This window comes from Cohnella xylanilytica (assembly GCF_014212175.1).
Taxonomy (GTDB): Bacteria; Bacillota; Bacilli; order Paenibacillales; family Paenibacillaceae; genus Cohnella; species Cohnella xylanilytica.
On the sequence record NZ_JACJVR010000009.1, the window covers coordinates 1 to 47,203 of the forward strand.

The window sequence follows — 47,203 nt, forward strand, 5'->3', positions numbered from 1 at the left end:
CGCCGTCAGGCGTTTTTCTTAGATGACTGGCGGTTCATCTACTTGATCGGCATTCGCGCGGTCAGCTTGGTCGTCATCTACTTGCTTGAACGATACCCGTTAAACGGAGTTCGGGTCGGCGGTTCGGCTATAAGGAGTAGGTAGGGAATAGTGGGGGAGGAGCGAGCGCTTAAGGGCGCTCTTTTTTCTGCAGACGACGGCCGAGGCGGCGTTCTTCGCGGAACGGCGGCCTTGTTTTTTATCGGATCGGCTGTATAATCGAATTAATCAATTGAATTGCATACAATCTAATTAAGTTTAAGCGAGGGGATAAGAAAATGACGATGATCAGTACCATTCTGGTCGTCCTGGTTGCCGTGGAGCATGTCTACATACTCGTGCTGGAGATGTTCATGTGGACTACGCCTAGAGCAAGAAAGGCATTCGGCACCTCCGAATCGTTCGCGGAAGACTCGAAGTCGCTTGCGGCCAATCAAGGCCTGTACAACGGATTCCTCGCGGCGGGTCTGCTCTGGGGGCTGGTTCATCCCGCGGGCGACATCGGCCACCAGATTCAAATCTTCTTCTTGGGATGCGTTCTCGTTGCCGCTGTCTATGGGGGCATGACGGCGAAGAGATCGATCCTCTTCGTACAGGGACTTCCCGCGCTCGCGGCGCTGGCGTTCGTGTTGATGGCGTAAGCTCGTCCATGAACCTGGAAGCGTCCATGCCCGCTTACTATACCGGAACAAAAGGATAAAGCAGGGGATAGCAAAAGGGCCTTCTCGTACAGAGAGGCCCTATCCGGAGCTTCAGAAGAAGGCGGTCAGATCGCTCGCATGCAGCGAGAGGATCGCGATGTTCAGCGCGGCGAACACGAGGGCCGGAGCTGTCTTGCCGAAGGGGTCGCGGACCTTCAGATGCACGAGGCAGGCGACCAGCATCGTGACGCCGAGCCAGACGCCGGCCCAAGCCGTCGCCCCGTCCGACCAGTAGCCGGCGACGAGCGCCGCGGCCCCGATCAACTGGACGACGCCGGTGACGACACGGAATCGCGGGGACAGTCCGAGATGCTGGAAGATATCGGCCCAGTATTTGGCCCCGACGACTTTGGCCGTGCCCGAGAACAGATAGTACGCCAGCAGCAAGCTCTGCAGAATCATCGAGAATAAGGTCATATGAATTCCTCCTCCAAATTTAGTTAGAGCGGGCGGCGCGTGGGAATCGGGCGCTGTAACGGAAGAATCGTCAGTTAGAGCAAGCCAAGTGCGCGAATGGGGCGCTGTAACGGATGAATCGTCAGTTAGAGCAAGCCAAGTGCGAGAATGGGGCGCTGTAACGGATGAACCAAGTGTCATTCGTCGAGAGCGACTAAATCCAGCTCCTCCAAGCGCGCCGCCTCGGAGATGACGTCGACCCCGACGATCTTGCCGTTCGCATAAGAGAGAGCGAGCACGAGAAGCAGCTGTCCGCCCGGAGATACGGCGACGCCGACTTCTCCGTTGACGAGCGCCGGATGCGCGGCTTTGGCGCGTCCGCCCATCAGCTGTTCGGCTACCGCGCGAGCGCCCCGCACTTCGCCCTCGGCGTTCTCGCGATCGCTGCGCAGCACCGCACCCGGATCGAGCACGGAGAGCAGCGCTTCGAAGTCTCCGGACCGGGCCGCCGCGAGGAAGGAATCCACCAGCGCCCGCTGCGCGCCGAGATCGGTCCCGGCCGAAGCCCGCGCCCCTTGCACGCGGCGGCGCGCCCGGCTGGCCAGCTGCCTGGCCGCGATCTCGGTCCGTCCCACGATAGGGCCGATCTCGGCATAGGGGACGGCGAAAATATCGTGCAGCACGAACGCGATGCGCTCTTCGGGATTCAGGGTGCCCAGCACCACGAGCAGCGCGATTCCGACGGAATCGGCGAGGATCGCCTCGCGCTCCGGGTCCCCTCCCGACTCGGGATCGATCGTCTGCCCGGCATCCCAAGCCTCCATCGATTCCTCGCGCCTCGCCTTGCGGGAGCGCAGCATGTCGAGGCATACCCTCGACACGACGGTCGTCAGCCATCCTCCGATGTTCTCGATTCCGGCCGCATCGGAGCGGCTCAGCCGCAGCCACGACTCCTGGACGGCGTCCTCCGCCTCGTTCCAATTTCCGAGTACCCGATAGGCGACCGACCGCAGATGGGACCGATGGGCCTCGAACTGTTCCGTAAGCCAATAAGCGTCATTCATGGCATTGAACTCCCTTCTCGACTGCTCTTATAAGGATGACGTATGGAATTTAGCCGACGTGACCGATATTCGCAAAAAAAACTATGATGACCCGTTCACAGCTTGAATGTGTACGAAAAAACATACAAATCCTTCTCGAAATGGCACCTCATTTGAATGTTGTATGAAAAATCATACAAATTCTGCTTCAGGAAGGCACATTCCTCGAAGAGTGTACGAAAAATCATACAAAATCTCATCTTCATGGATGATTTCGATGATGCTAATCGAAAAATCACACAAGTTTATCCGCTAATTGCTTGTCTGCGGCGGAACCCCCGGTCATTATCGCCTTCCGTTCGGGATCGTCCGCCGCGTCGGCCAACGGGCCGCTGCCGCCGGACGTCGAGCAGGAGCTCAGCCGGAGCGACAGGGACGAGGTGCGGGTGCTGCCGCATCCGATCGTCCAATGCTTCCTGGACGCCGTGAAGCTGCTCGGGCTTCGGTTGGAGGAAGTGGAGATCATGCGCGTTCCGCATCTGCGCCCGGAGTTCCCCTACGTGCAGGAATTCGAGTTCAAGCCTCGGCTTCCTTCGGCGCTCGAAGAGATCGAGTTTTATTACACCGCGGACGGCAGCGGGCAGGTGGATTTCTACCTGGAGATCGACCGCCATTCGAGAGGACGGGGCAGCCTGTTCTCCCGAGCGTTCGAAGAGGACGAACGCCATATCGCGCTGACGTTGACGGAGGACGACATCGGAGATCCGGAGGCTCTGGCGGACGAACTGGCCGGATGGATCGGCCCGTATCTGGAATCCTGAAGGAAGGCGCGTCGGGAAGAGCGGCCGGCTCGGCTCATTTTTGGAGAGCATAGGAAGGGGAGGTGTCCGGAGAGATGTCAGGCCAATATCGTCCGATTCAATCGCCCAAGCTGCAGCGGGAATCGGGGAGCTCCGAATACGAATACCGGGAGTACGATCCAAGCGAGAAGCTGGCGTCGCATGTCGCTTGCTACTGGACCATGGACTTCGATCCGGGGCGCGGAAGCCGGATGCATCGAATCCTGCCGGACGGCTGCGTGGACATCATCGTCGACCGGCGGGCGCTCTCGCCCCGCAAGGCCGCCTTCGTCGAAGGGCTGATGGCGACGTACGAAGTCCTTCGCTTCGCCGAAGCCCAATCCCTGTTCGGCATCCGTCTCTTCACGGAATCGGCGCCTTCCCTGTTGCGATATCCCATCTCCGCGTTTATCGGACAGCATGTATATATAGAGGAGATCTGGGGAACGGACGGTTTGTTCATGGTCGAGGAGATGCTGCTTGCCCATGAAGCGCCCCGAATCGTCGAGATCGCGGACCGCAAGCTGATCGATCGGCTGTCCGCTCGCGACGCTCCGGCCCATCCTCTCATTTATGCAAGCATGAAGGAGATGTACGCCTCGAAGGGGAGTCTCTCCACGGCGGACCTGGCCGATCGGGTGAGCTTCAGCGAGCGGCATCTGCGAAGAACCTTCGACCGCGAGCTGGGCTTGAGTCCGAAGGAGATGCTCGGCATCGTCCGCTTCCAGAGCCTGCTGCAGGACCTCTACGACGGCCTTTATCAAGGCGCCCGATCCGGGTTCGCGGATCTCGCGGCGAAGTACGGCTACTACGATCAGTCCCACTTCATCAAGAGCTTCAAGCGCTATTACGGAATGCTGCCCGGCCAATTGGCGAGAACGGACCCGGCATTACCCGACATCACCTGACATTACCCGGCATTACCCGACATGGCGCGACGGGCGGAAGAAGTCCGTTTTTTCCTATAGCCGCGACTCCGATCCGGGTATCCTTGAAGGGTAGCCTTGGCACTCAGGAATAGGAGGATGAGAGAGATGGGAATTCGATTGGATCAGGTCGGCATCGTCGTGAAGGACATGGGAAGGGCTCTGGACTTCTACCGCGTCCTCGGCCTCGACATCCCGGAGGGCTCTAACGACGAGATGCACGTGGAGGTGGCGCAGAGCGGGCTCCGGCTCGCCTTCGACAAGCAAGAAGTCGTCGCGAAGGCGTTCGGCGGCTGGGTCGAGCCGGTCGGCTATCGGGTCGAGCTGGCCTTCCGGTGCGACAGCGCCCAAGCGGTGGACGAGCTGTGCGAGAAAATAAAGGAGCACGGGTACGAAGTCCATCTCGAACCGTGGGACGCGTTCTGGGGACAGCGCTATGCGGTCGTGCAGGACCCCGACGGCAACCACATCAGCCTGTTCGCTCCGCTGTAAGCCCCTCTTCCCCGGCCCCTTCGCCGTCGATCCGGCGAAGGGGCTTTATGGTGCGGACCGTCGCGATTGTCTAGATTGTGCCGCTGCCTTAAACTGTTCCTATGACAATGACCAAAATTCTGATCATCGACGACGAGGCCGATCTTCGCAAGCTGCTGGCGGATTACTTCGAGCTCAACGGCTATTACGTGATGACGGCGAAGAACGGCGCCGAGGCGCTGCGCCAAGCGGAGAACCGGCCGGACCTGATTCTGCTGGACGTCAACATGCCGGAGCCGGACGGTCTTGAAGTGTGCCGGACGATCCGGCGCTTCGTGTCCTGCCCGATCCTGTTCCTGACGGCTCGCCTGGAGGAGGCGGACCGGATCGAGGGCTTCCGGGCCGGCGGGGACGACTACATCGTGAAGCCGTTCAGCCTTCTGGAGCTGGGCGCCCGGGTAGAGGCGCATCTGCGCCGGGAGACTCGCAGCCGGATGCAGACGACGATGAAGTTCAGCGAAGAGCTCGTCATCGACTATTCGGCCCGCGAGCTGATCTTCCGCGGCGTTCCGATCCCCTTGGCCAAGAAGGAGTTCGAGATCGTCGAGCTGCTGTCCATGAATCCCGGAATGACGTTCGATAAAGAGCGGATGTACGAGAAAATATGGGGTTTCGACGAGGAAGGCGACAGCGGCGTCATCGCGGAGCATATCCGGCGGATTCGCTCCAAGTTCAAGGAGCGCGGCTGCGAGAACCGAATCGAGACCGTCTGGGGAGTCGGATACAAATGGCGGCCGTCCTAAGCTGGCTGCGGCTCAAGCGCTTGACGCTGCTGCAATCGTTCATCCTGCTGTGCACCCTGACGCTCGTCGCCGTTCTGGCCGTCGTCGTCCTGGAGTTCAACTGGGCGGAGAGCATCCGGTCTCGGCTCGCGGACCGTTCCGCCGCGGACGAATGGGTGCTGTACGCGCTCGTCGGGACGATCCTCCTGACGATCGCCGCCGGAATCGTCCTGATGGCCGTCCTCTTCTACCGCTGGAAGCTGAGGGAGCCGCTCGGAATTCTGATGAAGGCGTCGGAGAGAATCTCCGCGAACGACCTGGGGTTCCGGATCTCGTATGACGGCAAGGACGAGATGGGCGAGCTGTGCCGCGTCTTCGAGAAGATGCGCGGGCAGCTGGAGCAGAATTACAAGACGCTGTGGCGATCGGCCGAGGAGCGCAAGCGGCTGAACGCGATCTTCGCCCACGATCTAAGGACGCCTCTATCCGTTCTCAAGGGGTATTCCGACTTGCTGACCGCCTATCTTCCGGGGAACAGCCTGCCCGCGGACAAGCTTCTCGACATGATCCAGACGATGAAGGTTCATATCGTGCGCCTCGAGAGCTACGCGGAGGCGATGAATTCGATTCAGAAGCTGGAGGACCTGCCGGTGCGGATTCGGGAGATCGAGACGGATCGCCTGACGTCGCTGCTGGACGGCAGCGCCCGGCAGATCGCCGCCGGCTTCGGGAAGACCGTCGAGTCGTCCGCGGACGCGGATTCGGACGCGGACTCCGTCGCCGTCGACAGGGATATCTTGATGCAGGTGGTCGAAAATATGGTCGCGAACGGAGCCCGGCACGCCTCCAGCCGGGTAGACATTCATTATCGCGCCGGGGGCGGACAGTTCTCCGTCACGGTCGCGGACGACGGCGAAGGCTTCTCCGACGAGGCGCTTCGGAAGGCCGCGCTCCCGTTCTACCGCGGGGAGGCGCCGGAGTCGAACGAGCACCATGGCTTGGGCCTCTATATTTGCAAGGTGCTGTGCGAGAAGCATGGCGGAAGCCTGTTGATCGAGAACGGCTCCTCCGGCGGCGGCCGCGTCACCGCGAATTTCGGTACGGGGTTGATAAATCGTTGATAATTGTCCGTTAGCATTCCCTTATCACCGGATGAGGGAGTGCTACGATGGCAATCGCGTTTAAGAAATTCAGTCTCATGATGGGTTGTATCCTTCTTATCTTGGCCTGCTGGGCCGGCCCCGTATCCGCGGCGGAGTCCCGAAGCGACGCCGACCTTCGGCGGGAGATCGACGATTATGTCCGCAGCAGCTTGAGAGCGAACCCTATTCCGGCCGCGGCGCTGGCCGTCTCCCGGAACGGAGAGACGTTCTACGCCCAAGGCTACGGCACCGACGGGGACGGCCGCGAGATCACCGGGAGCACCCCGTTCCCGATCGCCTCGCTCAGCAAGTCCTTCACGGCGCTGGCCGTCCTGCAGCTGGCGGAGAAGGGGCTCGTCGATCTCGACGCGCCGTATGCCACTTATTTTCCCAACCTGGCCCCCAAGGACGAACGCGTCCGGAAGATTACGGTCCGGAATCTGCTGAATCAGACGAGCGGGCTGAACGACAAAGCGAATCCCGACATGACGAGGTCCCCGCAATACCGGTCGCTGGAGGAGATTAACCAGGCGCTTGACGGCGTCAAGCTGGCCCATGATCCGGGTACGGCCTACAGCTACCATAACCCCAATTATCAGTACCTGGCCCGACTGGTGGAGCAGGTCGGCGGACGGAGCTTCGCCGATTACCTGAAGGACAACGTGTTCGAGCCCTTGGGAATGAACCATACCTTCAACGTCGGCACGACGAGGCAGATCGTCGACAATCCCGCCATACCGCGGGGACATTACGTCTTATGGGGGCGGCCCGTCAGCCGGGAAGAGCCGCTCTGGTTCATCGACGGCCCCGCCGGGATCGTCTCGACCGCGGAAGACATGGCCCGGTGGATGCAAGCCCAATACGAGGGGCGTCTTCTCGGCCCGGAGCTCATGGAGGCTTACCATCAAGCCGGACCGATCGGGCCCTACGGAATGGGGTGGATCGCCGAGAAGGACGAGCGGGAAGGCCGGACGATCTCCCACAGCGGCATTCTGTGGACGTACAAGGCGGAGGAGACGATCTTCCTGGACCGGAAGCTCGGCATCGCGATGATGTTCGATTCGGGGTTGAACGCGTTCGTCGACTACTCGGCTATCGTCGAAGGGGTCGCCAAGATCATGCGGGGCGAAGAGGCCGGCATTCCTCTCGCGAACGGCAGGAATATCGAGACGGCGCTGATCGCGCTGACGGCGGCGACGATCGGATGGGGCGTCTACTCGATTCTTCGCCTCCGCCGGAGACGCAAGCGTATCACGACTGTCCGGTTGGTCGTATCGACGGTCTTGAGGCTGCTCCCGGCGCTGATTCTCCCGCTGCTGTCTCCGATCCTGAGCTTCGTCGGGGGCGGCCGGGTGGTGCCTTGGTTCGGGATCTGGACCCTGATGGCGTCCTTGATCGTCTGGCTCGCGGCGCTGGCCTTGGCGAACCTCGCGAACTTGGCCTGCCGCTACCGGCTGTACTTCCAAGCCCGGAGATAAACGGCTTAAACGCAAAAATCGCCTGCCTCCGATTCCGGAGACGGGCGATTTGACATGTAAGGTCGTTCGAGGGCAAACGGGTTGCGTCCCGAGATGGACTATGGTAAGATGGGAGGACCTATGCAGCTCTAATTCGTGTAGGCATAGTTAATCCATCTTATCTTTACACTTTAATCTTATCACAGGGCGAGCCGCATTGTCAAACGTTCTTTTATGAGGAATTCGAATTCGAAGAGAGGGGCGTGTTCGGAAGATGATCGACGAGAAGGATTGGGAGCAGGAGCAGAAGCGTCTGGAGGACGTGACGGAGAAGCTGCAGGCTCGAATCGCCGAGCTGGAGCCGGAAGTGGCCGGGCTGGGCGAGCAGGCGGGGGACATTCGCAAGCGGTTCTGGGAGGAGGTCACCGTCAACACGAGCACCCAGGAGGACTTCGAGGAGACCTTCTACAGCATCCGGCAGCAGGAGGCGCTGCTGTCGGAGCGGGAGCGCAGCCATCGGCTGCGATTGCAGCAGTGGAAAAGCATGAAGCGGCTGCTGCCGTCCCCCTACTTCGGCCGCATCGACTTCCATGAGGACGGCACGAACTTCGCCGAACAGGTCTACATCGGCGTAGCCTCCTTCGTCGATTCGGACGGCTTGAACTTCCTCATCTACGACTGGCGCACGCCGATCGCCAGCATGTATTACGACTTCTCCCCCGGTGCGGCCTCCTACGACACGCCGGGCGGCCGCGTCGAGGGAACGATGAAGCTGAAGCGGCAGTACCAGATCCGCCGGGGCCAGCTCCGGAGCGTGTTCGACACCAGTCTGACGATCGGCGACGAGCTGCTCCAGCAGGCGCTCGGCCAAGGCGCGGACGCCCAGATGAAGAGCATCGTGGCGACGATCCAGAAGGAGCAGAACGCCATCATCCGCGACGAGAAGAGCCGGATGCTCATCGTGCAGGGAGCGGCCGGCAGCGGGAAGACCTCCGCGGCGCTTCAGCGGGTGGCCTATCTGCTCTACCGGCACCGCGAGAAGCTGAAGGCGGACCAGATCGTGCTGTTCTCCCCCAATCCGATGTTCAACAGCTACGTCTCCACCGTGCTGCCCGAGCTCGGGGAAGAGAATATGCAGCAGACCACCTTCCAGGAGTATCTGGAGGTATGGCTGGGCCGGGAGTTCCGCCTGGAGGACCCGTTCGATCAGATCGAGTACGTCCTGACGGAAGAGGCGGCGCCGGGATACGAGGCGCGGCTTCGGGGCATCGAGTACAAGGCGTCCGAAGCGTACCTTCAGGCGCTGCGGAACTATTCGCAGTGGCTGGGCGATCGGGGCATGCGGTTCAACGGCATCCGGTTCCGGGACCGCGAGCTGATCTCCGCCGAGCGGATGGCGGCCCAATTCTACGGCTACGATCGCTCGCTTCGCTTGGCCAATCGCGCGGCCCAGCTGCAGGAATGGCTTCTGAAGGAGCTCTCCGAGCTGGAGCGCCGGGAGCGGGAGGCGCCTTGGGTGCAGGAGGAGCTCCATTATCTCGACAAGGACCAGTATGCCGAAGCGTTCCGCGAGCTGCACAAGGAGAGGGGCGTGTTCGACTTCGCCGAGCAGTACGAGGAGGTCCAGGAGAGGCTGAACAAGCGGAGCCGGCGGGACGAGGGCGACTTCGACTACGCCGACCGGGAGGAAGAGCTGCTGCGCCGCGAGATCGCGAGGGAGAGCTTCAAGCCGCTGAGGCGAAGCGTGAAGCGGATGGAGTTCGTCGACAAGGCCGGGCTGTACGCCCAGCTGTTCGACGGCGACGCGGACGCTTACCGGACGAGGACGAACGGGGCCGAACCGCCCGAGTGCTGGCCGGAGATCTGCGAACAGACCCGGGAGAAGCTGGGCCGAAGCGAGCTGTTCTACGAGGACGCGACGCCGTACCTGTACCTGCAGGAGCTGGTCGAGGGCGTGCGGACGAACACGGAGGTGCGGCATGTCTTCGTCGACGAGGGCCAGGATTATTCGATGTTCCAGTACGAGTATTTGAAAAAGCTGTTCCCCCGAGCCCGAATGACCGTGCTCGGCGACTTCGGGCAGGCGATCTTCGCCCAGGCCACGGAGCTGCAAGGCGCGGAATCGCCTCTCCTTCGGCTGTACGGAGAGGCGGACGCGAGCGTGTTCCGCCTCGTTCGCAGCTACCGCTCTACCCGCGAGATCGTGGAGTTCACGAGAGCTCTGCTGCCGGGCGGCGGGGAGATCGTCCCCTTCGACCGAAGAGGGGAGAAGCCGCGCCTGTTCCGGGCAGATAACGACGAGCGCCGGGCGGCGCGAATCGCCGAGGATCTGGCGGCGCTTCAGGCGGAAGGCTTCGCTTCCGTCGCCGTCATTACGCGAACCGCGGCCGAGAGCCAAGAGGCCTACGACCGCTTGGCCGCTCTGGGGTGCGAGTCCTTGCAGCTGGCGACGAAGAAGACGACGGCCTACGGGAAGGGCACGCTGGTCATCCCCGCGTATCTCGCCAAGGGCGTCGAATTCGACGCCGTCCTGATCTATGACGCTTCTTCGCGGACGTATCGCCGGGAGAGCGAGCGCAAGCTGTTCTACACGGCCTGCACGCGGGCGATGCATCGGCTGCGGTTGTACGCGGCGGGGGAGTGGACGCCGTTCGTCCGGGAGCTGGAGGAGTCGTTGTACGAGTCGGATGGGGTTGTCGGGTAAGCCGGGCGAGACGAGCGGGAGATGAAGCCGCACGGGAAGGAAGGGTAGGCGGGGACCGGGCGCCTTTGAGAATGGGAAAGAGAAGGAGAACGGAACGTTCGACTGTTCTCGGGTGCCCGGTTTTCCGAATGGCGATTGACACTCCTTGCCGGCCATGGTATAGTCGACCCATAACCAACGTTGGATATTATTTCTTGAGTATGCGTGGAACGAGGTTGGAACCGTGGCGAATCTCATCATTCTGGCTCTGCTTCGCGACCGTCCGATGCACGGCTACGAGATCCAGCAGATGATCCAGACGAGCCGCATGGATGAATGGGCGAACTTGTTGTCCGGCTCGATCTACTACGCTCTGAACAAGATGGAGCAGGAAGGCTTGATCCGCGCGGAAGCGGAGGAGCGCACGGGAGCTCGGCTTCGGAAGATATACGCGATCACGGAGAAGGGCGAGGAGCTGCTCGGCCGGCTGGTGCGGGAGTCGCTTACGCTGATGCCTCATTCCGTGAAGTCCGACTTCTCGGTCGGTCTCAACTGGATCGAGACGATTCCGCGCGAGGAAGCGCTCGGGCTGCTGGAGCGGAACCTGCGGCAGGTGGAGGAGACGCTGGAGCATTGGCGGCGGGGCAAGGAGATCAAGAGCGGCTACGGCCTGTCTCCGATCGCGCTCGCTTCGTTCGATAACGCCATGGCCATTCTGGAGCAGGACATCCTTTTTATCAAGAAGATTATGAATTTGCTCGGGCAATCCTAGAATCGAGAATCGCCGTGGGGAGCGGCGACTTTCTTTTCGGCTAATATCCAACATTGGATATATTACATTGGACAAAGGAGATGGATTCATGCAAACGTTGATTCAGGCGGTCGGATTGGTGAAGAGATACGGCTCGCGCACGGTGGTGGACGGACTCGATCTATCGATTCGCCAGGGCGAGGTGCTGGCGATCATCGGGCCTAACGGAGCCGGCAAGTCGTCCACGCTCGATATGGTTCTCGGCTTGAAGAAGCCGGATGCCGGCCGCGTCAGCTATTGGCGCGAGGACCCGGCGCGGTATATCGGCGTCCAGCTTCAGTCGACGCCGTTCTTCCCCGGATTCACGGCGCTGGAGAACATGCGGATGTTCGCCGCCTTCTACGGGCTGCGGCCGACCGATTCGGAGCTGCTCGAGCATCTGGGGCGGTGCGAGCTCGGGGAGGCCGCCAGGACGGACGCCGCCCGCCTGTCCGGAGGGCAGCAGAAGAGACTTGCGATCGCGATGACGCTCATGCACCGGCCGCAGCTGATCTTCCTGGATGAGCCGACGGCGGCGCTGGATCCCCGGGCCCGTCGGGAGGTGCGCGGCTTGATCCGGTCGCTGGCGGATTCCGGCACGTCGGTCGTGTTCACCTCGCACGACATGGAGGAAGTGCACAAGCTGGCCAGCCGGATCGCGTTGATCTGCGGAGGAAGGATCAAGGCCTCCGGCACCGCCGAGGAGCTGCTGGCGACGCACGGCGCGGACAGCTTGGAGGAGCTCTATATCCGGCTGACGGACAACGCTCTGTAAGAGGGCGGGAGAAGAAGAGAACAGGGAGGACGACGATTGATGTTGACGATTATTCGAACGATGCTTGTCGGTATTTTCCGCGATGCCCACACGCTGGTCTGGACGATTGTTTTTCCCGTCGCCATGCTGCTCGGATTAGGCCTCTATATCGACGACGCCGACTATTCCGAGCGCTTGCTCGCCGGCGTGCTGACGACCAACGTCCTGTTCGGCGCCGCGATGGTCACCGCCTTCTACGTCATGGCGCACCGCAACCGCGGCATCTACAAGCTTCTGCGCGTGACGCCGTTCTCGACGGCCGCCTTCATCGGCGCGAATACCGCCGCCCGGACGGCGCTGACGCTGCTCGTCAGCGGGGCGGTCGTCGTCATGAGCGTTCTGGCGCTGGGCGTGAAGCTGAGCGGGCTCGGCCTGGCGCTGATGCTCGCGATCTTGATGATCGGCGCCGTATGCTTCACGGCCGTCGGGTTCATCGCGGCCAATCTCTCGAAGAACGAGAGCGACGTCAATATGATCTCGAATCTGATCAGCTTCCCGATGCTGCTGACCAGCGAAGCCTTCTACAGTCTGCAGAACGCGCCGGATTGGCTGCGGACGGTCGGCCGGCTGCTGCCCTTCCACTACTTCGTGGAAGCGATGGGGGCCGCCGTGGGGCAATCGGTGGACATCGGCGACGTTCTGCCTCCGCTGGGCATACTGGCCGGCTTCGCCGGGTTATGCCTGGGCATCGCCGTGTACACGTTCCGTTGGGATGCGGACGGAGCGGCGTATCGGGCGGGCAAGCGGGCGGCCGGATTCCGTCCGGGCGCGGAGGGATGACGGCGCGGAAGAGCGTCGCGTGAGATGCGGGAAGAGAACCGGAAGCCAGCGCCTTGGCATGAGGATCAGGGGGGCAACGGCCCCCTAGAAGAAGAATCGCCCGCCTCCGGCCGCGGAGACGGGCGATTCGCTTTATTCCTCTTCCTCGGCGAGGACCTTCACCGACGCGCTGGCTTCGCGGACCGGTCCGTTATCCGAGACGAGCGTGACCGGACTGACGATGACGGTGTCTTCCTCGACGTCCGGAAGAACGAACGGCACTCTCAGCGTCTCGCTCGCCCCGACGTCGAACTCGGCGATCCGCAGCTGAATGCCGAGCAGCGGGGCGGACAGCCGCGCGTTCAAGAGCGGAACATTGCCCGTGTTGCGGGCTTGAATCGTGAAGATAACCGTCTCGCCCGGTCTCCCGACGGCGCGGTCGACCGTCTCGGTCAGCGACGCGTCCGGAAGCGCCTGCGTCCGCACGGCGACTTCTTCCTGCTGCAGCGGCGTCTGGTCGGAGAAGACGGAGACCGTGTTCCGGAACGTCGTCGCGCCTTCCGTCCCGGCCGGAATCGGCAGCTGCAGCGTGAATACGCGGCGCTCTCCGGGCGCGAGCAGCGGGATAACCGTGCGGAAGCCGACCAGCGGATCGAAGACCCGCACGTTGGTCAGCGCGAGGTTCGTGACGTTCGCGACGGTGACGGTCTTGATCACCGTCTCTCCCGGCCGAGGATCTTCCGGCCGCGCGTCGACCTCCACTTCCGGCAGCTCCGCGGGCACGGCGACGATCACTCTCGCTTCGTCCCGCACGGGCGGAGACCCGGGGGGCTGCTCCGGCCACGCGACCGTGACGCGGTTCGCGATCACGGTTCCCTGCGTCGTGCCGGCCGGCACCGTGAACGCGAAGCTTACGATCTCCGTCTCGCCGGGCGCGATGACGGGTATCGTCCGCTGCTCGCCGGTGAGCGAGTCGCGAACGACAACGTCGGTCGCCGGATTCTCTCCCGTATTCGCGACTTCGACCGTATAGCGGATCGTCTCGCCCGGCTCCGCATCGCTCCGATCCAGGCGCTTCCGGACCGCGAGCGTCGTTGTCGCGACGGGCGCCGTCCGCACAATCACTTCGGCGATCGTCTCCACGGCCGGCGTCTGATCCGAGGCGGCCGTGAACGTGTTGACGACCGCGCTGCCGATCGCCGCGTCCGCGGGCACGACGAACGTAACCGTTCGGGTAATGGTGGCGTTGGCCGGCAGGCTGGCGATCGTCTCGCTCAGCCCCAGCAGCGGATCCGACAGCACGACGTTCGTCTGAGGAATGTCCAGCAGGTTCGTCACGGTCAGCGTATAGGCGACCGTCTCGCCGGGAGCCGCCGCGTTGCGGTCGGGAAGCTTCCGAATCCGAAGCGACAGGCCCGGAGGCGCTTGGACGGTCACTTCGGCGATCGTCTCCGCCGGCGGCGATAGATCGGAGCTGGCGATGAACGTATTCCGAATAACGCTGCCGACCGCCGCGTCCGCGGGCACGACGAACGTAACCGTTCGGGTAATGGTGGCGTTGGCCGGCAGGCTGGCGATCGTCTCGCTCAGCCCCAGCAGCGTGTCGGTCAGCACGACATTCGTCTGAGGCACGCCGAGCAGATTCGTCACGGTCAGCGTATACGTGACCGTGTCGCCCGGAGCCGCCGTATTGCGGTCGGGAAGCTTATGAACCAGAAGCGACGGGCCCGGGGGCACTGCCACGATAACCTCGGCGACGGCCTCGTGCTCCGGCGTCTGGTCCGAGACGGCCGTGAACGTATTGACGATCGCGCTGCCGATGGCCGCGTCGGCGGGAACGACGAACGTCAGGGTCCGGGTGACCGCGGCGTTCGGCGGCAGGACGGGCAGCGTCTCGTTTAATCCGAGCAGGGCATCGGTCAGCACGACATTCGTCAGAGGAATCGGGAGCAGATTCGTCACGGTCAGCGTGTAGACGACCGTGTCGCCCGGAGCCGCCGCGTTGCGGTCGGGAAGCTTCTGAATCAGAAGCGACGGACCCGGGGGCGCCTCCACCGCGACCTCGGCGATCGCCTCCAGCGTCGGCGTCTGGTCCGAGGAGACCGTGAACGTATTCAGAATGACGCTGCCGATCTCCGCGTCGGCGGGAACGGCGAACGTCAGCGTCCGGGTGATCGTTCCGTTCGCCGGCAGGCTGGCCACCGTCTCGCTTAATCCCAGCAGCGCATCGATCAGCGCGACATTCGTCTGAGGCACGCCGAGCAGATTCGTCACGGTCAGCGTGTAGGCGACCGTGTCGCCCGGAGCCGCCGCATTGCGGTCGGGAGTCTTCTCGATCGCGAGCGACGGGCCCGGCGGCTCCAGCACGACGACCTCGGCGATCGTCTCGAGCGTCGGCGTCTGATCCGAGGAGACCGTGAACGTATTGAGGATGACGCTGCCGGCTTCCGCGCCCGCGGGAACGGTGAACGCGAGCGTTCGGGTAATCGTCTCGCCCGGCAGGAGGGCAGGGATCGTCTCGCTCAGCCCCAGCACCGGGTCGTTCAGCGCGATATTCGTCTGGGGCGCGTTCAGCAGATTCGTCACGGTCAGCGTATAGAAGACCGTCTCGCCCGGCGCGGCCGCCGCGCGGTCCGACTCCTTCGACAGCGTCAGCCCGAGCCCCGTTACGGTCACGAGCGATTCGACTTCCTGGGGTCCGGTCTCGGCCGTCAGAACGCTTAGGATGTTGACGAGATCCGAACCGACCGGGGTGTCCCGCGGGACGACGAACGCGAAGACGAGCTCGCGAACTTCCCCTACCTGCAAATCGGGTTCGAGCCGGTCGATTCCGAGCGTCGGGTCGACGATCCGAATGCCGGTCAGCGGCACGTTGCCGATGTTCTCCAGCCTGACGACGTATTGGATCGTCTGGCCCGGCGCCACGGAGGCCGTCTCCGGAATCTTGTCGATCCCCAGACGAGGATCGGCGAGCACCGTCACCTCCGTAATGGAGAATACGGGCTCCGTCTGATCGCTGACGGCCGCCGCCGTATTGACATACGTCTGCGGCGGCGTCTCCAGCGGAACGAAGAACGGCACCGAGAAGACTTCTCTTTGTCCGACGAAGAGGATGGGAATAAGGGCTTCGAACCCGGTCAGATCGTCCGTTACCCGAACATTCGCAAGATCCGCGTTTCCGGTATTGACGACCTCTATCGTAAAATGCACGGTCTCGCCTGCGGGAACGACGCTGCGGTCGGCCGACTTGAAGATCTCCAGCCGGGGAACGGGCAGCACTTCCACCGCGGTCCCCACTTCCTCCGGCTCGGAGAGATTGTCGGCGGTAATCGTCACGATATTGGAGATCGTCAGCCCCGCCTGCGCGTCCGGCGGAATGACGAACGGCCAATCGATGACGAGGCCCATGCCGGCCGGAATATCGCCGATGAATTGATCCAGCCCGATCAGCGGATCGACGATGCGGACATTGAACAAGTCGCCGTTCCCGTGATTCTCGAGCACGATCGTGAAGATGACCGTGTCCCCGGGAGCGGCCGCGGGCGGATTCGCGAGTTTGACGGCGACCAGGACCGGAGTCCCCGTCACGAAGATCTCGGACTCCGCTTAAATCGGATCGGGGAGCTGATCGGCTCTGACCCTTACGATATTCCGGAGCGGCCCGGTAGGGGCGTCGAACGGAACCTTAAATTCGAACTTGAAGATCTCGACCGCGAAGGGAGGAATCTCGGGAACGAAGTGGAACACGCCGAGCAGAGGATCTTCGATGATGACGTTCGTGAGGGTAGCCCCGCTCGGGTTGTGGATCTCGATAAAGTAGGTCACGAGCTCGCCGGGGCGCACTTCGAACCGGTCCGGGAACTTGAAGACCAGCGTCCCCAGGCTCAGGCTGAACTTCGCGACGAAGGCGTCCCCGCTTCCGCGAAGGAAGGTCTGGAACGCGCCGGGAGTGACCGGGAAGTTGGGGGAGAACGTCTGGCCGGTCACGTACACGCTGCCGAACGGATCGACGGCGACGCCGTAACCCGCGTCGCTCGAGCTGCCGCCCAGGAACGTGGAGAAGACGAGCGAACCGCCGTCTATGTTCAATTGGGCCAGGAAGGCGTCCCCGCCTTCGGTGAAGTGCTGGAACGCGTCGGGGGTGACGGGGAAGTTGAACGATCCGGTCGCCCCCGTGACGTATGCGAATCCCGAGCGCACGGCGATGCCGTTGCCCGCATCCGTCTCGCCCCCGCCCAGATAGGTGGAGTATACCAGGTACGAGCCGTCCGGGCTTAGCTTCGTGACGAACGCGTCGGAGAACCCGCCGCCGTAGAAGGGCTGGAACGCCCCCGGCGCGATCGGATAGTCGGTCGAGGTCGTGCTCCCCGTCACGTAAGCCTGGCCGAACTCGTCGACGGCGATGCCCCGGGCCTCGTCGTCCCCGCTGCCCCCAAGGTAGGTCGAATACACAAGCGCGGACCCGTTGAAGTTCAACTTGGACACGAAGGCGGAGATGGCGCCGAACCGATCGATCTGGAACGCCCCCGGCGTGGTCGGGAAGTCGGGGGAGGTCGTCTGCCCCGTTACGTAAGCTTCGCCCGAGAAATCTACGGCGATGCTGCGCGCCTGATCGATCCCGAGGCCTCCTCCGAGGTAAGTGGCGTACTCCAACGCCGATCCGTCGGGGGTCAGCTTCGCGACGAAGGCGTTCTCGAGGCTGCCGGCAAGGCCGGGCTGCAGCGCGAAGGGCGAGACGGGGAAGTCGAAGGAGCTCGTCGCGCCCGTCACGTAGGCGTTCCCGATGCCGTCGACGGCGATGCCGAATCCGGTATCCACTCCTTGACCGCCCAGGAACGTGGAATAGATCAGAGAGCTGCCGTTCTGGCTTAGCTTGGCGACGAACGCGTCTTGATTGCCGCCTATGAACGGCTGCAGGGCTCCGAACGTGGTCGGAAAATCGGGCGAAAGAGTCTGGCCGGTCACATAGGCGTGGCCAAAGTCGTCTACCGCGATGCCGTTGCCCTGGTCCTGGCTGCTGCCGCCGAGGAACGTGGAATATTCAAGGGCGGTGCCTTCGGGATTGATCTTCGCGACGAACGCGGTCGTGGAGGCGCTGACCGAGGGTTGGAAGGCTCCGGGGGTAATCGGAAAATCGAACGATACGGTCTGCCCCGTCACATAGGCGCTGCCCGCGGCGTCTGCCGCAAGGCTTAAGCCGGCATCCGTATCGATGCCTCCAAGGTAGGTGGAATACGTCAGCGTCGGATCGATCACGAGCTCCAGGTCCGGGCGATACCCCTCCCCGGCCGCGAAGCCGTACACGCACGGACCTTGCCCTTCGAGCATAACGAAGCGGCAGTCTACCGGAACCTTGCGGCCGTCCGCCCATTGATAGCCGACGGGCTTCTCTTCCGTCAGAACGCCGCGGGCCGTATGGATCAGCAGGTCCCCTTCCCGGCTCAGGGACAACCCTTCCGCGCCGCGGTAGACGAACCGGATCCGGTCGAGACTGGCCCCGGGCTGGACGACGACGTCGTATTTGATTGTCCCCTCGTTCCCGTAGAAGACGAGGTCGACTCCCGGCCACGGCTCCCGGTAGACAATCTCCCGATAAGTCGGAAGGCCCGTCTTCCACCCCGCCGGATCGCCGCCGATCAGATAGTGGACTTGCCCCGAGTCCGGCCGGCGCCCTTCGATTCGCGAGGCCGGGTCCGCCCCGAGGAAGCGCAGGGAGAGCGCCATCCCCTCCTGCCGACCCGTCCTTTTCCCTGACAAGACGAACTGAACCTCATCGGCCGAGAATCCGACTTGGCAACCGGGCTTGCCGGAGATATAGCGGATCTCTTCCCGGGTCTGGCCGACATTCTCCACGAAGGTCAGCGGAATGTTCCAACGCTTCTCCCTAGGCGCCCGGCGCCGGGCATGGTTAGGCAACACAGATGTCCCTCCCGCAACATGATTTGGAATTTCCGAGCAGAATCGCCACTGATTACATGTATGATCCGAATCTTATCGTTATTACGGCGAAAGGGTTAGAGACCAGGCGGCGCGGCGCGTATCGAATGGGGGGACGGCGCTGTCCGAACCCTGCATCGACGCGGACATCGCGGGGCTTCGGGCGAGTCGTTCCTGATCGGCGAAATAGCGTCTCCTCGATTCGTTAGCCGCCGCTGGACGCGGGAGCAGAAGGAAGAGGCCATCCCTCCGGGGACGACCTCTTCGCCTGTTATCGGGACAGCAGATGCTTCATCAGCCAAGGCTTGATCAAAGGCAGGACGGCGGCGGGCTGCATGGCTCGGGTATGGTCCATGCCCGGTCCTTCCACCATTGCCACGTCCCAGCCGAGGGACTCCAACTTCTCTTGATTCCTTCGCGCAATTCCGCCGATATCCACGGTCACGCTTCCGAAGCTCTCTCCGTAGACGATAGTATCCTTCTCTCCCGCGAAGGCAAGCCGGGGCATCTTCAGACGATCCTGCACGGCCTTGTCGTTAAAATCCGTCAAGCTTCGATACAAGGTGTAAAATTGTTTGGTCTGATCGGGGGCGATCGTCACCCGGACGTTATTCCAGTCGATCTCGTCGGGGGAGGCAAGAGATTCAGGCGGCTGCTCGGGAACGTTCCGATTGCGCAGAGCCTGCTCGTAAGTCTTCTCCGTGACGATCAGCATCTCGCGATAAGGTCCTTCGTACGGCGGATAACCGCCCATGATCAAGCTGTCCAGCCTGTCCGTTCGGATCGCCAATTGCAGCCCGGCCAAGGCGAGCCAGGAGTACCCGTAGTAACTGAAGGTTCCGACGTCCGTCGCATCGGCGATATGCAAGAGATCCGCGGCGAGAGCGTCCGGCGTCAGCCGGTCCGGCCGGGGATTCTCGAAGAGATGGGTCTCGTAATCGAAATGCAGCACCCGGAACTCGTCGGACAGCCCTTCGACGAGGCGCCGGCCTAATTCCGGGTCGACTCCCCACGCTCGCAAGCTGTCGGCTTCCTGGCCGAAGACGGATCTCTTGGCTCCGGGCAGCATCACGACCGGGCCGGAAGGGGCCCCGGTCAAGCCGACCTCCAACTTGGAGCCGTCCTGCAGCGTTACGGTTCTATTCATACAGACCCTCCCATTCGGTTTTATGCTTCTACTCTACAACATTCATGCAATCTTCCGGTTCGGCTCGCAGAGTCGGCGGAGGAGGAGGGAGCCCGGCGCGGATAAGTTGTCGAAGCGCTCGAAGGTTTTGCTTGAGGCGCAGAAGCGGGGGGCGGGAGCCGGCGGCGCGTCCTATGCGGCGGCGTGCATGGACGCATTTTAAGCGTTGCTTATGAATTCGGAAACCCATTGGTTAAGAATTTATGTATATAATAGAGTCGATTGTCTTCCAATCGCAGGCGATAAAAGGAAATTCAAGGAGGATCCATGGCGGACAGCACGATTCTGATGGTCGACGACGAAGCGGAGATCATCAAGCTAATGAGTCTCTATCTCAAGAACGAAGGCTATAAGCTTCTTCAGGCTTCGAACGGCTTGGAGGCGCTCGATATTCTGCAGACCCATCCGGTCGATCTTATCATTCTCGATCTGATGATGCCGAAGATGGACGGGCTGGAGGCCTGCATGAGAATCCGGGAGACGAACCATATTCCCATCATCATGCTGTCGGCCAAGAGCCAGGACATCGATAAAATATCCGGCCTGAGCGTCGGAGCGGACGATTACGTCACCAAGCCGTTCAGCCCGCTCGAGCTGGTCGCGCGCATCAAGTCGCAGCTGCGGAGGGTCAAGCACTTCAGCGCCGCGCCGGCGAACGCGAACGAGATCCACGTCGATAACGTGACCATCAACAGCGCTTCCCACACGGTTACGGTGGATCAGCGGGAGGTCAAGCTCACCCCCCGGGAATTCGCGCTGCTTCGCCTGCTGGCCGTCAACCGCGGCGTGGTGCTCAGCATGGACCGCATCTACGAGGAAGTGTGGAACGAGCCGTTCATGGAGTCCAAGAACAGCGTCATGGTGTTGATTCGGAAGCTGCGCGAGAAGATCGAAGCCGATCCCCGGGAGCCGCGTCTCATTAAGACCGTCTGGGGAATCGGCTACAAGATCGAAGCGGACTGAACGGAGGCGAGCCCAATCCGATATCCATGGCTATATACGATCCGGTGGCGTCTCATCCTCATCATGCTGGTCAGCCTGGCCCTGACGGCGCTTGTTCTCCTCATCGGCTACTTCCTGGCCGAAGCGCTTCTCCGCGTCCCGATAGCGAGAATCCCGGTCAAGTGGGTCATCGAGCATTACGGCTCGAATCGCGCCATGATCGTCGCGGGCATCGTGCTCTTCCCGTTCGCCTTCTTCTTGGCCAGCGCCCGGCTGGCGCGGGACCTGCGGATGCTCGGCGAAGGGCTGAACCGGATCGCGGACGGACGGTTCGGGCAGCAGGCGGCGGTGAAGGGCAAGGACGAGCTGAGCGCGGTCGCCGACGGCATGAACAGGCTGAGCGCCGAGTGGGACCGTTATCTGGAGGGGATCACGCTCGGCCTGGACGAGATCGCCAAGGGGCAGTTCGACTATCAGATTCCGGAGGGGCCCGGCAAGCTGGGAGAAGTGGCGCTCAGCATCAACCGGATGAGCGGGCAGCTGAAGCGGTCGATCGAAGAGGAGCGCCGGGCGGAGAAGACGAAGAACGATCTGATCACGGGCGTGTCGCACGATCTGCGGACGCCGCTGACCTCGATCCTGGGCTTCCTCGAAGTCATCGAGAACGACCGCTACCAGGACGAGACCGAGATGCGGTACTACGTCAACATCGCTTATGAGAAGTCGCTCGCCCTGCGCAAATTGATCGACGATCTGTTCGAATATACCCGGATCAACAACGGCATGCCCCTCGATCTCCGCGAGCTCGACATCGTCGGGTTGATCCGGCAGCTGGCCGAAGAATTCGTGCCTTCGTTGGAGCAGGCGGGTATGGAGTGCCGGGTGAACGCGCCCGAGGGCGACTTCAAGATGCTCGCGGACGGCGGGCTGCTGGTGCGCGTGTACGAGAATCTGATCTCCAACGCCATTCAGTACGGCCATGCCGGCAAATATATCGACATCGACTTCCTCGCGGAGGGCGAGGAGATCGTCGTCAGGCTCCAGAACTACGGCGACCCGATTCCGGAGCGGGATCTGCCGTTTATCTTCGACCGGTTCTACCGGGTGGAACGCTCGCGGTCCAAGGAGACCGGCGGAACCGGTCTCGGCTTGGCCATCACGAAGAGCATCGTCGAAGTGCACGGAGGGAGCATTACGGCGCGGAGCAGCCGGAAGGCCACGTTCTTCGAGACCCGCTACCCGGCTTTGCGGAGCGCCGGCGGAGGCGAGGGAGGAGACCGGACTCTTAGGCCGGCTTTCACGAGTCCTTAAGCGGAATCCCTGTCGGCCGGCCGGGCCCCCAGCCCCTTCTCCATCAGATCCCGCAGCAGCATATATTGGTCTCCGTTCGTCAGATGATCGCGGTTGGAGATCGTATCCAGAGCTTCGCCCGTGATCCAGCCGCGGGAGACGAGTTCCTCCAGCGCGTTCTCGTTCGTGATCCCGTCGTCGTCCAGCGCGGCCTTGGCGAGGATGAAGGCGGCGTCGCCGAGGGACAGCGGCATCTTGCGGGGATTCTTGTACGCGTTCAGCAGGCCCGTCAGATCGCCGCGGAATCGATCCGGCCGAAGGGTCATCATGGCGCGGACCATGTTGTGGAAGCGCTGAAGGTTCGAGCGGTCGTTCAGCTTCCAATCGTTCTCGAATCCCCCCGAGACGAACAGGGTGCCGGCGGCGAACAGCAGTCCCTTGTACTGCTTGTGCTTCATGTACTTGGGGGTCGGCACGATTCGGGGCTTCAGGTCCATGCCTTGCTTCGTCAGCGTGTCCTGCAGCTCGGCGATCCTCTCCCGGGAGCGAGACATTTCGGCGAAGCTAATTTGATGCTTGAGAGCGATCTTGACCGCGGCTCCGGCCGCTTGTCCCGTCGCCATGCCGAGCGGAACGACCCGGGCGCTTCCGTGCGGAATCGAGTCGAAGCTCGCGGAACGTCCGACGACGAGCAGGCCGTCCGTTCCGGCGGGAACGAGGCATCGGAACGGGACGCCGTATTGCTTCGGATGCATCAGGATCGTCCCGGCGCCTCCGGTGTTCGTGCTCTGAATGTCGACGGGGTAGGAGCCGTAGGCGATATCGTCCCAGTGGGTGCGATTCTCCACGACGTCCGCCGTCGTGAGCCGATACTCCCCGATCAGATGCCGGGATTCGCGGGTGTACAGCTCGTCGGCCGTTCCGGCGTATTCCAGGTCCTTCATCGCCGGGAACTTCTTCCGGAGGAATTCCGCGATGAGCGGGGCCTCCTTCTTGGCGTCTTCCAGCCCTCGTTCGACCGATCGGGGATCCAGAGGGTCGACTCCGAACAGCTGCATGGCGTTGATGAGGATGGTTCCGTCGTTTTGCCGGCCGATATTCAGCCCGCGCATCTTGATTCGATTGGGGTCGGTGGAGGGATAATCTTTCGCTTCGACGTATCCCCAGATGCCCAACTCGTCCGCCCCCATCCCCGAACGCTTCTTCATCTCGTTCCAGATCCGGTCGGTGACGCCGCTCATCCGGATCACCAGCGTCGACGCCATCAGGCTGCTCTTGTCGCCGACGTCTTCCCTTCCGACCGTGAAGTCCGCGCCGGCCATCGCGTAGATGTCCCCGTCCTGGGTGGCGTCGATGACGGCCGCGGCGGGAACGGTCATGGCGGCGCCGTCCGGTCCCGTCCATTCCATCCCCGTCACCCGGATTCGGCCGTTCTGCTTCTTCGCGATCGGCTTCCAATTCTTGACGCCCATCCGCAGATCGATGTTCGGCTCGGCCTTCACCATCTCGTAGAAGGCGTTGGCGCCGGTCACGAGATCGAACGAGGTCCCTTCCACCTTGTCGTACCATTCCTGGAACAAACCCTTGTTCAGAAAAGCTTTAGGATCGCCGGGCGCCCGGTTCAGATCGAGAGAATTCAGTCCGCCTTCCGTCAGCAGGCCGCCGAGCATGCGGCGGTCTCTGGCCTCGAGGAGCAGAACCCGCAGGCCGTTGCGCGCGGCGGAGACGGCGGCGGTGATCCCTTCGGGATCGGTGCCCGCGACGATGACGTCGTATTCCGGCTCGATCCGGCTCGCCGATTCGACGGCGGCGAGCGGCTTGCGCGCGGGCGGGTCGACGGCCGGATCGGCCGGCGCCGCGAAGTCGCAGCCCGCGGCCAGCAGGGAGAATAGAAGAAGAAAGGCCATCCCAAGCGCGATTCCGCGCTTCGCGAGAACTGTCATAGAGCTTACCCGTCCTTTGGAGAATGTGATGCGGGCATCGCGGAAAGATGCCCGGGTCGCGATCGACGAGGTCAAGTATAGAAGACAGTTCTTACCGCCTAGGCTGCCGACTTCTTCCCGAATTCTTATCATTCGCTTACGAATCGCATCGAATTGTCGGTATCGGACCTAAGAAGGCCCCGCTCGGCGCGCCGAGCGGGGCAGGGTCACTTGGGGGAATGCTGACGGTACCACTCATTGGCTTCCCGCAGCACTCGATCGCCGCCGGCCGCCATAAACTCTTGGACGAATTCGTCGAAGAACTCCAAAGGCTGTTCGCCCGTGATGATGGAGGCTGGCAACGGCGCCAGGTCGGGGAGAGGCCCCGACCGCGGTCAAGGTTCGCGGACGGTCCTGGGCCTGTTCCGGCCCGTTCGCGGTTTTGGTATCCTTTTCCATATACAAGGGAATGGGAAAGGATAGGTGCGCCATGCTAACCGTTCGGAACCGCCAGCCCTCCTTGGGGCTCGTTCTTCTCGTCTACTACCTCATCGCCTCGGCCGGCGCGCTGCTGCTCGGCCTGATCCAGCCCGTCCTGGGCGTCCCCGAGGTCGTCCTTCAGCTGACCCAATTCGGCCCTGCGCTGGGCGTGGCGGCGATTCTGCTCCTCTGGCCGAGGGCGAGAAGGCCCGCTCTGACGGTCGATCTTCGGCTCTGGCCGTCGAAGCCGCGATGGTTCCTCGTCTCGGCCGTCCTGATCGCCGGCACGTTCCTGGCCGCTTGGCTCTGGTATGTCGTCACCGGCCATTCGGTCTCGTTCGCGTCGCCTACGTCCCTGTCCCATCCGTTCTGGCTCATCGCGGTCGCCCAACTCGTCGGGGCGGCGGGCGAAGAGATCGGCTGGCGCTGCTTCCTGCAGCCTACGCTGCAGAGCCGGATCGGCGTCTTCCCGGCTTCCGTCGTCGTCGGCCTGCTGTGGGGAATCTGGCATGTCGGCGTCTTCGCCGAGGGCTGGGCTTACGCGTCGCTGTTCCTCCTCTTCGCCGTCTCTCTCTCGGTCATTCTCGGCGAGCTTCTGCGCGATGCCAAGGGCGGAAGGCTTCCGCTGGCCGCCTTTTACCACGCGCTCGTCAACCTGGGCCTGCTCCTCTGGTTCAACGAGGAAGACGGCAGCCGGCTGGCGATGGGGTCGCTGGCCGCGGCCTGCGCGATCGGGGCGATCGTCGTTCTGGCGAACGGACTCGAGCGGCGCCACGGCAGACGCGGCTATACGCTTGCCGGAAGACGATAATGAGATAGAATGGAGGTAATAGAAGCCGTAGAGAGGGGACGCGCGTCATGACGGAAGCGCTCGACGAGAAGAAGGAGAAGGCGAAGAGGTACCGAATCCTCAACGCGCTGGCCCGGAAGGGACAGACGGTATTCGTCGGGTCCTCGCTGATGGAGTTTTTCCCGATCAACGAACTGCAGCAGACGCTGGACAACCGATATTGCATCTACAACCGCGGCGTGGCGGGCTACGTGACGGCGGAATTGCTGGAGACGATGGAGGAGTGCGTCTTCGAGCTGCAGCCCTCCAAGGTCTTCATCAACATCGGGACGAACGACATCAGCCTGCCCGATTACAAGCTGGAGCGCCTGATCGCCAACTACGGCGAGATTCTGTCCCGCATCGCCGCCAGGCTGCCGGATTGCCGCGTCTACGTCATGGCTTATTATCCCGTGAACGCCGTTGCGCGCTTCCCCGGCGTGTCCCGGGAGGCGATGGAAGAGGTGTTCCGGCATCGGACGAACGAGGCGATCCGGGAGGCGAACGAAGCGGTCGGGAAGCTGGCGGCCAGGCATGGCTATGCCTTCATCGACGTGAACGAGGGATTGACGGACGCGGACGGGAATTTGCGCGAAGAGTACGCCGTCGACGGCATCCACATGCACCCGAACGGCTATGCCGTCATCCTGAACAATATGCTCCCGTACCTCTAGCCCCTGTTCCCGCCTCCAAGACCCGCTTCCCTGGCCAGCAGAATGGCTTGGGCGCGGTCGACCACTTGCAGCTTGTTCAGAATGTTCGAGACGTGATTCCGGACCGTCTTCAAGCTGAGCTGCAGCGATTGGGCCAGCTCGGAGACGGTCTTGCCGTCGGCGAGCAGCTTCAGAATCTCGGTCTCCCTGGCGGTCAGCTCCGGGAAGAGCTCGGTCTGAGGCGGATGCTGGATCGTATCGAAGTAATACATCATTTTGCCGGCGATGCCGGGACTGAAGATGGCTTCCCCGTCCGCGACCGCGACGAGAGCGCGAACGATCTCCCGGGGCTTGGCTCCCTTGAGCAGATAGCCGCGGGCGCCCGCCCGCATCGCCGAGAAGACGGAGTTGTCGTCGTCGAACATCGTCAGGATCAGAATCCGGATATGCGGGCTCGTCCGGACGATGTGCCGCGTCGCCTCGATACCGTTGACGCCGGGCATGCTGACGTCCATCAAGATCAGATCCGGCTGCAGCGACTCGGCCAGGCGCATGGCTTCGTCCCCGGACTCCGCTTCCCCCACGATCTCCATCCCCTCGTGCCCCTGAAGGACGGCGATGATCCCTTCCCGGAAGAGCGGGTGGTCGTCCGCGATCAAGATTCTCATTTTGTCCATGAATGAAATCCTCCTTATTACGATACGGATTGCGAGAGCAACGGGATCTCGATCTCGATCCGGGCGCCCGCCTCCGCCGATCGATGGATCGCGAACCGTCCGTTGAGCTCCTCGGCCCGCTCTCGCATGGAGCGGATGCCGACTCCCTTCCGGGAAGCGTCGGACAAGCCGACCCCGTCGTCCTCGATCTCGATCCGCAGCGACTCGTCGACCGCGAGCCGGACATGGCACGCGGTGCCTCGCGAATGCTTCAGAGCGTTCGCGATCGCCTCCTGAACGATCCGGTAGACGGCAACCTCTACCGCCGCCATGAGCGGCGGGAGCGACTCGGGAGACTGCAGCACGACGCGGAAGTTCGCTTGCTGCGATTGCGCGACCAGCTCCCGGACGGAGAAGAGCAGGCCGAACTCGTCGAGCGAAGGCGGCCTTAGCGCGTATACGAGCCTGCGAATGTCCGCGATCGCTCCGTCCAGCTGCTGCTGAACGTTCGCGAGCAGCGATTGGGCCATCTCCGGCCGGTCTTCGTACGCGTCGAGGGCGGTCGCCAGCTTCATGCTGATGCTGGCCAGATTGGAGCCGAGCCCGTCGTGCAGATCCCGCCGCAGCCGCCTCCTCTCCTCCTCCCTCGCGCTGACGAGCTGTTCCCTCGAACGCTGGAGCTCGCCGGACATGAGAGCCGTCCGGGTCGCGATCGCTACCTGCCGGATCAAGTCGTCGAGCAAGTAGCGCTTGCCGGGAGGAATGATGTTGTGAATGGCGGAGGAGCCGAGAATCAATGTCCCCACTCGCTCCTCCTGAATCGTCAGCGGGAACTCCAGGCACCCGGGAACCGGCGATCCGTAGGAGGCGAGCAGGGCGGAGTCCGGACTCTCGCGATCGTTGCGAATCGCGGCGTACGGCAGCCTCAAGGCTTCGGCCAACGTCTTCAGGACAAGCGGAAGGACGGTCTGATTGGAGACGACCGCTTCCAGCTGCTGGGTTAAGCTCGAGACCACCCGGTAGGGCTCCTCGCCCACGCCGTAGATCAGCCGGTTAACCGCCGCCTGAACCTTGTCCCGAAGCGGCTGCAGCGCGATCGCGATAATCCCGATGATCAGCAGAGAGATCAGCCAGTTGTCCGCGGTCTGCAGCATGGCGCCGATCGTGCCGGTCGCGAGCGCGTAGACCGAGACGACCGTAAAGCTTAGAACCGCATATACGATCGACCGATTGAAGGCGGGGGCCATCGTGCGGATTCTCTGCTCGATGACGGTCAAGGCGACGGAGAAGGGGATCGACAGCAGGCCGATACTGATGATCCCCCACAGAACGATCTTGACGACCGGATGGTCTCCGACGGTGACCATGAACGCGGAGCCCGCCATATACAGCGCGATGCTGCCGATGAACCACTTCGTCCGCTGGCGCTGCTCCGCCGAGAAGCTCCGCTTATAGCGATAGATCTGGGAGTACGCGATCAGCGCGAAGAGGACGGAGCTCTGGACGACCCGCAGCTCGACGGGCCACGTCGACATATCGAGCGCGGTCCCGGGCGCGACGTAGGTGGCGAGAGCGAAGAACAATCCGTAGATCGCGAAGGGCTTCGTCCAGCGGGGAGCGAAGGTTCCGTCGGGATACAGGAAGAGCAGCAGATACGAGAGCCCGAACAGCATATCCTGCAGTTCCAGGAAGCGGACCGCCAGGGGCCAGGCCTCCAGGACGGTTCCGTCCGCCGTGAACGCGGAGCCCGTCGCCATCAGCAAGACGGAAGTCGCGTAACAGACGGGGTCATGAGAGCCGTACCGGTAGAGAATCCAGCTGACGGTGAAGAAGCTCGCGAACGACAAGGCGGAGAACCCGCCCATCACTCCGCTGTAGAACGAGGCCGGAAGCCCGATCCGATTCAGCGAGGCCATCTGGCCGTTCGTCAAGTAGAAGATGCTCGAGCACCAGTTCTCTTCGGCGCAGGCGACTTGATGCTGGGAGTATCCTAGCCATAACGAGATGGCGAAAATCGCCAGCGAGAAGAGGGCGAACGACGGCCATATCGTATGCCGGACCAGCCGAATCGCCCAGGATTCTCCGAGTAATCTATTCATCACGGGCCCTATACCTAACCTTTTCGCGCGAATAAGTCCTTTGATTCCACTATAACCGCCACACCCGGAACGGGAAAGGGAGCAATTCCCGAACGGGCAGGGAACTATCTTCCCGGGCTGTACGGGAGCATGCATCATGACGGCGGGACATTCTCGTTGGTACATTGTTCCTGCCGCCTTCGACCCGGAGGCCGGCGCGACAATGACGACGAGAGAAATCGGAGGATTGAACATGACGTTGGAAAGAGCGGTTAGATGGTTTGCGTTCGCGGCCATGATCGGAGGGATATGCCGGATAGGAATGACGCCTTCTGCCTTCATCTGGGGAGGAGACAGCGATCAAGAGCTGACCTGCGCGTTCGTCGCGAACATTCTTATGGCGTTCGGCACGTTCGGCCTCTATCTGGCGCAAGCGAAGGAAGCGGGGAAGTTCGGATTTATCGCGTTCGCCGTTATGGAGCTCGGGCTGATTCTGGTCACCTGCACGGTATGGTCGTCCATGCTGCGCGTATCCCCATGGGAATGGGGCATCGTGAAGAGCTTCGAGATCGGATCCGGGATGCTCGGGATGCTGCTCTTCCCGATCGCCAGCCTGAGAGCCCGCGTGCTGCCCAAGTGGGCTTGCTTCGCGATGCTCGCCATGCTGCTGGTGGGCCCGATCTTCGAGAAGTTCGTCGCTCTGGTATGGGGGGTCGCCTATATCGGCTTGGGTTATGCGGTCTGGTCCGGCAAAACGAAGGGCGCTTCCGCGGCCAATCTTAATCCGGGAGCAACTCTATAAAGTGCTGGGCCGCCTTGGATAGGCGATGATTCTTGAGGCCGATTAGCCCTGCGGAAGAGGCCATATCGGCCGGATGGGAGATGCGGCTGGCCCGGACGGCGCAGCCTTCGCGCCGGTCCAGCAGCGCAGCCGGAACGATCGACGCGCAGAAGCCGGACGAGACTAAGCTCAGCAGCAGCGAGATGTCGGAGCATTCGCCGGCCAGGTTGGGGTGCAGACGAGACTGGGAGAACGCCTCCAGAATCGAAGCGTGCACGCCCAGCCCTTGCGTGCTTGGCAGCAGAAGGGGAAGGTCTGCGATGTCGGCCAGCGAGACCTCGGGGCCGAAGCTCTTGCCGTTTGCCGACGTGATCAGGTAGTAGGGCTCGGAATAATGGCGGAGAACCGCAAGGTCGTCGCCCAGCTCGAGAGGCAGCCGGACGAAGGCCAGCTCGACGGCTCTGTCCCGGACTAACCGGCACAGATAGGAGGATTCGTTTTGTTGAATTTTGTAGGTCACCTTAGGGTAGAGCTCCCGGAACCGGCGGAGAACCTCGGGCAATCCCGCCGCCGAGAAGGTATTCACCCCGATCGCCAACCGCCCGTTCGCCCCGATTCCGACCTCCTTCACTTCCGTCTTCGCTTCTTCCATAAGTTCGACCATCTGCAGAGCATATGCGTATAACGTCTTGCCCGCTTCGGTAAGCTCCAGGACTTTGCCGCTTCTCTCCGCCAGCTCGGCGCCGAGCTCTTCTTCCATCGCCTTCAATTGCTGGCTTAAGGGCGGCTGCGAGAGATGCAGCCGCCTGGCCGCGGCCGAGATCGTCCGTTCCTCCGCGATCGCGATAAAATAGCGCAGCTGCCGGATGTCCATGCTTGCAGCTCCCTCCTTTGGTATATGAAAAAGCTTACCGAAACCCGTTTTTTTATATATTTTTCGTCTATCTCCTCCCATGTTAACATGATTGTATGGAAGGAAAAACAACGAACGGGGAGGAGAGCGATCATGATCAATGAAGTCGATCTGAAGCATCTGAGGCGCTGCGTGGAGCTTGCGAGAGCCGCTTTGGAGGCGGGCGACGAGCCGTTCGGCTCGGTTCTCGTGTCGGCGGACGGAGAGGTGCTCGCCGAGGACCATAACCATGTCGCCGGCGGGGACCATACCCGGCACCCGGAATTCGCGCTCGCGCGCTGGGCCGCCGAGAGGATGACGCCGGAGGAACGAGCCAAGGGGACGGTCTATACGTCGGGGGAGCATTGCCCGATGTGCGCGGCCGCCCACGGCTGGGTGGGGCTGGGCCGGATCGTGTATGCGAGCTCGTCGGCGCAGCTGACGGAGTGGCTGAACGAGATGGGAGTCGCCCCGGGACGGGTACGGCCGCTTCCGATCCAGGAAGTCATTCGCGACACGCCGGTCGACGGGCCTGTTCCGGAGCTCGCCGGGGAGGTTCGGGAGCTGCATCGCCGGCTGCATTCGAGAGGATAATCGGATATACGGGAACGATCGGTAAAAATAATTCTTTACCGGTCGTTCTCAATATGCTACAATCAATCCAGAACGAAGGAGACGATGCTTCTGCGCGGCTATTGTAGAACGATCGTTCTCAATGTGGTAGACGACAATGGACACAAGGAGTCGGTCGACATGGTTCACTTCGAATCGAAGCACGGATTGGTGAGCTGGAACGAAGATCTGAAGGCCGTAATCATGGAATGGAGAGGCTTCGCGTACGGTCCGGAGTTCCAGTCGATCCTGCTGAAGGGCGCGGAGCTGCTGGAGCTCCGGAAGGGCAGCAAGGTGCTGATGGATACGCGCGGCGGCTCGGCGATCAAGGCGGAAGACAAGGAGTGGATCGGGGAGTTCTTCATCCGGCGGGCCTACGAGAGCGGGCTTCGGCATCTGGCGTTGCTGCAGCCGAACAGCGTCGTCGCCCGGCTGAGCGTGAATCGGACGGTGGAGGGACTGGGGGCGCTGCCTTACCGGCAGGAGAGCTTCGAAGATTGGGACGAAGCCGTGCGATGGCTGGCCGATCCGTCGGCGACGCTGCGCGCGATAGGCTGACAGCCGGCAGGATGAAGCGCCTCATTTCTTTACCGACCATTCCCGTTTTGTTATGATGGGCTCGGGAGGGAGATTCAATGGCCAGAAGCAAGGAATTCGAAGAGAACGACGTCCTGGAGAAGGCCATGATGCTGTTCTGGGAGCAAGGGTTCGAGAAGACCTCCATGAACGATCTGGTCGAACATATGGGAATTCACCGGAGAAGCCTCTACGATACCTTCACCGACAAGCGCACCCTGTTCCTCAAGGCGATGGAGCGGTTCGAGGATCGCATAGGCGGCCGATGGGCGGCCCGGGCCAAGCAGGCCGAGACGGCCGATCAGGCGCTCCGATCGATCTTCCGGTTCGTGATCGACGGCGATGAAGACGCTCCGCCCGGCTGCATGCTCGTGAATTCGGCCGTCGAATTGGCGGTTCGGGACGCGGACGTGGACGCCAAGACCGCGCAAGCCTTCGCCAAGTCGGAGGACCTGCTCGCCGAGATCGTGGCTTGGGGCCAGCAGAGCGGCGAATTCACGGAGCGGTACGAGGCGAAGGAGTTGGCCGAGTATCTTCATAACGCGCTGGCGGGCTTAAGGGTGATGGCTCGGACCTCCGCGGCCAAAGAGAAGCTGGAGCGGATCGCGGAGATGTCGATGCGGATATTAACGCCGTGACAACGCGAGATTCTGGCGGGTGGCTTCATAGCCGGAGCGTTACGGATATAGATCGTACCGGGAAGAAGCTCCGCGGGTAACGATCGGGGCCCGACGAACCCCATTCCGTCGACGCAGGCAGGCGGATAAACTTGGGTGATTTTTCGATTAGCACCATCGAAATCATCCATGAAGATGAGCTTGTGTATGATTTTTCATACACTATTCGGGCAAGGTGCTTTATTGGAGAACCATTTGTACGATTTTTCATACACCATTCGAGCATGGAGCCTTATCGAGGAACCATTTGTATGATTTTTCTTCTACCCTTCAAGGGAGGGGCCATTTCGAGAAGGATTTGTATGTTTTTTCGTACAAGTTTCAAGCCAAGCGCCTTCTCGAGGCGGACGGTCCGAATCCAAGGCGAACAGGACCGTTCCGTTCGCGAAGGGTCATCCGCAGTAGTTTTTTTTCAGCATACTAGAACGATCATTCTCAATAAATAAACCAAATCCAGGAGGACGATAATCATGACGAACAAAATCGCGTTGATCACCGGAGCAAGCAAGGGAATCGGACTGGAAGTCGCCCGGCAATTGGGACGGCAAGGAATCGCGGTGCTCGTCGCGGCGCGGACGCAAGCGGCGGCAGAGGAGGCGGCGGCCGAGCTGCGGCAAGAAGGCATCGAGGCGACCGGCTTGGAGCTGGAAGTGACGAACGCCGATCATATCGCGAGAGCGGCCCGGTTCCTTGAGAAGGAGTACGGCCGGCTGGACATTCTGGTCAACAACGCGGGCATCTTGGCGGAGAAAACGGATTACGACGGCGACGCGTTCCGGGACACGTTCGAAGTGAATACGTTCGCGCCTTATTTTCTCACGGAAGCGCTGATGCCGCTGCTGCTGAAGAGCGAGGCGGGCCGCATCGTCAACCAGAGCAGCGCCCTGGGCTCGATTCAGTTCCTGCTGACCAACGAGGTCGCGCAGCGGCTCGCCACCCCGGCCTATTCGGCTTCGAAGGCGGCGCTCAACATGCTGACCGCGTATTGGGCGCAGAAGACCAAGGGGACGAATCTGAAGGTGAATTCCGTGCACCCCGGCATCGTCCGGACGCGGATGGGCGGGGAGAAGGCGGAGCTCACTCCGGAGGAAGGAGCCGTCACCGCGGTTCGCCTGGCGACGATTCCCGAGGACGGCCCGACGGGCGGCTTCTTCTACCTGGATAACCAACTGCCCTGGTAAAATGCCGGAGGGAGCATCGAATGGAGCGCCCGCGTCACGCGAGCGCTCGTTCGCGTATAGTCTAATCTCTCGATATCGAAGCATAGACCCGATCGAGGTAGGCGACGGCCGCTTCCTCGGCATCCTGCCTGCGCGTCCATTCCCGATCGCGCGGTCGAAGAAGCCGGTAAATGCGGATGGCTGCCCGCAAAGAGTTGTAACAGCTCTCGGCATCGTAGGAAGGAACCGTCGCTTCAAGCTCCAAGGCCGCGTCGGGGACCGACTGCTCGAGCTTCCTCACTCCTCGGGGAGGCTGCCCGTGCTTGGCTAGAATGAGCGGTCCCAATACCGTGGCGCGGATATAACCGATCAGATCGATCAATTCGAATAGTTCGCCTCTCCCCAGCTTGGTCGCGCCGTAATGAACCCAGATCCAGAAGCGGTCCTCGAGCCACTGGGAATCGGGGGAGGGGGAGGAAGGCTGCGTTCTCCGAAGGATTGAACGAATCTCTTCCCCTCTCTCCCATAGAACGAGAGGGTCCTCGATTCGTCGTTCGAGCTCTTCGGGCGTAACGAACTTGAGATCCACGTGCAAGAGGGGCGAATCGTATAAGCAGATCAGCAAACGCGGCTCTCCGACATGTTCGCCGGTGAATGACGATAGCAAGCTTCCCAATTCGGCCGCTATGGAGGCGCGCCCGCTCATGACTTCTTCCCGGCTGGCGGCATCGTACACGACGATCAGATCCAGATCGCTGAATTCGTCCATCGTACCGGTCATCATGGAACCGCCCGCCAGGAGCCCGACGATCCGGGAGTCCTGACGGAGTCTTCTCTTGGCGTTCTCGATAAACTGCGCATAATCCGGCGATATCATTCGATACACCCCTAAGGATAGGACCCATGAAAATGGGTATTACGCCATCATATCACCGGCTTGAGGCCAAGTCAAAGGAAGCCGACAAAGGACACCCTCGCGGGTGTCCTTCGCCGTTCGAACGGCTTTGCCGGCCGGGATTACCAGTTGTTCCCCGATACCCGGATAACGGTGAAGTTCGGGGACTTGCTCTCCCCGTAGATAGCCGTAATGCCGGGATTGTTCACCTTGACGTTGGTGAAGCTGGCCGATCCGACGACCGGTCCTTGGCCGTCTTCGGCCTTCGCCACGAGCTTGATGCCGTAGCGGGTCGGATTGTTGATCGTGATGTTCTCCAGGCGGACGTTCTGCATCGGCAGATTCTCCGGAGATTTGGTCTGGAACATCAAGCCGAAGTAGACCGGGTTGTTGATATCGACGTTTTTGACAAGGATGTTCTTGAAGTCCCGGTCCCCGCCGAAGAACCAGATCGCGCCGAAGTTCTGGTAATCGTTGATCTTGTCGTCGGCCCCGACGCTGGTCCAGAAGTCGCCGCCCGTGCGGTCCAGCGTGACTCCGTCGATCACGGTATCTTGCGCGCCGAATCCTAACGTGTTGTAGCCGAAGCTCAGGCTGCTGACGGTGACGCCCGGATACGTCAGCGTATCCGCGCCGTACAGGTTCTGGAACAGATTGTCCTGGCCTCCATAGACGGCGAAGGCGGCCGCGCGGCGAACGTTGACGGCGGTCAGGTTCGTGTACTTGTTGCCCACGTTGTAGGAGCCGCCGGCGTCGATCGCGCTGAAGAGGGCGAACGAGTCGTCCCCGGTTCCGCGGGCGTAGTTGTTGTCGATGACGTTATAGGACGAACCGTTGGTCATGTTGATGCCGTCGGCGAACATGTTCTTGATCCGGTTGTTCTTGAACGTGTTGTACGAGGAGTTCACGCCCCAATACAGGCAGACGAAGTGCTCGGCCCAGACGTTCTCGACGGTGACGTTCTGCATGCCGTTGCCGTCGATGAACTTGCCGGGTCCGTCGACCCGGTAGACGTAGTTGCCCCAGGCGGACAGGTTCTTGATGGTCGAGCCGTTCGCGGCGGAGCCGATGTTGAAGCCGACGTCGGTATTCGTCTGGTTCGCCGGAGCGACCAGCTTGGTGTGCCAGGGGCCCGCGCCGATGATCTCGGTCGCCCGTCCGTACAGGAAGATCTTGTTCGAGATCGTCCATTCGCCGGCGGGGATGAAGATCCCCTTCTTGGTCGAATCCTGCCGGAATTCGGTCAGCGCCTGCTCGATCGACTTCGTGCTCGACACTTGAACGTATTTGCTCGGATCCGGGTTGGAAGCGGGCGGCGCGACGTTCTCCGTCTCGATCATGTCGACGTAGATCCACGGCACGTCCCCGGCGTCCTTCTGAATCCGGATCTTCGTGCCGGCCGGATACACTTGGTCGAGCAGGAGCTGCGAATCCTCGTAGAGCCAGTACGCCTTGGAGCCCGAGTTGTCGTAGCCCAGCCGTCCGAGCGTGCTCGGCGTCGCGTACACGTAGGAGAACTTCGACGTGACGTTAAAATTGCCTTTGTCCACGCCGTCCGCGTAGACGCTGATCGTCCCGGTCGTGTTCTCGGCGACCGCGTTGCGCAGAACGAACGCGTTGGCCGGCGAGGGGAGCGTGAACTCGACGTATTCGCCGTTCGCGTCCAGATACACGGCCGAACGTCCGGAAGCTTCGCCCGCGAAGTCGCCCGGCGTGAAGTTCGGGGCGAGCCGCGTGCCGTTCGTGCTGTTGGAAGAAGCTTCGGCTTCCAGGATGGCGAACGGCATATTGGCCCCTCGGCCCGAGTACAGGCTTGACGTGCCGACGTTGTTCGCCTGCTTGATGGCGACTTCGTTCGCGTCCGCCGCGACCGTCGTCGTGACGGTGTAGCTGCCGTTGACGGCCGTCCACGTGCCGACGTTGACGTTAACCGAAGCTCCCGCGGCCAAGGTCCCGTTGTAAGATCCGTTGAAGGTCTGCACGGTGGCCCCCGCGGCGTTCTTCAGCACGACCGTGACGGCATGAGCGCCTCCGGCCGAAGCGAGGTTGCCTTGGTTCTTGAGGTTCACGGTGAAGGCGACGGTATTCCCCGCGCTCGGATTGCTAGGCGTCCACGAGGTCGTCCCGATCAAGTCGGAGCTCTGAACCTGGCCGACGACCAGCTGCGAAGGAGCGGTGTAGCTGTTGTTCGAATTGTCGGTCTCGACGACGGCGTTATTCTCGTCGACCTTGGCGGCGACGGCATAAGAGCCGGCGTCCTTCGCTCCGATATTCGCGGAGACCGTCGCGGACGCGCCGGCGGCGAGAGCGCCGACGGAAGCCGTTCCGGCCAGGGTGCTGCCGAGATAGAAGTTCACGCTCGTGGCCGGGGAAGCCAGAGTGCCGGCATTCTGAACGGTGGCGCTAAGCGTGATGGCGTTGGTCTCCACCGGAGAAGCGGGCGCCCAGGTCAGGCCGGTCACCTTGAGGTCCGGATTGGGGGCCCAGGTGCCGAGAATCTGGAACTCGGCCGCTTGCCCGCCCGGCGCGCCGGAGTTGGCGGTGAACCGCAGCTGCACGCTGCTCGCCGTCGCGTTCACGGGAATCGTCACCGTGTTCTGCGAGGACGGGTTGAACGTATACGAGGCGGCGGACACCAGGTTCCCGAAGGTCGACGAATTCTGGTCGCGCCCGAGCACCTGGATCGTCTGCGTGCGCGTCGCCCAGGCGCTGTCCGGGTTCAGCTTGACGACGACGGACGCGACGTTGGCGTTGGCCCCGAGGTCGACGGTCAGCGTGCCCGGATGGCCGCTCGCTTCCCAATAGGTGCTCGTATCGTTGTCGTTGGCGTTCGCCGCCGCGAAGGTGAAGGTAGAAGACGAGGCCGTAATCGGCTTGCCGACGGCGAGGTTCGAGCCGGTCCCGCCGCCCGATCCCGTCCGCGTGACGGAGTTGCTCGGCGCGGAGACGTTGCCGGCGGCGTCCTTGGCGACGACGTAGTAGGTCACCGTCGCAGTCGCGGGCTGGCTGTCCGCGTAGGAGAGCGTCGAGCCGTTCACGCTGCCGCGAAGCTGGCCGTTCGCGTAGAGGTCGTAGCCGGTCACGCCGACGTTATCCGTCGAAGCGCTCCAGGTCAGGTTGATCGTGCCGGAAGCGGGCTGCGTGTAGGCCAGGTTGGACGGGGCGGAGGGAGGCTGGTTGTCGACGGGGGAACCGCCCTGGACGAAGTTGATCCAGTTGATGTTGAAGTCGTATCCGCTGGCGTAGACGCGCAGCGTCTGCGGTCCGGCGTTCAGCGTCACGCTCGCGGTGACGGTCTGCCAATTCTGCCAGCCGCCGGTGTTCGGCACGCTGGTCGCGGCCAGAGTCGTCCCGCCGGACTGAAGCTGGAGCTGGCCCGTCGCGGCGTTGCTGGCGACCCGGTATTCCACCGTGTACGTGCCCGCGGTCTGCACGTTGACGCTGTAATCCAGCCAGTCGCCGACGTGAATCCATCCGACGTTAAGACCCCCGCCGGTATCCGACGTCGTCTCGGTCTGGATGCCGTTCATCGCGCTGTAGCTCTCCGCTTCGATCTTGCCCGGAATGGCCGAAGGCGCGACCGCGGCTGCGCCGTACACCTCGAGCTCGGAGATTTGCCCGGCCGGCCAGCCCGTATTGGCGGTAACGACGACCCGCACGTAGCGCGCGCTAGCCGCGGCGAAGTCGATCGTCGCCTTATTCCCGGCGTTCGGGTCGAACGTATAGCTGGCCGAAGCCTTGAGATCGGAGAAGCTCGTTCCGTTCGCGCTGCCTTGAACGGAGAGGGTCTGCGACCGGCTCTCCCAGCCGGACGGCAGCTTCAGCACGACCTGGTCGATCTGGACCGCGCTGCCCAGGTCGACTTGAACCCATTGCGGGAACGCGTTGTTGACGCTCTCCCAATACGTGCCCGCGTTGCCGTCCGTCACGTTGGACGCGACATAGACGTCGGCGTGGCCGGACTCGGAGGCGGGTTTGCCCGCGGCCAGATTCGGTCCTCCGGCCGCCTGGGCGGTCTTAGGCAATCCGAACGAAGTGAGGAACGTTCCTGCGAGCAAAGTCAGGATGCACACCCAAGCGACGATTCGTCTTTGCCTTCTCACGAATTTCAGTCTCCCTTCGGAATAGAGTTGCCGCATTTCGAATTGGCTTGCCGCGTGTTCGAACCCAATCCCTTCCGACGGCCGTCGTCGAATGTAAGCGGTGTCATTATGGCGCGCATCCCTCCTCTCCATGGGGTCATGATCGAGCGTTGCATAGAGATCATAAGGCGGCCGGGCTTCCGGAGGAAGGAGCGATTCTATCGAAATCGTGTGCAGGATTATGATTCGACGGCGGTCTTGCACGGATAACAGGCGGACTCTACTCGATCTTCCTCGGCCTTGTCCTTGTTGCATCCCCTCGAAGGGCTATGTTAGGATGGAGTCAAATTCGTTGGAGGTACTCCCGTTGACCCATTCGATGCGCTTACGGTAACTCGAGGTACGGAACGAATCGACTCAACCCTTTGGAAGAACGGCTATGGGTGGGTTTATTTGTTGTGTGCCTTTTTTTGTTGCCGATCGGTCGAATGAGTTTTTTTGTGCTGCTCTAGATAGGGCGGCTCATAACGGGCGTCGGGCAAGACGCTTGAACGATAAGGAGACTGCAACGATGAATTTAAAGTGGAAAAAAACGTTCTCGATCATTTTCAGCGGACAAATCTTCTCGATATTAACATCCTCGATGGTTCAATTCTCGGTCATTTGGCATCTGACGGAGACGACGGGCTCCGCTGGGGTGCTCATGATAGCCGGGTTGGCTTCCTTCCTCCCCCAAGCGCTATTGGGACCGTTCATCGGAGTCTGGCTGGACCGATGGAACCGCAAACTCACGATGATCGCCGCGGACGGCGCCATCGCGTTCTTCAGCCTGTTGCTGGGCGTCTTCTTCTATCTGGGTGAACCCAGCTTGGGGGTCGTGTACGCGATTCTTATGATTCGCTCCGCGGCTTCCGCCTTCCATGCTCCGGCCTTCCAGGCGGCCATTCCGCTGATCGCGCCCGAAGAGCAACTGACCCGCGTGGCCGGGTGGCACCAGATGGTGTTCTCCTTCTCCAGCGTCGTCGGGCCTGCGCTCGGTATCGCGGTCTACTCGGCCTCCTCTCTCGGCACGGTGCTTCTGCTCGACGTGGCCGGCGCGTTGTTCGCCAATCTCATGCTGCTGTTCGTCGCCATCCCTCAGCCGAAGCCGGAGGCCGCCGAGGCGCCTTCGTTCCTTATGGAATTCAAGCTCGGCTGGCAGTCGCTCATCGCCGAGAAGCCGATCGTCGCGATCACGTTCGCCACGACGATCTTCGGGATCGCGTTTATGCCGCTCGCCACTCTGTTCCCCCTGATGACGCTGTCGCACTTCGGCCTTGGTGGGTACAGCGCGAGTCTGGTGGAAGCCGTCTTCGCCATCGGCATGATCTTAGGCGGCGCTCTCTTGTCGGCGCTCGCCTCCAAGTGGAAGGACACGACGTATATGAGCCTGAGTCTGGCCGTCATCGGCTTGACCTGTCTGATCAGCGGAGCGTTGGGCGGCGGAGCCTTCGCGGTCTTCGCGGTATTGTCGTTCTTCATGGGCGCGGCAGGGCCGCTGTTCAACGGACCGTACATGGCCATGATCCAGAGAGCGTTCGAGCCGGAGAAGCTAGGTCGAGTCATCTCGCTCGTCACGAGTCTCATGCTGCTGTCGTCGCCGGTCGGTCTCGCTCTGGCCGGACCCGTCGTCGAGAGATACGGGGTCCAGTCGTGGTTCCTCGGGGCGGGGGTCGTCATCGTCCTGACCGGAATTTATATTTTCGTCCGATTCCGTCGAACGAACCTGAAGTAACGTACGGTTGGCGCTGGGATCCCGTCGGGAATCGTCTTCATCGCGGTGGATATTTGAGATAAAATGGGGCATGAACCTGAAGGCCCGAAGGGAGCGATGCGCTATGACGAGGAAATACGAGATCAAGAGGGCGCAATCGAATAGGGGACTGCGCATATAGCCCGGTAAACTGCGCCATTCCCCGGATAACGAGAGGGAATGAGATGATCAAGTATACGATCGGCGAGGTCGCGTTCCATCTCCGGGAACCGCACGATCTGGAATGGCTGACGTCTCTCGGCCGAGTCTGTCGAGCGTTCGACCAGCAGGATTCAGGCAATATCGCCTTCGGAGTGGAGAAGGAAGGCCGAAGGTTGTTCGTCAAATACGCGGGAGCGCGGACGATGGACTACATGGGGGACCCGCGGGACGCGGTGTCTCGGCTGGAGGAGGCCATACCGCTCTATTCCGTGCTGGAGCACCCGCGCTTGATCCGGCTGATCGATCATTTCCGCACCGCCGGCGGCGGCTATGCGGCCGTCTTCGAATGGTTCGAAGGCGAGTGCCTGCATTCGCACTGGTCGTTCGCGGGAGCGGCGAAGTACAGCCATCCCGACTCGCCGTTTTACCGGTACCGGCAGTTGTCCTTGGAGAGGCGGCTGCGGTCGCTGGATGCCGTTTTTTCTTTTCATGTCCACGTGGAATCCCAAGGGTATGTCGCGGTCGACTTCTATGACGGCAGCATTCTGTACGACTTCGCGAATCAGGAGACGAAGATCTGCGACATCGACTTCTACCGGAAGGCTCCTTCCGTGAACGACATGGGGGAGAGCTTCTGGGGGGCCGCGAGGTCGAAGGCGCCGGAAGAATTCGAGCTGGGCGCGCCGATCGACGCCCGAACGAACGTATTCACGATGGGGGCGATCGCGTTCGGCCTGCTGGGAGGAGAGACGGATCGCTCGTTCTCCAAGTGGGAAGCGGGAAGACCGCTCTACGAGGTGGCGCTAAGAGCGGTGAGCTTGGATCGCGATTCCCGGTTCGACAGCGTGAGAACGTTCAAGGCTTGCTGGGACGAAGCTAGGAGTAGAAGCCGCATTCCGTAAGCGGAATCGCAAGGAAGAAGAGGCCCGGCGTTCGAGAGACGCGGGCCTCTTTTGCATTTTGCATTGTGGAAAAAAAGGCTATTCCAGATTCGCATGCCGGCTGAACATCGCTTGGGAGTCCAGGGAGCGGAGCTCCATAAGCCTTAGGACGACGGCATCGAAGAACAGGAACAACGATTGCTCGAACAAGGAGCCCATCGGTTGAATGGTATCCTGCCCCGAATGACTTCGCTCCTTGGGCGATCCGGGAAGAACGACGGATACGTCCGCCATTCGGCCGATCGTCGATTCGGCCGACAGGGTAACGGCGGCCACGGAGGCCCCGAGGCTTAGCGCCTTCTGCGCCATCGGAATCAGACTTCTCGTCTCGCCCGAACCGGAACCGATCAACAGCAGATCGCCTCGGGACAGACCGGGAGTGACCGTCTCGCCGACGACGTAAGCTTCCAAGCCGAGATGCATGAGCCTCATGGCGAACGACCGCACCATCAGTCCCGAGCGTCCGGCCCCCGCAACGTAAATTCTGCGCGATTGGAGAATTCGCGTAATAAGAGCTTCGGCCTCGGCATCGGAGATCGAGTCTGCGACGCGGCTTAATTCGCTTTGAATCCTGGCCAGGTATTGAGCCGTCCGCATCAGGCGGAAGCGCCTTGTTTAATCATTTTTTGCATTTCGGCGGCGACGGCTTTCTTATCCGGCTCCCCGGTAATTCCGCCTCCGACGATGACCAGATCGGGCTCGGACTGGATGACATCGGGAAGAGTGCTTAATTTGATTCCTCCGGCGACGGCGGTTTTCGCTTGTTTGACGACGCGTTTGATCGTCCGAAGGTCTTCGAAGGAATTTCGGCCGACGGCCTGCAGATCGTAACCCGTATGCACGCAGATATAGTCCGCGCCGAGAGCGTCCACTTCTTGCGCCCGTTGCTCGAGATTTTTCACGCCGATCATGTCCACCAGAATCTTCTTGCCCTGCTTCTTGGCTTCTTCGACGGCGCCCTTGATGGTCATATCCTCGGCGACGCCCAGAATCGTGACGATATCCGCGCCGGCCTCGGAAGCCTTCATGACTTCGTATCCCGCGGCATCCATGACTTTGAGATCGGCAAGAACCTTCAGATGGGGGAAGGCGTTCTTGACTTCCTTCACCGCCCGCAGGCCTTCGTTAATGACGACCGGCGTGCCGATCTCCACGATATCGATATAAGCTTCGACTTCCTTGACCGCCTCGATGGCTTGGGGAATGTCGACCAGATCCAGCGCCAACTGCAGCTCCATATGATGCACGCTCCTTGGTTTGAGAGGATGTAGGACAAGTCGAGATTCATTCTAGTCTCTCGCATGCATAATGAAAAGTACGCACTGTTAGGGAACGTAGTACCTCGAAGGATACTATTGGACGATAGAACCGGAGGCGGTTCGCATGCGAATGGGTCATCCGCAGAAAAAAAAGGACCCGGTTGCCCGAGTCGTCAGCGTTGCTTATCCGTTTGGATTGCAGGAGGGGTGTCCGGAGGCAAAGCCGGGTCTCCGGGATCGGCGGACGTCCAGTGCCGCAACCCCCAGCTTGCCATTACATCCAGAACTTCTTTCAGAGTTTGGCCGTATTCCGTTAAGGAGTATTCGACCTTGGGAGGAACCTGGCTGAAGGCTTTGCGGCTGATAATGCCGTCTTCCTCCAGCTCTCTTAACTGTTGAGTCAGCATTTTCTGCGTAATGGCGGGCATCTCGCGCCGCAATTCGCCGAATCTCTTCACGCCATCGGTCAGGTGGCACAAGATAACCGGCTTCCACTTGCCCCCGATGACCTTAAGCGTCATCTCCACCGAACGTTTGAATATCGGGTCTCCCACGTTGAAGGCACCTCTGGATTGAATTGGAGTCGTTGTTGTACGCCGGAAGCACTCGACTCTTGATTATACAAAGTTCGGCGGCGTCTGTCACAGTCGGGAGGGTTCAACGCCAAGCTGGGAGAGGACCGTAATTCATCTTTGCCGGCTCAGAGCCTTCGCGATTCCGCCCACGATAAGACCCCAGATCGCATTGATCGCCAAGACGCTGACGATCGCAAGGGGGTTCGTCAGAGGCCCCTGCAATTTCCCGTCGATGAGGGGAGACGCGATGCCGCTCAGAACGATGGCGAGCGCCGCATAGCATAACCCCGCGCCGACGAGTACGGTCACGGGCGAAGAGACTCTCTTCGCGAGGACGATGGCCAGCCAGGCCAGCGAGATCAGGACGGTCGTCAGAATGCTGCCGAAGGCTTGACCGATCAGCTCCATGACCCCCGTCATCTTCATAATCGGCCGAATCAGCGCAAGCGCGCCCAATCCGAGGATAAGAAGGCCGTTTTCTTTAACGATGCTTTTCGCGTTCAAATTCGATCAGCTCCTCTTCGATGTTGGGGACGGGCCCGGAGCCCGTCTCTTCTTGATCTTCCCGAACGGTTTGAAGTACGTAATGAAAACCATAAGCAGAAGACAAACTAAATTGAAGCCCGCCGTGACGAGCATGGAGGTCCGCGTCGACCGGTAAGCCGGGTCCCGCATGGCGGCAAACCCCGACTCCCGGACCAGATCCCCAAGCGATTCCGTCCAATCGTTGAGGAAGAAGATGCCGATCAAGATCGTCGCCACGGTCAGCGTCAGCTTGATCGCGACCCAGTAATGCTTGACGAGCCCCCATTGCGTCCATATGGATAACAGGATGCCCGTCAGCAAAATCAGCAGAGCGGGATACTTCAGCAAGTTCTCGTCGATGACTTCCATGCTGGCGAGCGTATACGTTAGCTGATCCCCATTGGCCGAGCTGCCCAGATAAATGCCCAGAAGCAGCATCCCGAACGTACCGCCTGTCCAGGACGCCACGGCGATCACGTGAATGGCGACCAGCAGCTGTTTGCTTTTCTGACTCAGCCGATAAGCCATGAAGCAATTCTCTCCTTCCGTCTTCAGCTACCGATCACTTTACCAAACCCATGTTGCGAACTTATAACGATCGTTTGCGAATGTCGTGATCTTTATCCGGTCTCTCCCGGTTCCGTCTATAATGACAAGGAGAGCATCGAGAGAAGGGAGTGCCGCTCATGGCCGAAACTCTATTATTGGCGGACGACGAAGAGAAGGTTCTCGAGTTCATGAGTTCTTTTCTAAGAGAGGAAGGATTCCGGATCGTCACGGCCCGGACGGGGACGGAGGCTCTCGCCCTGGCGGACAAGGAGAACCCGGCGCTGGTCGTGCTGGACTGGATGATGCCTCAGATGAGCGGACTCGACGCGTGCCGCGAATTGCGGAAGCGAAGCCGGGCGGGCATTATCATGGTCACGGCCAAGTCGGACGAGATGGACAAGATCATCGGTCTTGAAGTCGGGGCGGACGATTATATCGTGAAGCCGTTCTCGCTAAGGGAGCTGCTCGCCCGTATCCGCTCGGTGCTTCGCAGGCTGCAGGACAGTCCGGCTGCCGAAGAACATCTGGTTCGCGGCGACCTGATCATCTCTAGCTCGCAGCACCGGGTCTGGAAGCGGGGAGTCGAGATCGGCATGACGCCGACCGAATTCAAGCTGCTGCTGACGCTCGCCGTCAAGCCCGGGATCGTCTACAGCCGTCTGCAGCTGCTCAAGGCCGCCCTTGACGACGATCTGATCAACGTAGAGAGAACGGTAGACGCCCATATCAGCCGATTGCGGAAAAAAATCGAAGACGATCTATCGAATCCTAGATATATTGAGACCGTGTACGGGTTCGGCTACCGCTTCGGGGGCCAGTCGTGAAGCTCCATCGGAAGATCTTCTGGACGATGGCGGTAACGGTCGTGGGGATTAGCGCCGTCTTTATCGCGCTGACCCATTATGTGACGCAGCGCGCCGTCGGGGCCAGCATCCACGCGGCGAGAGCGGAAGAAGCGGCGTCTCTCGCGTCCCGGCTGTCCGACTATTACGCGAACCATAATCGGTCCTGGGAAGGGGTCGCCCGACTGGATCTGTTGGCCTCGATCGATCGGGACCGGCCGAGCCTGCTCGTGCTGGACGAAGAACGGCGAACGGTCCTGCATCAAGGCGATTCCCCGCCGAAGCAGATCGCCCGTCTCGGGGTTCGGGAAGACCTCGCCCTCCGGGGCGAGCCCATCGGGCGACTGTACTATTACGACCCGGAAGTCGCGTATTTCAACAAAATCATGATCGGCATCCCGATCTCCGTCCTCTTCGTTCTGATCGGCAGCGGACTGCTGCTCATTCTGATCACTCTCGTCATCGCCTACCGCCTGTCGCGGTGGCTGGCCTCTCCGCTCCGGGCGCTCCTCCCGCCGATCGAACGGCTGGGAAGAGGGGAGCTTGGCGTGCAGGCTCCCGTCGACGCGAACGACGAGTACGGGCAGATCGCGTCGGCGTTCAATCGAATGTCCGCGAAGCTGGGGGAAGCGGAGAAGCTTCGCCGGAATCTGTCCGCGGATATCGCCCACGAGCTTCGGACTCCCCTCACCATCATCGGAGGGAAGCTGGACGATCTGCAGCAGCGCGGCCGGCCGGTTCCCCCCGAGACGCTGCTGCCGCTGCAGGACGAGCTCCTACGGCTGAACCGGCTGGTCGAAGACTTAAGAACCTTATCCTTGGCGGAAGCGGGCCAACTGCGCTTGAACAAGCAGGACGCCGACATGGCGGATCTGGCGCGGCGGATCGTTCAGGCCTTCGAGCCGCTCGCGGAAGAGAAGGGGATCGCGATTCGATTGGATGTCTCGACCGACCGGACAATCTTGTTCATGGACCCGGGCCGCATGAAGCAGGTTCTCGTCAACCTGCTCGCGAACGCCATTCGATATACGCCAAGCGGGGGAACGATCGAGGTCAGGCTCGAGAACGACGCCGACCGACGGCTCGCGATTGCGGTGGAAGATTCCGGGATCGGGATCGCCCCGGAGCATCTGCCTCATCTGTTCGACCGGTTCTATCGAACGGACGAGGCGCGGGACCGAGACGGCGGGGGAACGGGCCTGGGCCTTGCGATCGCCAAGCAATTCTTCCTCTCCCACGAAGGAACGATCGAAGCGGAGAGCCGGTTGAATCGCGGGACCCGCTTCATTGTTCGGCTGCCCTATTTAACCGTTCCTTAACCGATCGTCCGCTCAGACGAACCGGAGCCGCGTTCAATCGAGCAATCCGGAAGAAATGCCGGGCCGCTCGATAGGCTACAATGAGGGTAGACGATAAGGCGAAGGAGGAGATTGGAATGGGAAGCAAGATTCAGAGAATCACCCCCAACCTGTGGTTCGACTCTCAGGCGGAAGAGGCCGCCAAGTTCTATACGTCGGTATTCCCGAATTCCGAGATCGGAAGAATCGCCCGTTACGGCAAGGACAACCGCGGCGGTGCCGCCGAAGGATCCGTCATGACCGTGGAGTTCCGGCTGGACGGGCAGCCGTTCGTCGCCTTGAACGGCGGGCCGCACTTTACGTTTAACGAGGCGATCTCCTTCATCGTCCATTGCGACGACCAAGACGAGCTGGACTATTACTGGGAGAAGCTCGCCGAGGGCGGGGACGAGCGGGCCCAGGTGTGCGGCTGGCTGAAGGACAAGTTCGGCGTGTCGTGGCAGATCGTTCCGTCGCGGCTGTCCGAGATGGTCAGCGGCCCCGATCCGGAGCGCTCGGAGAGAGTGATGAAGGCGCTGCTAAGGACGAAGGCCAAGATCGACATTCGCTCGCTGGAGCAGGCATACGAGGGAGAGTAAGGCAAGGAGAAGGGATGACGGCCATCTTCTTCGTTCCGAAGCGCGATAAATCCGAAGCTTAGAACGGCAAAAACCACGGGCTAGCGCCCGTGGTTTTGTTCACATTATAGAATTTATCCTGAATTTCGAAAG

At 61.5% G+C, this 47,203-nt stretch carries 41 protein-coding genes; 25 read left to right on the plus strand and 16 right to left on the minus strand.

Annotated features, from left to right (window positions below):
- Positions 1 to 317: 317 nt before the first annotated feature.
- Positions 318 to 680 (plus strand): DUF1304 domain-containing protein, encoded by a 363-nt coding sequence (locus H7B90_RS03045; protein ID WP_185134402.1) that lies wholly within the window; start codon positions 318 to 320, stop codon positions 678 to 680.
- Positions 681 to 791: 111 nt separating this feature from the next.
- Here H7B90_RS03045 and H7B90_RS03050 read toward each other — a convergent pair whose 3' ends face one another.
- On the minus strand, positions 792 to 1,157 hold the full coding sequence (locus tag H7B90_RS03050) for a DoxX family protein (RefSeq protein ID WP_185134403.1): 366 nt from the start codon (positions 1,155 to 1,157) through the stop codon (positions 792 to 794).
- A gap of 176 nt (positions 1,158 to 1,333) precedes the next feature.
- Complete coding sequence (locus H7B90_RS03055) at positions 1,334 to 2,200, minus strand: sigma-70 family RNA polymerase sigma factor (protein WP_185134404.1); 867 nt, start codon at positions 2,198 to 2,200, stop codon at positions 1,334 to 1,336.
- A 299-nt stretch (positions 2,201 to 2,499) separates the two neighbouring features.
- Here H7B90_RS03055 and H7B90_RS03060 point away from each other — a divergent pair, with 299 nt between their 5' ends.
- The 10 genes from H7B90_RS03060 to H7B90_RS03105 all read left to right on the plus strand — a co-directional run bounded on the left by H7B90_RS03060 (position 2,500) and on the right by H7B90_RS03105 (position 12,863).
- Complete coding sequence (locus tag H7B90_RS03060; RefSeq protein WP_185134405.1) at positions 2,500 to 3,000, plus strand: sporulation protein; 501 nt, start codon at positions 2,500 to 2,502, stop codon at positions 2,998 to 3,000.
- 74 nt (positions 3,001 to 3,074) lie between these two features.
- Entirely contained in the window at positions 3,075 to 3,926 is an 852-nt protein-coding gene (locus tag H7B90_RS03065) for a helix-turn-helix transcriptional regulator (protein WP_185134406.1), read from the plus strand.
- Positions 3,927 to 4,052: 126 nt separating this feature from the next.
- Positions 4,053 to 4,436: a VOC family protein gene (locus H7B90_RS03070; RefSeq protein ID WP_185134407.1), complete on the plus strand. Its 384-nt coding sequence runs from the start codon at positions 4,053 to 4,055 to the stop codon at positions 4,434 to 4,436.
- Positions 4,437 to 4,543: 107 nt separating this feature from the next.
- Positions 4,544 to 5,218, plus strand: a complete 675-nt coding sequence (locus H7B90_RS03075; protein ID WP_185134408.1) for a response regulator transcription factor — start codon at positions 4,544 to 4,546, stop codon at positions 5,216 to 5,218.
- Positions 5,203 to 6,318 carry a HAMP domain-containing sensor histidine kinase gene (locus tag H7B90_RS03080; RefSeq protein WP_185134409.1) on the plus strand — a complete coding sequence of 372 codons (1,116 nt, stop codon included), beginning with the start codon at positions 5,203 to 5,205 and terminating at the stop codon, positions 6,316 to 6,318. Before H7B90_RS03075 ends, H7B90_RS03080 begins: the two co-directional genes overlap by 16 nt.
- A 47-nt stretch (positions 6,319 to 6,365) precedes the next feature.
- Positions 6,366 to 7,817, plus strand: a complete 1,452-nt coding sequence (locus H7B90_RS03085) for a serine hydrolase domain-containing protein (protein ID WP_185134410.1) — start codon at positions 6,366 to 6,368, stop codon at positions 7,815 to 7,817.
- Between the two features lie 253 nt (positions 7,818 to 8,070).
- On the plus strand, positions 8,071 to 10,500 hold the full coding sequence (gene helD, locus H7B90_RS03090) for an RNA polymerase recycling motor HelD (RefSeq protein ID WP_185134411.1): 2,430 nt from the start codon (positions 8,071 to 8,073) through the stop codon (positions 10,498 to 10,500).
- A 223-nt stretch (positions 10,501 to 10,723) separates the two neighbouring features.
- Positions 10,724 to 11,251: a PadR family transcriptional regulator gene (locus tag H7B90_RS03095; RefSeq protein ID WP_185134412.1), complete on the plus strand. Its 528-nt coding sequence runs from the start codon at positions 10,724 to 10,726 to the stop codon at positions 11,249 to 11,251.
- 88 nt (positions 11,252 to 11,339) lie between these two features.
- Positions 11,340 to 12,044: an ABC transporter ATP-binding protein gene (locus H7B90_RS03100; protein WP_185134413.1), complete on the plus strand. Its 705-nt coding sequence runs from the start codon at positions 11,340 to 11,342 to the stop codon at positions 12,042 to 12,044.
- A 39-nt stretch (positions 12,045 to 12,083) separates the two neighbouring features.
- The gene (locus H7B90_RS03105) at positions 12,084 to 12,863 is read left to right on the plus strand and encodes an ABC transporter permease (RefSeq protein ID WP_185134414.1); all 780 of its coding nucleotides are present in this window, start codon (positions 12,084 to 12,086) and stop codon (positions 12,861 to 12,863) included.
- A 132-nt stretch (positions 12,864 to 12,995) separates the two neighbouring features.
- Here the strand turns inward: H7B90_RS03105 and H7B90_RS03110 are convergent, their stop codons facing one another.
- From H7B90_RS03110 to H7B90_RS03120, 3 genes are all read right to left on the minus strand, one after another.
- A complete protein-coding gene (locus H7B90_RS03110; RefSeq protein ID WP_185134415.1) occupies positions 12,996 to 16,430 on the minus strand; it encodes a CLIPPER-2 domain-containing protein in 3,435 nt (1,144 codons plus the stop codon).
- An 18-nt stretch (positions 16,431 to 16,448) separates the two neighbouring features.
- On the minus strand, positions 16,449 to 18,761 hold the full coding sequence (locus H7B90_RS03115; RefSeq protein WP_185134416.1) for a DUF7948 domain-containing protein: 2,313 nt from the start codon (positions 18,759 to 18,761) through the stop codon (positions 16,449 to 16,451).
- Positions 18,762 to 19,050: 289 nt separating this feature from the next.
- On the minus strand, positions 19,051 to 19,926 hold the full coding sequence (locus H7B90_RS03120; RefSeq protein ID WP_185134417.1) for an alpha/beta fold hydrolase: 876 nt from the start codon (positions 19,924 to 19,926) through the stop codon (positions 19,051 to 19,053).
- 306 nt (positions 19,927 to 20,232) lie between these two features.
- Here H7B90_RS03120 and H7B90_RS03125 point away from each other — a divergent pair, with 306 nt between their 5' ends.
- Positions 20,233 to 20,928, plus strand: coding sequence for a response regulator transcription factor (locus H7B90_RS03125; RefSeq protein ID WP_185134418.1), 696 nt, complete (start codon positions 20,233 to 20,235; stop codon positions 20,926 to 20,928).
- A gap of 63 nt (positions 20,929 to 20,991) precedes the next feature.
- On the plus strand, positions 20,992 to 22,218 hold the full coding sequence (locus tag H7B90_RS03130) for a sensor histidine kinase (protein ID WP_185134419.1): 1,227 nt from the start codon (positions 20,992 to 20,994) through the stop codon (positions 22,216 to 22,218).
- Here the strand turns inward: H7B90_RS03130 and H7B90_RS03135 are convergent.
- Positions 22,215 to 24,140: an FAD-dependent oxidoreductase gene (locus H7B90_RS03135; protein ID WP_185134420.1), complete on the minus strand. Its 1,926-nt coding sequence runs from the start codon at positions 24,138 to 24,140 to the stop codon at positions 22,215 to 22,217. The two genes, H7B90_RS03130 and H7B90_RS03135, sit on opposite strands and share 4 nt — an antisense overlap.
- A 469-nt stretch (positions 24,141 to 24,609) precedes the next feature.
- Here H7B90_RS03135 and H7B90_RS03140 point away from each other — a divergent pair, with 469 nt between their 5' ends.
- Positions 24,610 to 25,410 carry a CPBP family intramembrane glutamic endopeptidase gene (locus H7B90_RS03140; protein WP_185134421.1) on the plus strand — a complete coding sequence of 267 codons (801 nt, stop codon included), beginning with the start codon at positions 24,610 to 24,612 and terminating at the stop codon, positions 25,408 to 25,410.
- 47 nt (positions 25,411 to 25,457) lie between these two features.
- The gene (locus H7B90_RS03145) at positions 25,458 to 26,102 is read left to right on the plus strand and encodes a GDSL-type esterase/lipase family protein (RefSeq protein ID WP_185134422.1); all 645 of its coding nucleotides are present in this window, start codon (positions 25,458 to 25,460) and stop codon (positions 26,100 to 26,102) included.
- On the opposite strand, the gene H7B90_RS03150 is transcribed toward H7B90_RS03145, so the two are convergent.
- Both H7B90_RS03150 and H7B90_RS03155 read right to left on the minus strand, forming a co-directional pair.
- Positions 26,099 to 26,758, minus strand: coding sequence for a response regulator transcription factor (locus tag H7B90_RS03150; protein ID WP_185134423.1), 660 nt, complete (start codon positions 26,756 to 26,758; stop codon positions 26,099 to 26,101). The genes H7B90_RS03145 and H7B90_RS03150 overlap by 4 nt on opposite strands.
- A 17-nt stretch (positions 26,759 to 26,775) precedes the next feature.
- Positions 26,776 to 28,836 (minus strand): sensor histidine kinase, encoded by a 2,061-nt coding sequence (locus H7B90_RS03155; RefSeq protein WP_212962327.1) that lies wholly within the window; start codon positions 28,834 to 28,836, stop codon positions 26,776 to 26,778.
- A gap of 232 nt (positions 28,837 to 29,068) precedes the next feature.
- Here H7B90_RS03155 and H7B90_RS03160 point away from each other — a divergent pair, with 232 nt between their 5' ends.
- Complete coding sequence (locus tag H7B90_RS03160; protein ID WP_185134425.1) at positions 29,069 to 29,617, plus strand: hypothetical protein; 549 nt, start codon at positions 29,069 to 29,071, stop codon at positions 29,615 to 29,617.
- Here H7B90_RS03160 and H7B90_RS03165 read toward each other — a convergent pair.
- Complete coding sequence (locus tag H7B90_RS03165) at positions 29,595 to 30,470, minus strand: LysR family transcriptional regulator (RefSeq protein WP_185134426.1); 876 nt, start codon at positions 30,468 to 30,470, stop codon at positions 29,595 to 29,597. The two genes, H7B90_RS03160 and H7B90_RS03165, sit on opposite strands and share 23 nt — an antisense overlap.
- 132 nt (positions 30,471 to 30,602) lie before the next feature.
- Between H7B90_RS03165 and H7B90_RS03170 the strand changes: the two genes are divergently transcribed.
- The 4 genes from H7B90_RS03170 (at position 30,603) to H7B90_RS03185 (ending at position 33,534) form a co-directional block, all read left to right on the plus strand.
- Entirely contained in the window at positions 30,603 to 31,082 is a 480-nt protein-coding gene (locus H7B90_RS03170) for a nucleoside deaminase (protein WP_185134427.1), read from the plus strand.
- 159 nt (positions 31,083 to 31,241) lie between these two features.
- Complete coding sequence (locus tag H7B90_RS03175) at positions 31,242 to 31,658, plus strand: hypothetical protein (protein WP_185134428.1); 417 nt, start codon at positions 31,242 to 31,244, stop codon at positions 31,656 to 31,658.
- 77 nt (positions 31,659 to 31,735) lie between these two features.
- On the plus strand, positions 31,736 to 32,314 hold the full coding sequence (locus H7B90_RS03180) for a TetR/AcrR family transcriptional regulator (RefSeq protein WP_185134429.1): 579 nt from the start codon (positions 31,736 to 31,738) through the stop codon (positions 32,312 to 32,314).
- Between the two features lie 509 nt (positions 32,315 to 32,823).
- A complete protein-coding gene (locus tag H7B90_RS03185; RefSeq protein ID WP_185134430.1) occupies positions 32,824 to 33,534 on the plus strand; it encodes an SDR family NAD(P)-dependent oxidoreductase in 711 nt (236 codons plus the stop codon).
- 61 nt (positions 33,535 to 33,595) lie between these two features.
- Here H7B90_RS03185 and H7B90_RS03190 read toward each other — a convergent pair whose 3' ends face one another.
- Positions 33,596 to 34,390: a nucleotidyltransferase domain-containing protein gene (locus tag H7B90_RS03190; RefSeq protein WP_185134431.1), complete on the minus strand. Its 795-nt coding sequence runs from the start codon at positions 34,388 to 34,390 to the stop codon at positions 33,596 to 33,598.
- Between the two features lie 140 nt (positions 34,391 to 34,530).
- Positions 34,531 to 38,511 carry a carbohydrate-binding protein gene (locus H7B90_RS03195; RefSeq protein WP_311772673.1) on the minus strand — a complete coding sequence of 1,327 codons (3,981 nt, stop codon included), beginning with the start codon at positions 38,509 to 38,511 and terminating at the stop codon, positions 34,531 to 34,533.
- A 550-nt stretch (positions 38,512 to 39,061) separates the two neighbouring features.
- Here H7B90_RS03195 and H7B90_RS03200 point away from each other — a divergent pair.
- Positions 39,062 to 40,264, plus strand: a complete 1,203-nt coding sequence (locus tag H7B90_RS03200) for an MFS transporter (protein WP_185134432.1) — start codon at positions 39,062 to 39,064, stop codon at positions 40,262 to 40,264.
- Positions 40,265 to 40,467: 203 nt separating this feature from the next.
- The gene (locus H7B90_RS03205; RefSeq protein WP_185134433.1) at positions 40,468 to 41,346 is read left to right on the plus strand and encodes a serine/threonine protein kinase; all 879 of its coding nucleotides are present in this window, start codon (positions 40,468 to 40,470) and stop codon (positions 41,344 to 41,346) included.
- Positions 41,347 to 41,424: 78 nt separating this feature from the next.
- On the opposite strand, the gene hxlB is transcribed toward H7B90_RS03205, so the two are convergent.
- From hxlB to H7B90_RS03230, 5 genes are all read right to left on the minus strand, one after another.
- Positions 41,425 to 41,982 carry a 6-phospho-3-hexuloisomerase gene (hxlB, locus tag H7B90_RS03210; RefSeq protein WP_185134434.1) on the minus strand — a complete coding sequence of 186 codons (558 nt, stop codon included), beginning with the start codon at positions 41,980 to 41,982 and terminating at the stop codon, positions 41,425 to 41,427.
- Positions 41,982 to 42,623, minus strand: coding sequence for a 3-hexulose-6-phosphate synthase (gene hxlA / locus H7B90_RS03215; protein WP_185134435.1), 642 nt, complete (start codon positions 42,621 to 42,623; stop codon positions 41,982 to 41,984). The genes hxlB and hxlA overlap by 1 nt, the downstream gene beginning before the upstream one ends.
- Positions 42,624 to 42,817: 194 nt before the next feature.
- The gene (locus H7B90_RS03220; protein WP_185134442.1) at positions 42,818 to 43,165 is read right to left on the minus strand and encodes a winged helix-turn-helix transcriptional regulator; all 348 of its coding nucleotides are present in this window, start codon (positions 43,163 to 43,165) and stop codon (positions 42,818 to 42,820) included.
- Positions 43,166 to 43,330: 165 nt separating this feature from the next.
- Positions 43,331 to 43,723, minus strand: coding sequence for a hypothetical protein (locus tag H7B90_RS03225; protein ID WP_185134436.1), 393 nt, complete (start codon positions 43,721 to 43,723; stop codon positions 43,331 to 43,333).
- 6 nt (positions 43,724 to 43,729) lie between these two features.
- The gene (locus H7B90_RS03230) at positions 43,730 to 44,272 is read right to left on the minus strand and encodes a hypothetical protein (RefSeq protein ID WP_185134437.1); all 543 of its coding nucleotides are present in this window, start codon (positions 44,270 to 44,272) and stop codon (positions 43,730 to 43,732) included.
- A gap of 158 nt (positions 44,273 to 44,430) precedes the next feature.
- Here H7B90_RS03230 and H7B90_RS03235 point away from each other — a divergent pair, with 158 nt between their 5' ends.
- The 3 genes from H7B90_RS03235 to H7B90_RS03245 all read left to right on the plus strand — a co-directional run bounded on the left by H7B90_RS03235 (position 44,431) and on the right by H7B90_RS03245 (position 47,071).
- Positions 44,431 to 45,117 (plus strand): response regulator, encoded by a 687-nt coding sequence (locus H7B90_RS03235; protein WP_185134438.1) that lies wholly within the window; start codon positions 44,431 to 44,433, stop codon positions 45,115 to 45,117.
- Entirely contained in the window at positions 45,114 to 46,454 is a 1,341-nt protein-coding gene (locus H7B90_RS03240; protein ID WP_185134439.1) for a sensor histidine kinase, read from the plus strand. Before H7B90_RS03235 ends, H7B90_RS03240 begins: the two co-directional genes overlap by 4 nt.
- Before the next feature lie 116 nt (positions 46,455 to 46,570).
- Positions 46,571 to 47,071 (plus strand): VOC family protein, encoded by a 501-nt coding sequence (locus H7B90_RS03245; protein WP_185134440.1) that lies wholly within the window; start codon positions 46,571 to 46,573, stop codon positions 47,069 to 47,071.
- Positions 47,072 to 47,203: the final 132 nt, after the last annotated feature.

Coding starts and splice junctions, on each gene's coding strand:
- H7B90_RS03045 (WP_185134402.1), top strand. CDS start 318: ATGACGATGATCAGTACCATTCTGGTCGTCCTGGTTGCCGTGGAGCAT.
- H7B90_RS03050 (WP_185134403.1), bottom strand. CDS start 1,157: ATGACCTTATTCTCGATGATTCTGCAGAGCTTGCTGCTGGCGTACTAT.
- H7B90_RS03055 (WP_185134404.1), bottom strand. CDS start 2,200: ATGAATGACGCTTATTGGCTTACGGAACAGTTCGAGGCCCATCGGTCC.
- H7B90_RS03065 (WP_185134406.1), top strand. CDS start 3,075: ATGTCAGGCCAATATCGTCCGATTCAATCGCCCAAGCTGCAGCGGGAA.
- H7B90_RS03070 (WP_185134407.1), top strand. CDS start 4,053: ATGGGAATTCGATTGGATCAGGTCGGCATCGTCGTGAAGGACATGGGA.
- H7B90_RS03075 (WP_185134408.1), top strand. CDS start 4,544: ATGACCAAAATTCTGATCATCGACGACGAGGCCGATCTTCGCAAGCTG.
- H7B90_RS03080 (WP_185134409.1), top strand. CDS start 5,203: ATGGCGGCCGTCCTAAGCTGGCTGCGGCTCAAGCGCTTGACGCTGCTG.
- H7B90_RS03085 (WP_185134410.1), top strand. CDS start 6,366: ATGGCAATCGCGTTTAAGAAATTCAGTCTCATGATGGGTTGTATCCTT.
- helD (WP_185134411.1), top strand. CDS start 8,071: ATGATCGACGAGAAGGATTGGGAGCAGGAGCAGAAGCGTCTGGAGGAC.
- H7B90_RS03100 (WP_185134413.1), top strand. CDS start 11,340: ATGCAAACGTTGATTCAGGCGGTCGGATTGGTGAAGAGATACGGCTCG.
- H7B90_RS03105 (WP_185134414.1), top strand. CDS start 12,084: ATGTTGACGATTATTCGAACGATGCTTGTCGGTATTTTCCGCGATGCC.
- H7B90_RS03120 (WP_185134417.1), bottom strand. CDS start 19,926: ATGAATAGAACCGTAACGCTGCAGGACGGCTCCAAGTTGGAGGTCGGC.
- H7B90_RS03125 (WP_185134418.1), top strand. CDS start 20,233: ATGGCGGACAGCACGATTCTGATGGTCGACGACGAAGCGGAGATCATC.
- H7B90_RS03130 (WP_185134419.1), top strand. CDS start 20,992: ATGCTGGTCAGCCTGGCCCTGACGGCGCTTGTTCTCCTCATCGGCTAC.
- H7B90_RS03135 (WP_185134420.1), bottom strand. CDS start 24,140: ATGACAGTTCTCGCGAAGCGCGGAATCGCGCTTGGGATGGCCTTTCTT.
- H7B90_RS03140 (WP_185134421.1), top strand. CDS start 24,610: ATGCTAACCGTTCGGAACCGCCAGCCCTCCTTGGGGCTCGTTCTTCTC.
- H7B90_RS03145 (WP_185134422.1), top strand. CDS start 25,458: ATGACGGAAGCGCTCGACGAGAAGAAGGAGAAGGCGAAGAGGTACCGA.
- H7B90_RS03150 (WP_185134423.1), bottom strand. CDS start 26,758: ATGGACAAAATGAGAATCTTGATCGCGGACGACCACCCGCTCTTCCGG.
- H7B90_RS03155 (WP_212962327.1), bottom strand. CDS start 28,836: ATGAATAGATTACTCGGAGAATCCTGGGCGATTCGGCTGGTCCGGCAT.
- H7B90_RS03160 (WP_185134425.1), top strand. CDS start 29,069: ATGACGTTGGAAAGAGCGGTTAGATGGTTTGCGTTCGCGGCCATGATC.
- H7B90_RS03165 (WP_185134426.1), bottom strand. CDS start 30,470: ATGGACATCCGGCAGCTGCGCTATTTTATCGCGATCGCGGAGGAACGG.
- H7B90_RS03170 (WP_185134427.1), top strand. CDS start 30,603: ATGATCAATGAAGTCGATCTGAAGCATCTGAGGCGCTGCGTGGAGCTT.
- H7B90_RS03175 (WP_185134428.1), top strand. CDS start 31,242: ATGGTTCACTTCGAATCGAAGCACGGATTGGTGAGCTGGAACGAAGAT.
- H7B90_RS03180 (WP_185134429.1), top strand. CDS start 31,736: ATGGCCAGAAGCAAGGAATTCGAAGAGAACGACGTCCTGGAGAAGGCC.
- H7B90_RS03185 (WP_185134430.1), top strand. CDS start 32,824: ATGACGAACAAAATCGCGTTGATCACCGGAGCAAGCAAGGGAATCGGA.
- H7B90_RS03190 (WP_185134431.1), bottom strand. CDS start 34,390: ATGATATCGCCGGATTATGCGCAGTTTATCGAGAACGCCAAGAGAAGA.
- H7B90_RS03200 (WP_185134432.1), top strand. CDS start 39,062: ATGAATTTAAAGTGGAAAAAAACGTTCTCGATCATTTTCAGCGGACAA.
- H7B90_RS03205 (WP_185134433.1), top strand. CDS start 40,468: ATGATCAAGTATACGATCGGCGAGGTCGCGTTCCATCTCCGGGAACCG.
- hxlB (WP_185134434.1), bottom strand. CDS start 41,982: ATGCGGACGGCTCAATACCTGGCCAGGATTCAAAGCGAATTAAGCCGC.
- hxlA (WP_185134435.1), bottom strand. CDS start 42,623: ATGGAGCTGCAGTTGGCGCTGGATCTGGTCGACATTCCCCAAGCCATC.
- H7B90_RS03220 (WP_185134442.1), bottom strand. CDS start 43,165: ATGACGCTTAAGGTCATCGGGGGCAAGTGGAAGCCGGTTATCTTGTGC.
- H7B90_RS03230 (WP_185134437.1), bottom strand. CDS start 44,272: ATGGCTTATCGGCTGAGTCAGAAAAGCAAACAGCTGCTGGTCGCCATT.
- H7B90_RS03235 (WP_185134438.1), top strand. CDS start 44,431: ATGGCCGAAACTCTATTATTGGCGGACGACGAAGAGAAGGTTCTCGAG.
- H7B90_RS03245 (WP_185134440.1), top strand. CDS start 46,571: ATGGGAAGCAAGATTCAGAGAATCACCCCCAACCTGTGGTTCGACTCT.